At 54.0% G+C, this 56,688-nt stretch carries 55 protein-coding genes (2 of these 55 running past the window's edge); 30 read left to right on the top strand and 25 right to left on the bottom strand.

Annotated elements, in window-relative coordinates; all coding sequences use genetic code 11:
• From argH to argC, 4 genes are all read right to left on the bottom strand, one after another.
• Positions 1–295: the 5' end (the start) of an argininosuccinate lyase gene (gene argH, locus SC206_RS01830; protein ID WP_332733607.1), read on the bottom strand. Its footprint begins 1,079 nt before the window's first position; 295 of the gene's 1,374 nt are visible here — the first part of the coding sequence; the start codon lies at positions 293–295; the stop codon falls past the left edge of the window.
• A 107-nt stretch (positions 296–402) separates the two neighbouring features.
• Positions 403–1,623 (bottom strand): argininosuccinate synthase, encoded by a 1,221-nt coding sequence (locus SC206_RS01825; RefSeq protein WP_332733604.1) that lies wholly within the window; start codon positions 1,621–1,623, stop codon positions 403–405.
• Between the two features lie 199 nt (positions 1,624–1,822).
• On the bottom strand, positions 1,823–2,596 hold the full coding sequence (gene argB, locus SC206_RS01820; protein ID WP_332733602.1) for an acetylglutamate kinase: 774 nt from the start codon (positions 2,594–2,596) through the stop codon (positions 1,823–1,825).
• Between the two features lie 146 nt (positions 2,597–2,742).
• Positions 2,743–3,747 carry an N-acetyl-gamma-glutamyl-phosphate reductase gene (argC, locus tag SC206_RS01815; RefSeq protein ID WP_332733600.1) on the bottom strand — a complete coding sequence of 335 codons (1,005 nt, stop codon included), beginning with the start codon at positions 3,745–3,747 and terminating at the stop codon, positions 2,743–2,745.
• 273 nt (positions 3,748–4,020) lie between these two features.
• Here argC and argE point away from each other — a divergent pair, with 273 nt between their 5' ends.
• On the top strand, positions 4,021–5,172 hold the full coding sequence (gene argE, locus SC206_RS01810) for an acetylornithine deacetylase (RefSeq protein ID WP_332733598.1): 1,152 nt from the start codon (positions 4,021–4,023) through the stop codon (positions 5,170–5,172).
• 314 nt (positions 5,173–5,486) lie between these two features.
• A complete protein-coding gene (gene ppc, locus SC206_RS01805; protein ID WP_332733596.1) occupies positions 5,487–8,132 on the top strand; it encodes a phosphoenolpyruvate carboxylase in 2,646 nt (881 codons plus the stop codon).
• Between the two features lie 173 nt (positions 8,133–8,305).
• Here the strand turns inward: ppc and SC206_RS01800 are convergent, their stop codons facing one another.
• From SC206_RS01800 to metB, 5 genes are all read right to left on the bottom strand, one after another.
• Positions 8,306–8,560, bottom strand: a complete 255-nt coding sequence (locus tag SC206_RS01800; protein ID WP_332733594.1) for a Txe/YoeB family addiction module toxin — start codon at positions 8,558–8,560, stop codon at positions 8,306–8,308.
• Complete coding sequence (gene yefM, locus SC206_RS01795; RefSeq protein ID WP_332733591.1) at positions 8,557–8,808, bottom strand: YoeB-YefM toxin-antitoxin system antitoxin YefM; 252 nt, start codon at positions 8,806–8,808, stop codon at positions 8,557–8,559. The genes SC206_RS01800 and yefM overlap by 4 nt, the downstream gene beginning before the upstream one ends.
• Before the next feature lie 677 nt (positions 8,809–9,485).
• On the bottom strand, positions 9,486–10,394 hold the full coding sequence (gene metF / locus SC206_RS01790) for a methylenetetrahydrofolate reductase (RefSeq protein ID WP_332733589.1): 909 nt from the start codon (positions 10,392–10,394) through the stop codon (positions 9,486–9,488).
• A gap of 219 nt (positions 10,395–10,613) precedes the next feature.
• Positions 10,614–13,049 carry a bifunctional aspartate kinase/homoserine dehydrogenase II gene (locus SC206_RS01785; protein ID WP_332733587.1) on the bottom strand — a complete coding sequence of 812 codons (2,436 nt, stop codon included), beginning with the start codon at positions 13,047–13,049 and terminating at the stop codon, positions 10,614–10,616.
• Between the two features lie 3 nt (positions 13,050–13,052).
• Positions 13,053–14,213, bottom strand: coding sequence for a cystathionine gamma-synthase (gene metB / locus SC206_RS01780; RefSeq protein ID WP_332733585.1), 1,161 nt, complete (start codon positions 14,211–14,213; stop codon positions 13,053–13,055).
• A 266-nt stretch (positions 14,214–14,479) separates the two neighbouring features.
• On the opposite strand from metB, the gene metJ reads away from it, so the two are divergent.
• Positions 14,480–14,797 carry a met regulon transcriptional regulator MetJ gene (metJ, locus tag SC206_RS01775; RefSeq protein WP_004392248.1) on the top strand — a complete coding sequence of 106 codons (318 nt, stop codon included), beginning with the start codon at positions 14,480–14,482 and terminating at the stop codon, positions 14,795–14,797.
• A gap of 202 nt (positions 14,798–14,999) precedes the next feature.
• Here metJ and rpmE read toward each other — a convergent pair whose 3' ends face one another.
• On the bottom strand, positions 15,000–15,212 hold the full coding sequence (gene rpmE, locus SC206_RS01770; RefSeq protein WP_072045125.1) for a 50S ribosomal protein L31: 213 nt from the start codon (positions 15,210–15,212) through the stop codon (positions 15,000–15,002).
• A 205-nt stretch (positions 15,213–15,417) separates the two neighbouring features.
• Here rpmE and priA point away from each other — a divergent pair, with 205 nt between their 5' ends.
• The 6 genes from priA to rraA all read left to right on the top strand — a co-directional run bounded on the left by priA (position 15,418) and on the right by rraA (position 22,568).
• Positions 15,418–17,613, top strand: coding sequence for a primosomal protein N' (gene priA / locus SC206_RS01765; RefSeq protein WP_332733581.1), 2,196 nt, complete (start codon positions 15,418–15,420; stop codon positions 17,611–17,613).
• Positions 17,614–17,857: 244 nt separating this feature from the next.
• Entirely contained in the window at positions 17,858–18,886 is a 1,029-nt protein-coding gene (cytR, locus tag SC206_RS01760; RefSeq protein ID WP_332733579.1) for a DNA-binding transcriptional regulator CytR, read from the top strand.
• Between the two features lie 71 nt (positions 18,887–18,957).
• Complete coding sequence (gene ftsN / locus SC206_RS01755) at positions 18,958–19,902, top strand: cell division protein FtsN (RefSeq protein ID WP_332733577.1); 945 nt, start codon at positions 18,958–18,960, stop codon at positions 19,900–19,902.
• A gap of 114 nt (positions 19,903–20,016) precedes the next feature.
• Positions 20,017–20,553, top strand: a complete 537-nt coding sequence (gene hslV / locus SC206_RS01750; protein ID WP_332733575.1) for an ATP-dependent protease subunit HslV — start codon at positions 20,017–20,019, stop codon at positions 20,551–20,553.
• A gap of 12 nt (positions 20,554–20,565) precedes the next feature.
• Entirely contained in the window at positions 20,566–21,900 is a 1,335-nt protein-coding gene (gene hslU / locus SC206_RS01745) for an HslU--HslV peptidase ATPase subunit (RefSeq protein WP_332733573.1), read from the top strand.
• A gap of 182 nt (positions 21,901–22,082) precedes the next feature.
• Complete coding sequence (gene rraA, locus SC206_RS01740) at positions 22,083–22,568, top strand: ribonuclease E activity regulator RraA (RefSeq protein WP_332733571.1); 486 nt, start codon at positions 22,083–22,085, stop codon at positions 22,566–22,568.
• A 205-nt stretch (positions 22,569–22,773) separates the two neighbouring features.
• On the opposite strand, the gene zapB is transcribed toward rraA, so the two are convergent.
• A complete protein-coding gene (zapB, locus tag SC206_RS01735; protein WP_332733569.1) occupies positions 22,774–23,013 on the bottom strand; it encodes a cell division protein ZapB in 240 nt (79 codons plus the stop codon).
• A 484-nt stretch (positions 23,014–23,497) separates the two neighbouring features.
• On the opposite strand from zapB, the gene SC206_RS01730 reads away from it, so the two are divergent.
• The 5 genes from SC206_RS01730 to SC206_RS01710 all read left to right on the top strand — a co-directional run bounded on the left by SC206_RS01730 (position 23,498) and on the right by SC206_RS01710 (position 28,580).
• A complete protein-coding gene (locus SC206_RS01730; RefSeq protein ID WP_332733567.1) occupies positions 23,498–24,346 on the top strand; it encodes an MIP/aquaporin family protein in 849 nt (282 codons plus the stop codon).
• A 42-nt stretch (positions 24,347–24,388) separates the two neighbouring features.
• Complete coding sequence (gene glpK / locus SC206_RS01725; protein ID WP_332733565.1) at positions 24,389–25,909, top strand: glycerol kinase GlpK; 1,521 nt, start codon at positions 24,389–24,391, stop codon at positions 25,907–25,909.
• Positions 25,910–26,099: 190 nt separating this feature from the next.
• Entirely contained in the window at positions 26,100–27,110 is a 1,011-nt protein-coding gene (gene glpX, locus SC206_RS01720) for a class II fructose-bisphosphatase (RefSeq protein WP_332733563.1), read from the top strand.
• A gap of 117 nt (positions 27,111–27,227) precedes the next feature.
• Positions 27,228–27,974: a ferredoxin--NADP(+) reductase gene (gene fpr, locus SC206_RS01715; RefSeq protein ID WP_332733560.1), complete on the top strand. Its 747-nt coding sequence runs from the start codon at positions 27,228–27,230 to the stop codon at positions 27,972–27,974.
• A 3-nt stretch (positions 27,975–27,977) separates the two neighbouring features.
• On the top strand, positions 27,978–28,580 hold the full coding sequence (locus SC206_RS01710; protein ID WP_332733558.1) for a DUF1454 family protein: 603 nt from the start codon (positions 27,978–27,980) through the stop codon (positions 28,578–28,580).
• Between the two features lie 86 nt (positions 28,581–28,666).
• Here the strand turns inward: SC206_RS01710 and SC206_RS01705 are convergent, their stop codons facing one another.
• A complete protein-coding gene (locus tag SC206_RS01705) occupies positions 28,667–28,813 on the bottom strand; it encodes a hypothetical protein (protein WP_332733556.1) in 147 nt (48 codons plus the stop codon).
• Between the two features lie 26 nt (positions 28,814–28,839).
• On the opposite strand from SC206_RS01705, the gene tpiA reads away from it, so the two are divergent.
• Positions 28,840–29,610, top strand: a complete 771-nt coding sequence (gene tpiA / locus SC206_RS01700) for a triose-phosphate isomerase (RefSeq protein ID WP_332733554.1) — start codon at positions 28,840–28,842, stop codon at positions 29,608–29,610.
• Positions 29,611–29,707: 97 nt separating this feature from the next.
• On the opposite strand, the gene SC206_RS01695 is transcribed toward tpiA, so the two are convergent.
• From SC206_RS01695 to cpxP, 3 genes are all read right to left on the bottom strand, one after another.
• Positions 29,708–30,697, bottom strand: a complete 990-nt coding sequence (locus tag SC206_RS01695; protein WP_332733552.1) for a sulfate ABC transporter substrate-binding protein — start codon at positions 30,695–30,697, stop codon at positions 29,708–29,710.
• A gap of 223 nt (positions 30,698–30,920) precedes the next feature.
• Complete coding sequence (gene pfkA / locus SC206_RS01690; protein WP_332733549.1) at positions 30,921–31,883, bottom strand: 6-phosphofructokinase; 963 nt, start codon at positions 31,881–31,883, stop codon at positions 30,921–30,923.
• Between the two features lie 513 nt (positions 31,884–32,396).
• Positions 32,397–32,879, bottom strand: coding sequence for a cell-envelope stress modulator CpxP (gene cpxP, locus SC206_RS01685; RefSeq protein WP_332733547.1), 483 nt, complete (start codon positions 32,877–32,879; stop codon positions 32,397–32,399).
• A gap of 150 nt (positions 32,880–33,029) precedes the next feature.
• Here cpxP and cpxR point away from each other — a divergent pair, with 150 nt between their 5' ends.
• Genes cpxR through trmL form a run of 3 tightly spaced genes read left to right on the top strand, consistent with a single transcriptional unit; the run spans position 33,030 to position 35,622 of the window.
• Entirely contained in the window at positions 33,030–33,734 is a 705-nt protein-coding gene (gene cpxR / locus SC206_RS01680; RefSeq protein ID WP_332733545.1) for an envelope stress response regulator transcription factor CpxR, read from the top strand.
• On the top strand, positions 33,731–35,101 hold the full coding sequence (gene cpxA, locus SC206_RS01675; RefSeq protein WP_332733543.1) for an envelope stress sensor histidine kinase CpxA: 1,371 nt from the start codon (positions 33,731–33,733) through the stop codon (positions 35,099–35,101). Before cpxR ends, cpxA begins: the two co-directional genes overlap by 4 nt.
• A gap of 47 nt (positions 35,102–35,148) precedes the next feature.
• Positions 35,149–35,622, top strand: coding sequence for a tRNA (uridine(34)/cytosine(34)/5-carboxymethylaminomethyluridine(34)-2'-O)-methyltransferase TrmL (gene trmL, locus SC206_RS01670; protein ID WP_332733541.1), 474 nt, complete (start codon positions 35,149–35,151; stop codon positions 35,620–35,622).
• 77 nt (positions 35,623–35,699) lie between these two features.
• On the opposite strand, the gene cysE is transcribed toward trmL, so the two are convergent.
• From cysE to SC206_RS01645, 5 genes are all read right to left on the bottom strand, one after another.
• Entirely contained in the window at positions 35,700–36,518 is an 819-nt protein-coding gene (gene cysE / locus SC206_RS01665) for a serine O-acetyltransferase (RefSeq protein WP_332733627.1), read from the bottom strand.
• Positions 36,519–36,645: 127 nt separating this feature from the next.
• On the bottom strand, positions 36,646–37,665 hold the full coding sequence (gpsA, locus tag SC206_RS01660; RefSeq protein WP_332733539.1) for an NAD(P)H-dependent glycerol-3-phosphate dehydrogenase: 1,020 nt from the start codon (positions 37,663–37,665) through the stop codon (positions 36,646–36,648).
• Positions 37,665–38,135, bottom strand: a complete 471-nt coding sequence (gene secB / locus SC206_RS01655; protein ID WP_332733537.1) for a protein-export chaperone SecB — start codon at positions 38,133–38,135, stop codon at positions 37,665–37,667. The genes gpsA and secB overlap by 1 nt, the downstream gene beginning before the upstream one ends.
• Positions 38,136–38,254: 119 nt before the next feature.
• The gene (gene grxC / locus SC206_RS01650) at positions 38,255–38,503 is read right to left on the bottom strand and encodes a glutaredoxin 3 (RefSeq protein ID WP_332733535.1); all 249 of its coding nucleotides are present in this window, start codon (positions 38,501–38,503) and stop codon (positions 38,255–38,257) included.
• A 104-nt stretch (positions 38,504–38,607) separates the two neighbouring features.
• Positions 38,608–39,039 (bottom strand): rhodanese-like domain-containing protein, encoded by a 432-nt coding sequence (locus SC206_RS01645; RefSeq protein WP_332733533.1) that lies wholly within the window; start codon positions 39,037–39,039, stop codon positions 38,608–38,610.
• A 353-nt stretch (positions 39,040–39,392) separates the two neighbouring features.
• Here SC206_RS01645 and envC point away from each other — a divergent pair, with 353 nt between their 5' ends.
• Together envC and SC206_RS01635 are read left to right on the top strand one after the other, a co-directional pair.
• Positions 39,393–40,628: a murein hydrolase activator EnvC gene (gene envC / locus SC206_RS01640; RefSeq protein WP_442976026.1), complete on the top strand. Its 1,236-nt coding sequence runs from the start codon at positions 39,393–39,395 to the stop codon at positions 40,626–40,628.
• A 2-nt stretch (positions 40,629–40,630) separates the two neighbouring features.
• Positions 40,631–41,665, top strand: a complete 1,035-nt coding sequence (locus SC206_RS01635; protein WP_332733531.1) for a divergent polysaccharide deacetylase family protein — start codon at positions 40,631–40,633, stop codon at positions 41,663–41,665.
• On the opposite strand, the gene tdh is transcribed toward SC206_RS01635, so the two are convergent.
• Positions 41,649–42,671 (bottom strand): L-threonine 3-dehydrogenase, encoded by a 1,023-nt coding sequence (tdh, locus tag SC206_RS01630; protein ID WP_332733529.1) that lies wholly within the window; start codon positions 42,669–42,671, stop codon positions 41,649–41,651. The two genes, SC206_RS01635 and tdh, sit on opposite strands and share 17 nt — an antisense overlap.
• Before the next feature lie 34 nt (positions 42,672–42,705).
• Complete coding sequence (locus SC206_RS01625; protein WP_332733527.1) at positions 42,706–43,902, bottom strand: glycine C-acetyltransferase; 1,197 nt, start codon at positions 43,900–43,902, stop codon at positions 42,706–42,708.
• Positions 43,903–44,143: 241 nt separating this feature from the next.
• Between SC206_RS01625 and rfaD the strand changes: the two genes are divergently transcribed.
• The 4 genes from rfaD to SC206_RS01605 are packed head-to-tail and all read left to right on the top strand — an operon-like array spanning position 44,144 to position 48,095.
• Complete coding sequence (gene rfaD, locus SC206_RS01620; protein ID WP_332733525.1) at positions 44,144–45,070, top strand: ADP-glyceromanno-heptose 6-epimerase; 927 nt, start codon at positions 44,144–44,146, stop codon at positions 45,068–45,070.
• Positions 45,071–45,092: 22 nt separating this feature from the next.
• Complete coding sequence (rfaF, locus tag SC206_RS01615; protein WP_332733523.1) at positions 45,093–46,199, top strand: ADP-heptose--LPS heptosyltransferase RfaF; 1,107 nt, start codon at positions 45,093–45,095, stop codon at positions 46,197–46,199.
• Complete coding sequence (gene rfaC, locus SC206_RS01610) at positions 46,187–47,209, top strand: lipopolysaccharide heptosyltransferase RfaC (RefSeq protein WP_332733521.1); 1,023 nt, start codon at positions 46,187–46,189, stop codon at positions 47,207–47,209. Before rfaF ends, rfaC begins: the two co-directional genes overlap by 13 nt.
• Complete coding sequence (locus SC206_RS01605) at positions 47,193–48,095, top strand: sugar glycosyltransferase (RefSeq protein WP_332733519.1); 903 nt, start codon at positions 47,193–47,195, stop codon at positions 48,093–48,095. Before rfaC ends, SC206_RS01605 begins: the two co-directional genes overlap by 17 nt.
• Here the strand turns inward: SC206_RS01605 and SC206_RS01600 are convergent.
• Positions 48,092–49,207 carry a glycosyltransferase family 9 protein gene (locus tag SC206_RS01600; RefSeq protein WP_332733517.1) on the bottom strand — a complete coding sequence of 372 codons (1,116 nt, stop codon included), beginning with the start codon at positions 49,205–49,207 and terminating at the stop codon, positions 48,092–48,094. The two genes, SC206_RS01605 and SC206_RS01600, sit on opposite strands and share 4 nt — an antisense overlap.
• Before the next feature lies 1 nt (position 49,208).
• The gene (locus tag SC206_RS01595; protein ID WP_332733515.1) at positions 49,209–50,165 is read right to left on the bottom strand and encodes a polysaccharide deacetylase family protein; all 957 of its coding nucleotides are present in this window, start codon (positions 50,163–50,165) and stop codon (positions 49,209–49,211) included.
• Between the two features lie 226 nt (positions 50,166–50,391).
• On the opposite strand from SC206_RS01595, the gene rfaQ reads away from it, so the two are divergent.
• The 6 genes from rfaQ to coaD all read left to right on the top strand — a co-directional run bounded on the left by rfaQ (position 50,392) and on the right by coaD (position 56,292).
• On the top strand, positions 50,392–51,471 hold the full coding sequence (gene rfaQ / locus SC206_RS01590; RefSeq protein ID WP_332733513.1) for a putative lipopolysaccharide heptosyltransferase III: 1,080 nt from the start codon (positions 50,392–50,394) through the stop codon (positions 51,469–51,471).
• Positions 51,468–52,595, top strand: a complete 1,128-nt coding sequence (locus SC206_RS01585; protein WP_332733511.1) for a glycosyltransferase family 4 protein — start codon at positions 51,468–51,470, stop codon at positions 52,593–52,595. Before rfaQ ends, SC206_RS01585 begins: the two co-directional genes overlap by 4 nt.
• Positions 52,595–53,680: a glycosyltransferase gene (locus SC206_RS01580; RefSeq protein ID WP_332733509.1), complete on the top strand. Its 1,086-nt coding sequence runs from the start codon at positions 52,595–52,597 to the stop codon at positions 53,678–53,680. Before SC206_RS01585 ends, SC206_RS01580 begins: the two co-directional genes overlap by 1 nt.
• A 64-nt stretch (positions 53,681–53,744) precedes the next feature.
• The gene (waaA, locus tag SC206_RS01575) at positions 53,745–55,022 is read left to right on the top strand and encodes a lipid IV(A) 3-deoxy-D-manno-octulosonic acid transferase (protein WP_332733507.1); all 1,278 of its coding nucleotides are present in this window, start codon (positions 53,745–53,747) and stop codon (positions 55,020–55,022) included.
• Between the two features lie 5 nt (positions 55,023–55,027).
• The gene (locus SC206_RS01570; protein ID WP_332733505.1) at positions 55,028–55,810 is read left to right on the top strand and encodes a glycosyltransferase family 2 protein; all 783 of its coding nucleotides are present in this window, start codon (positions 55,028–55,030) and stop codon (positions 55,808–55,810) included.
• Entirely contained in the window at positions 55,807–56,292 is a 486-nt protein-coding gene (gene coaD / locus SC206_RS01565; protein ID WP_332733503.1) for a pantetheine-phosphate adenylyltransferase, read from the top strand. The genes SC206_RS01570 and coaD overlap by 4 nt, the downstream gene beginning before the upstream one ends.
• Before the next feature lie 41 nt (positions 56,293–56,333).
• On the opposite strand, the gene mutM is transcribed toward coaD, so the two are convergent.
• Positions 56,334–56,688, bottom strand: partial view of a bifunctional DNA-formamidopyrimidine glycosylase/DNA-(apurinic or apyrimidinic site) lyase gene (gene mutM, locus SC206_RS01560; RefSeq protein ID WP_332733501.1) — the 3' portion only. Its footprint extends 455 nt past the window's final position; 355 of the gene's 810 nt are visible here — the last part of the coding sequence; its start codon lies off the right edge, out of view; its stop codon occupies positions 56,334–56,336.

Raw genomic sequence — 56,688 nt, 5'->3', positions numbered from 1 at the left:
GGTTACCGACTTTATCGATAAGCTTCAGCTCGACCCAGCTGTGAATGTCTTCGGCATCACTTTCAACAATCGCGCGAGGATTGGCACGCACCTCTTCCAGCAGAATGTTCAGCGCGCCTTCCAGCTGCTGCTGCTCTTCCGCGGTCAGTACATTAACGGTAACCAGCGCTTTCGACCAGGCGACCGAGCCCACGATATCCTGCTCTGCCAATCGATAGTCAAAACGCAGTGAATCATTCAGTTCTTTAAAACGCTGATCTGCTGCCTGACTAAAGCGTCCGCCCCATAATGCCATGATAATGCTCCCGACTTTGCTTGCTTGAAAAGTGATACCTAGAACGATGTTTCAAGCGTGCGAGCTGCCTCGCACGCTTGATGTAACGCGTAGTGCAAAAAGGCTGCTTACTTCTTGGCAGCGTTCAAAGCACGGATGCGTGAAGAGAGTGAGAACAGACGAATGAAGCCGCCAGCGTGGCTGTGGTCGTAAACTTCGTCTTCACCAAAGGTCGCAAACTCTTCGGAATACATGCTGTTAGGCGATTTTTTCTGGATTGCCGTCGCGGTGCCTTTGTACAGCTTAACCACAACTTCGCCATTCACGTCCTGCGCCAGTGAATCGGCAGCAGCCTGAATAGACTCACGCAGTGGCGCGAACCAGCGGCCATCGTAAACCACGTAGGACATTTCCTGACCCAGCTGCTCACGCCATTTGAAGCTGTCACGATCCAGAACCAGCTGCTCAACGCCGCGCAGTGCTGCCATCATGATGGTGCCGCCCGGGGTTTCGTAGCAACCGCGAGACTTGATGCCGACCAGACGGTTTTCGACGATGTCGATACGACCCACCCCGTGCTTAACGCCTAGATTGTTCAACGCTTCCAGACACTTGAACGGGCTCAGCGCTTCGCCGTTAACCGCAGTGATTTCGCCTTTCTCGACCTTGATGGTCACCAGCTCGGCTTCGTCTGGCGCATCTTCAGGTGCAACGGTCCAGGCCCAGCAATCTTTATTTGGTGCATTCCAAGGGCTTTCCAGCACGCCGCCTTCGGTAGAGATGTGCCACGCATTTTCGTCACGGCTGTAGATTTTTTCTAAAGAAGCGGTGGTTTTGATATTACGCTCTTTCAGGTAATCCAGCAGCGCTTCACGGGAACGCAGGTCCCACTCACGCCATGGCGCAACCACTTTCAGCTGTGGAGCCAGCGCGGTGTAGGTCGTTTCGAAACGAACCTGGTCGTTACCTTTACCGGTCGCACCGTGGCAAACGGCATCTGCACCAACTTTCAGCGCCAGCTCAACCTGTGCTTTAGCGATCAATGGACGCGCCATTGAGGTGCCCAGCAGGTAAGTACCTTCGTACAGCGCGCCGCTTTTCAGAACCGGGTAAACGTAGTCTTTGATGAACTCTTCACGCAGGTCGACAACGTGACACTCAGACGCGCCGGTATCCAGAGCTTTCTGCTCGATGCCTTCCAGATCTGCCTGATCCTGACCAATGTTGGCCACGAACGCCACCACTTCACAGTTACCGTAGTTCTCTTTCAGCCACGGAATGATCGCCGAAGTATCCAGACCGCCCGAGTAAGCCAGAACGATTTTGCTGATGCCTTGTGTTGCTGCCATGATAATTTCCTTAAAGATATTTGATTCATCGACGTCTTTAACGCCGCGATTTATTAAATTCTTAAAACTTATTATTACCCGAGTAATTGGTGCGGCAGCAAGGCAGCAAGTTCGATAATCCCGATGAGCTTACATAGGTAAGTGATTCGGGTTAGCGAGCGTAGCGAACGCCGCTGCGGCTCCAAGAACGACAGGTAATTTATGCGGTAATTCGAGTGCCGGTAGAAATCCCGTTAAAGAGAGCAGGAAGCTGTTCGGCATTACGCCAGCTGGCGATATCTACCGGGCGACCCAGCGAACGGGCGGCGTCCAGCGCGGCATTAACTTTCACTATCATGCCGTCGGTGATGATGCCCTGCTCGATCATTTCCTGCGCTTTTTCGGCACTCATTTCCGGTACGCGTTGACCCTGACCGTCAAGAATTCCGCTGACGTCAGACAGCAGAATCAGATCGGCACCCAGCGTGGCGGCCAGCGCGGTCGCGGCCTGATCGGCGTTGACATTCATCAGCGCGCCGTCGGCGGTAATGCCGATAGAGCTGACGATAGGCAAGTAACCCGCAGAAGTCAGCGTGTTGATAAGCGCTGGCGAACCGGCTTCGGCTTTACCCACAAAGCCCAACTCTTCATTCAGCTGCGTAACGCGAACGGAACCGCCGTCGGCCAGCGACAGGCCTACCGCATTAATATTGTTCTTCACCGCCCACGAGAGCAGCGTCTTGTTGGCGCTTCCGGCCAGCGCGCCGGTAATGATGTCAATCTGGTCGGCTGGCGTCACGCGCAGGCCCGACTTTTTGACTACCGGCAAGTTAAGACGGTTCATCAGGTCATCGACCAGATAGCCGCCGCCGTGAACGATCACCAAAGGCCGTTGAAATTCCTGACGATAGGCGACCAACGCCATGAACAGACGCTCAAGCGCTTCTTCGTTGTCGAGTAACACGCCGCCTAATTTAATGACCAATGGATTCATGCTGTTCACACCTATCGGATTCGGAATTCGTGAAGTTGCTTCTAATTTACCATCCCCGAGTCGATGAAGAAACGATTGCGGGGCGGTGATTTGTCTTATTCGGCAATGAATGAATTTTCACATTTAATGCCGTTTTATGCAATTTATTATATCAGCGAGGTAGACTCAGGGAAACCAAATCTGAGGTTTAAACACTGAACGGCTTGGGCAGAAGCGCCTTTCAGCAGGTTATCTTCGGCAGCGACGATAATGACGTGCTCGCCCTGTACTGCATAACCAATGTCACAGAATGGCAGGCCGACCACGTTTTTCAGCGCTGGCATGCCTTTATCGTACAAACGCACCATCGGTTTGTCGTGATAAGCACTCTGGAAGGCTTCAGCAACCTGTTCGGCGCTCACGCCCGGCTTCAGGCGACAGGTGGTCGTCGACAAAATACCGCGCGGGAAACTGCCCAAATGCGGGGTGAAAATGACCGGCGTGCCGAGATGGGTAGAGATTTCTGGATGATGACGGTGATTGAACACGCCATAAGCTTGCAGGCTGACTTCACAGAAACTGGTGCCGAGGCTGGCTTTACGCCCTGCGCCACTCACGCCGCTGGTCGCGTTGATTACCGGCCATTGATCCTGATTCAGCAGGCCTTTCTCCAGCAGCGGTTTGATCGACAGCTGCGCGGCGGTTGGATAACAGCCCGGCACGGCGATCAGCTGCGCGTCTTTCAGTTTATCGGCCTGCCATTCGGCCAACCCGTAAACGGCTTTGTCCAGCCAGTCCTGATGCTGATGCTCGAAACCGTAATATTGGGTGTAAAACGCGGGTTCTTTTACGCGGAATGCGCCGGAGAGATCGAAAACGGTGCAACCGAGGGCCAAGAATTGCGGGGCCAAATCGTGGCTGACTTCATGCGCGGTGGCCAAAAATACTACGTCGACGCCTTTCGCTGCTTCGGCCACGTTTTCCAGTGGTAAAACAGGCAGATCGAGAATCCCTTTCAACTGCGGGTGCAGATCGGAAAGCAACTTTCCTGCATCTGCACTTTGCGCTGAAACCGTTAAACCGGTTATGTTCATATGTGGGTGACGATTCAGATAGAGCGCGAGTTCCGCTCCCGCATAACCGGTGGCACCAACAATCAGCGTATTCAACATGGGCTCAGTTCACCTTCTTTTCAAAAAATAGAGGGCTCACTGCGTTAAATACGCCAGAAGCCCGCGAGATTCAGCCTGTTCGTCGTACTCCTTATAAATTTCGTCGTACTCTTTATAAATAGAGAAGTACTTATTTATAAGTGAGAAATATAAGTGAGAAATATAAGTGAAAACCCGCGTCATTTAGAGGTTTTCTTACGAACCGGCTTAATGTATTTTTATTCACATTAAATGCATGAATATTTATATTACCCTAACCAAAGGCTGTCAACAGTGAAGATGAAATTACCTCCTTTTATTGAGCTATACCGTGCGTTAATCGCCACGCCTTCGATCAGCGCCACCGACAGCGCGCTGGATCAGAGTAATGAAACCCTAATCAATTTGCTGGCAGGCTGGTTTACCGATTTGGGCTTCAAGGTCGAGATTCAGCCGGTACCCAATACGCGTAATAAATTCAACATGCTGGCCAGCATTGGTGAAGGGGCCGGCGGCCTGCTGCTGGCGGGTCATACCGATACCGTGCCTTTCGACGATGGCCGCTGGACGCGCGATCCGTTTACCCTGACCGAACACGAAAACAAGCTCTACGGTCTGGGCACCGCCGACATGAAAGGTTTCTTTGCGTTTATTGTCGATGCGCTGCGTGACATCGATACCGCCACGCTGACCAAGCCGCTCTATATTCTCGCCACCGCCGACGAAGAGACCACCATGGCCGGCGCGAGCTACTTCGCCAAAACGTCATCGATTCGCCCGGAATGCGCCATCATCGGCGAGCCGACCTCACTCAAGCCGGTGCGTGCCCACAAAGGCCATATTTCCAATGCGATTCGCATTACCGGCCAGTCGGGTCACTCCAGCGACCCGTCGCGAGGCGTCAATGCCATCGAACTGATGCACGAATCGATCACTCAACTTATGGGTCTGCGCAAGACGCTGCAAACGCGCTACAACCACAGCGGCTTCGCCATTCCCTATCCGACCATGAATTTCGGGCATATAAACGGGGGCGACGCGGCAAACCGTATTTGCGCCTGCTGCGAGCTGCACATGGATATTCGCCCTCTTCCTGGCCTGACGCTGTCAGATTTGGACGAATTGCTTAACGAAGCGCTGGAACCTGTCAGCAGCCGCTGGCCGGGCCGTGTAACAGTTGAGCAGTTGCATCCGCCGATTCCAGGTTACGAATGTCCGCCGGACCATCGTCTGGTTCAGGTGGTCGAAAAGCTGCTCGGCACTGAAACCGAAATCGTCAACTACTGCACCGAAGCGCCGTTTATTCAGGAACTGTGCCCGACGCTGGTTCTTGGCCCGGGTTCTATCGATCAGGCCCACCAGCCCGATGAGTTCCTCGACATGGCCTTTATCAAGCCAACGCGCGAGCTGATTACTCAAGTGGTGCATCACTTCTGCCATCACTGATTGCGGCGATCACCCGCTTCGTTGTTAAAAAATTGTAACTAAAAAGGGCATCTTCGGATGCCCTTTGATATTGTACAAAACGTCTGATTAGCCAGGCTAATAACCTACCGGCTGTAATTAAATTTCACCGACTTTCCACGATTCAGCCATTTTGTAATGAGAAAATTGGGGTTTTTACGGTAAGTTCTTACAGTACTAAATTTGGACAGTTTAAAAATTGCCATGAAGGCAGCGAGAAAAGAGGCGTTAGCGCCTTACGGGTGAAAGTTATTTACAAAACATAAAAATCAAACAAGAAACGGGTCAGAGGTAATATGAACGAACAATATTCCGCAATGCGAAGTAATGTCAGCACGTTGGGTAAACTGCTTGGCGACACGATTAAAGACACGTTGGGAGAACAGGTCCTTGATCGCGTTGAAAAAATCCGCAAACTTTCCAAATCATCACGTGCGGGTAACGAAGCCGATCGTCAAGAGTTGCTGACGACGCTGCAAAATTTATCCAATGACGAATTACTGCCGGTGGCGCGCGCTTTCAGTCAGTTTCTCAATCTGACCAACGTCGCGGAGCAGTATCACAGCATTTCTCCGCACGGCGAAGCGGCCAGCAATCCTGAAGCGCTGGCGCAGCTGATTGAGCGTCTGAAGTCAAAAAACCTCTCCGATCAGCAGCTGCGCGACGCCGTTGAGCAGCTCTCTATCGAGCTGGTTCTCACCGCGCATCCGACCGAAATTGCTCGTCGTACCCTGATCCACAAACTTGTCGAAATCAATAACTGCCTGAAACAGCTGGATCACAACGATTTGGCCGATTACGAGCGCAAGCAGATTATGCGCCGTTTGCGCCAGCTGATTGCTCAATCGTGGCACACCGATGAAATCCGTAAAATTCGCCCGACGCCGGTGGATGAAGCCAAATGGGGCTTTGCGGTGGTCGAAAACAGCCTGTGGGAAGGCGTGCCGGCTTTCCTGCGCGAGTTTAACGAGCAGCTCGAAACCTCGCTGGACTATAAAATGCCGGTCGAAGCCGTGCCTGTGCGCTTTACCTCCTGGATGGGCGGCGACCGCGACGGCAACCCGAACGTAACCGCCGCGATTACTCGTCACGTTTTGCAGCTCAGCCGCTGGAAAGCGACCGACCTGTTCCTGCGCGATATTCACGTGCTGATTTCCGAACTGTCGATGACCGAAGCGACGCCGGAACTGCGCGAACTGGCGGGCGGCGAAGACGTCGTCGAGCCGTATCGCACCATCATGAAAAATATTCGTACTCAGCTGCTCTCTACCCAAACCTATCTTGAAGCGCGCTTGAAAGGCGAAAAGCCGCCGCGCCCGAAAGATTTGCTGGTGAACAACGACCAGCTTTGGGACCCGCTTTACGCCTGCTATCAATCTTTGCAGGCCTGCAATATGGGCATCATCGCCAACGGCCAGCTGCTTGATACGCTGCGTCGCGTGCGCTGTTTCGGCGTGCCGCTGGTGCGAATCGATATTCGTCAGGAAAGCACCCGTCACACCGATGCGATTGCCGAAATCACCCGTTTCCTCGGCCTGGGTGACTATGAAAGCTGGTCTGAAAACGACAAGCAGGCTTTCCTGATCCGCGAGCTGAACTCCGCGCGTCCGCTGGTGCCCCGTAACTGGACGCCAAGCCCCGAAACCAAAGAAGTGCTGGATACCTGTCAGGTTGCCGCCGAAGCGCCGGAAGGTTCTATCGCGGCTTACGTGATTTCGATGGCGCGCACGCCGTCGGACGTATTGGCCGTGCATCTGCTGTTGAAAGAGGCCGGCTGTCCGTTTGCGATGCCGGTTGCGCCGCTGTTTGAGACGCTGGATGACCTGAACAATGCCGATTCGGTGATGACGCAGCTGCTGAGCATCGACTGGTATCGCGGCTTTATTCAGGGCAAGCAGATGGTGATGATTGGCTATTCCGACTCCGCGAAAGACGCGGGCGTAATGGCGGCTTCGTGGGCGCAGTATCGCGCGCAGGACGCGCTGATCAAGACCTGCGAGAAAGCGGGCGTGCTGCTGACGCTGTTCCATGGACGCGGCGGTTCTATTGGTCGCGGTGGCGCACCGGCGCACGCTGCACTGCTGTCACAACCACCGGGCAGCCTGAAAGGCGGCCTGCGCGTGACCGAACAGGGCGAAATGATCCGCTTTAAATACGGTTTGCCGGAAGTCACTATCAGCAGCCTCGCGCTCTATACCGGCGCGATTCTCGAAGCCAACCTGCTGCCGCCGCCAGAGCCGAAAGCCGCGTGGGTTGAGGTGATGGACCAGCTTTCCGACGTTTCCTGCAAGATGTATCGCGGTTACGTTCGCGAGAACAAAGATTTCGTGCCTTACTTCCGCTCCGCAACGCCGGAACAGGAACTGGCTAAACTGCCTCTGGGTTCGCGCCCGGCCAAGCGAAAAGCCAGCGGCGGCGTTGAAAGCCTGCGCGCCATTCCGTGGATCTTCGCCTGGACGCAGAACCGCCTGATGCTGCCCGCCTGGCTTGGCGCGGGTGCCGGCTTGCAAGCCGTGGTGGATGCCGGTAAGCGTGACGTGCTCGAATCGATGTGTCGCGACTGGCCGTTCTTCTCGACGCGTATCGGCATGCTGGAGATGGTATTCGCCAAGGCCGACCTGTGGCTGGCGGAGTATTACGATCAGCGTCTGGTGAGCAAAGATTTGTGGCCGCTGGGCCAGCAGTTGCGCGACCAGCTGAGCAGCGACATCAAAGTGGTGCTGGCTATCGCCAACGATGACCACCTGATGGCCGACCTGCCGTGGATTGCCGAATCGATCGCGCTGCGCAACGTCTATACCGATCCGCTAAACGTCCTGCAGGCCGAGCTGCTGCACCGCTCGCGCCAGCTCGAAGAGCAAGGCGAACTGGATGCCCGCGTTGAACAAGCCTTAATGGTCACCATCGCCGGTGTGGCCGCAGGCATGCGAAACACAGGCTAATTATTTACCCTTCATCTTTCGAACGGTAGCGGCGCTGGCTTCCCTCGCGCACCCCGGTCACTTACCTGTGTAAGTCCCCGGGGATTTACTCGGTCGCCGCCTTGCTACCCCTCGAAATCTTATGGATAACCCATTTCTACTATTAAAAAGCCAGCTCATCAGGAGCTGGCTTTTTAATAGTGATAACGGCAAGCAGCTATCAACACGTTGTTATCTAAAATCTCGTACACAAGCCGGTGCTCTTCGGTAATCCTTCGTGACCAGAATCCTGCAAGATTATGCTTTAGCGGTTCCAGTTTACCTCTTCCTTCAAAAGGCGTTCTTTGAATATCTTTAATTAATTCATTTATTCGTTTAAGTATTTTTTTATCCGTTTGCTGCCAATAAAGATAGTCACTCCACGAGTGGCTTGAGAACGTGATTTTCATTCATCAAGTTCTCTTTCGATACCTTTGCCCGATCTCAGCTCCTCTATAGAATTCATCAAATGTTTGGCGTTTGCAGGTGAACGTAGCAGATAAGCCGTTTCTTCCAGGGATTCATATTCTTCCAGAGACATCAACACGCAAGGCGCTCCATTTTGTCGAGTGATTAGGATTGGCGCACGATCTTCAACCGTTTGAACCATCGTAGCCGACAGGTTTTGACGTGCTTCGCTATAACTTATTGTTCTCATATTTACCTCTTCTCTGCTTTCACGTTTCACTCATTGTACTAAAATTAGTACAACTGACAGTAATTTGTACAACCCTCTTTTTCAAATGATTTTGAAAACAAAAAAAAACAGCTTTTCAAGGCTAGGTTTTATGAGCAGTGACCGGAGTGAACGAAAGCGGCCAACGCCGTTACAGCGCGAAAGATGCCGGTATCAAATACCGCGTAGATTTCGCGTTGTAGCAAGGCGGCAAATGAGAGAATCCCCGGGAACTTACACAAGTAAGTGACTAGGGCAAGAGAGGGAAGCCAACGCCGCTACAGCGCGAAAGATGCCGGTATTAAATACCGCGTAGATTTCGCGTTGTAGCAAGGCGGCAACCGAGCTTGTCCCTAGGAGCTTACACAAGTAAGTGACTAGGGCAAGAGAGGGAAGCCAACGCCGTTACAGCGCGAAAGATGCCAGTATTAAATACCGCGTAGATTTCGCGTTGTAGCAAGGCGGCAAATGAGAGAATCCGCGGGAACTTACACAAGTAAGTGACCGGGGTGAACGAGAGCGGCCAACGCCGTTACAGCGCGAAAGATGCCGGTATCAAATACCGCGTAGATTTCGCGTTGTAGCAAGGCGGCAACCGAGCTTGTTCCTAGGAGCTTACACAAGTAAGTGACTAGGGCAAGAGAGGAAAGCCAACGCCGCTACAGCGCGAAAGATGCCGGTATTTCGGGGCGAACGCCGAGAGTGTGGCAGATGGCATAACTCATTTCGGCGCGATTCAGCGTATAAAAATGGAAATCTTTCACGCCTTCGCGGCTCAAGATTTTTACCATGTCCATTGCGACGTTGGCGCCGACCATTTTGCGGGTTTCGGGGTCTTCATCCAGTCCTTCAAACATGCTGGTCATCCAGTTTGGCACGCGCACGTTGGTCATTTTGGCGAAACGTTGCAGCTGCTTGAAATTGGAAACAGGCAGGATGCCCGGCACGATTTCTACGTCGATTCCGGCCGATGCGCAGCGGTCGCGAAAACGCAGGTAACTCTCTACGTCGAAGAAAAATTGCGTGATCGCGCGATTGGCACCGGCTTCAATCTTGCGCTTCAGGTTGATCAAATCAGCCTGCGCGCTTTTTGCTTCGGGGTGAACCTCGGGATAAGCCGCTACGGAAATATCGAAATCGCCAACGTCTTTCAACAGACGCACTAAGTCAGTGGCGTACATGTCCGGCTTGCCGCTATTAGGTGGCAAATCGCCGCGCAAGGCAACGATGTGGCGAATGCCGCTCTGCCAGTAATCTTGCGCAATTTCGCGCAGCTCGGCAGGCGAGGCGTCGATACAGGTCAGATGTGGCGCGGCTTCAAGGCCAGTTCGCTCTTTAATGCCTTTGATAATGCTGTGCGTGCGGTCGCGCTCGCCCGAGTTGGCGCCGTAGGTGACAGAAACAAATTTCGGTTTGAGGCTGCTCAGGCGGTCGATCGATTTCCACAACGTATCTTCCATTTCGCTGGTACGTGGCGGGAAAAACTCGAAGGAAACGTTAATCTGACCCTGTAATTCGGCCAGGTTCTGGTTCAACGCTTCGCGCTGATTGGCGTGGAAAAAACTCATCGATCCCTACCTCTTGCATCACATCGTTTTAGTTATCATTGCCAACTAATAAGCGTCTAGACGTCTAAACGTATGGATGTAAAATGCGCGATTTTGGTTAAATAGTCAACAGCAAAAGCATGACGGATGATGATTAATTTTCAATCAAATTGAGAGAATTTCATGTTGGCGGGAGAGATGAAAATTCCCCCTGCGGCGTGAATGCGCAGGGGGAAAAAATTAAAGCAGCTGGGTCAAGCGGTTAAGGTCAGATTGAATAGCACCGGCGGTGACATCACGGCCTGCGCCGGGTCCACGGATGACTAACGGGTTATCGCGATACCAGCGGCTTTCGATGGCGAAAACGTTGTCACACGGCAGCAGAGAAGCCAGCGGATGATCTTCGCGCACGGCTTCAACGCCGACGCGCGCTTTTCCGTTGGCGTCGAAACGCGCCACGTAACGCAGCACTAATCCCATCTCTTTGGCGGCTTCGAGACGCTGCAACATTTGCTCGTTAAGCGCTTCGCCACATTCAAAGAACTGATCCACGGAGCCGTTAATGCAACCTTCCGGCACCAGCGATTCGACGCGCACCTGATTAGGCTCGATGTCGTACCCCGCCTCGCGCGCCAGAATCACCAGCTTGCGCATGACGTCCTGACCGGAGAGGTCGACGCGCGGATCGGGTTCGGTCAGGCCTTGCTGCCAGGCGAGATCCACCAGCTCGGTAAACGGCTGCGTGCCGTCAAACTGCAAGAACAACCACGACAGCGTGCCGGAGAAGATGCCGCTGATCGCCAGAATGCTGTCGCCGCTTTCGCGCAGATCACGCACGGTATGGTTGATAGGCAAACCCGCGCCGACGGTGGCGTTATAAAGCCAATGGCTGCCCGTTTTAGCGAAGGCATCGCGAATTTGGCGATACTTGTTGCTGTTAGATGCGCCCGCGACCTTGTTGGCGCTGATCACGTGGAAACCGTAGCTGGCGAAATCCAGATACTGATCGGCGAGATCGGCGCTGGCGGTAACGTCGAGCACCACTAAATCGTCGAAAGGATGGGCGCGCATCCACAGGAACAGCGACTCTTCGTCGTGTTCGCGCGCTTCATCATTGTAGAAAGCCAACGCGCGGCTGGCGTCGAGTCCGTCGTAGCTCAGCAGGCTGCGTTTGCTGTCGACCACGCCGGCCAGCACGAATTCAAAGCCGCTGCGGGCGGAAATATTTTTCTGCTCGCGGGAGAAAAGCTCAAGCCAGCGCGAGCCGATATTGCCTTTGCCGAACAGCATCAGGCCGATACGTTTCTCGGCGCGGAACAGGGTTTTGTGCAAACCTTGCACCAGATTTTCGGTTGGGCCGACGCGCAAAACAGCGACGAGGCTGATGTCATCTTCGGCCTGCCAGACAAATTCCACCGGCTGATCTTTTAATTCCTGATAGAAACGGTGGCTATGCAGCGGATTTTTACACACGCCTGCGCCGACCATCGCGACCAGCGCCAAACCTTCTCGCAGCGTTAAACGGCCCGGCAGCGCGGCCTCTTCCAGCACGCTCAACGCGCTGTTCACCACTTCGGAGGTGTAGCAAAGTTGCAGCTGATTGCGGTCGGCGTGCACGCCAATCGCCAGCGGTTTGATCTGCGCGCGTTTGAGCAGCAGCTCAACTTCTTTATGTGCGTGGGCAAAATCGTGACCGGCGGCGATATCTACTTCAATCAAACAGATATCATCGTGGCTGGTGACGATTTTCGCGCCGGAACCGGATGCCAGCACGCGTTCGATGCGCGTTGAACCCTGCTCGGGCTGATAACTGCAACGCAGCTGGAGGTCGATATCACTGTTGGACACGGGCTGCAAGGTGCGGGTGTGCAGCACCGGCGCGGCCAATCGTGCCAGCTCGCTGGCTTCATCGAGGCGCAGCAGCGGCAGCAGGCAGGCATCTTTGACCTTGCGCGGGTCAGCGCTGTACACGCCCGCGACGTCGCTCCAGATAGTCACGCGATGCACGCCCGCCAGTGCGCCAATCTGCGTGGCGGAATAGTCGCTGCCGTTACGGCCAAGCAGCACGGTTTCGCCCGCGTTATTACGCGAGATAAAACCGGTTACTACTAAATATTGATGCGGATGCTGCGAAAGCAGCTGTTGCAGCAGCGGATAAGAGCGGCCTTCGTCGACCTGAGGCTGCGCCGCGCGTTCCGCACGCAGGAAATCGCGGGCATCGAGCCAGGCGGAAGGCAGATCCATGGTCGACAGCAGCGCCGACATCAGACGCGCCGACCAGACTTCGCCCTGCCCAACCACTTCGGCATAAATCGCGTCGGTGATTTTGCCGTCAAGCAGCACGGCCAGACGTTCAAGGTCGTGAATAAAGGAGGCGATCAGCGGTTCAGCCATTTCGGCGGGAAGCAGGCCGGTAATCAAATCGCTCTGATAACGGCGCAGCGCCTGCTGCACCTGATGGGCGGATATTCTGTCGCTCTGGCTGAGTTTCAGCCAGCTAATCAGTTGGTTAGTCGTGCTGCCTGCGGCAGAGACCACCATAATATCGCCAGGATTACCGTATTCGGCCATGATACCGGCCACGCGAAGATAACACTTCGCATCGGCCAGACTGCTACCGCCAAATTTGTGTAACTGCCGACTTCCTGCCGGCGCTGCAACCGCTATCGCACTCATTACTTACCTCTTTGCCGCCGACTGGAAAGCCTGTTCCAGATCGGCAATTAAATCTTCGCTATCTTCAAGACCGACAGACACTCGGAGCAGGCTGTCGGAGATCCCTGCGGCAGTACGTGCTTCCGGAGACATGCCCGCGTGGGTCATGGTCGCGGTATGTGAAATCAGGCTTTCGACGCCGCCGAGTGATTCGGCCAGCGTGAACAGCTTCAATTCAGCCAGGAAATGACGCAGCGTTGCCTCGTCTCCGTTGAATTCGAAACTGACCATCGCGCCAAAACCGCTTTGCTGACGACGGGCAATCTCGTGGCCCTGATTTTCCGGCAAGGAAGGATGATACAGCTTTTTAACCAACGATTGTTTCTGTAAATAAGCAACAATCGCGAGTGCATTTTCCTGCTGTTGTTTAACGCGCACGCCAACGGTACGCAGGCCGCGCAGCAGCAGATAGCTATCAAAAGCGGCACCGGTCACGCCGATGTTATTGCCCCACCACGCCAGCTCGGTCGCATGCTCGGCCGTTTTGGAAATCACGGTTCCGGCAACCACGTCGGAATGACCATTCAGATATTTGGTGCAGGAATGGACGACGAGATCGGCACCGAGCTTCAACGGCTGTTGCAGCACCGGGCTCAGGAAGGTGTTATCTACCACGGCCAGCGCGCCAGCTTCGTGGGCCGCATCACAAATCGCTTTAATATCGACCACGCGCAGCAAAGGGTTGCTCGGCGTTTCAATCAGCACTAACTTGGGTTGCTGCGCCAGAGCTTCACGCAGGGCAATCGGGTCTCCCTGATCGACAAACAGCACGCGATAGGCTCCGCGCTTGCTCAGGCTGTCGAATAAACGATAGCTGCCGCCGTAGCAATCGTGCGGCGCCACCAGCAGATCGCCCGGCTTGAGGAACACGGTACAGACCAAATGAATCGCAGACATCCCGCTGCTGGTCAGCACTGCACCCGCGCCACCCTCCAGATCGGCCAGCGCGCGCTGAACGACATCACGGGTCGGATTTCCGCGGCGTGAATAGTCGTGAGCTCTTGGCTGGTTAAAATCGGCGAAATTATAAGTGCTGGAGAGCGTGATAGGCGGAACGACGCAACCGTACTGCTCGTCGATGTTGAGTCCACTGCTAACTGCGATGGTGCCTTGCTTAAGCGTCATAATAATTGCTCCCTGCCGGGATGAATGAAAAGTTAAGGGAATAAAGATTAATCGTTAGCGGGATAGACGTCAATACATCTGGACATCTAAACTTCTTTGCGTATAGATTGAGCATTGTGATAATAACCGCTAAAATTATGGCGGTATGGTTCTTTATTCTCACCCTGCAAGGTTCAGGACGACGGCTATAGTGAGATCTGCGGAAATCGGGCATAATCTCCGGGTTTTCAGAATTTTATTTTTATTTGATAAATTTAAGGTGTCCCATGGCTGAGTGGAACGGCGAATATGTCAGCCCTTACGCTGAACACGGTAAGAAAAGCGAACAAGTTAAAAAGATTACGGTTTCCATTCCTCTGAAAGTATTGAAGATTTTGACGGATGAGCGCACGCGCCGCCAGGTTAATAACCTGCGCCACGCCACAAACAGCGAATTGCTGTGCGAAGCTTTCCTGCACGCCTTTACGGGCCAGCCGCTGCCAAACGATGAAGACCTGCGCAAAGAACGCAGTGATGAAATTCCGGAAGCCGCCAAAATCCTCATGCGTGAATTAGGCGTAGATCCCGATACCTGGGAATATTAAGCTGATTTGATGAGCTGAAGAATTTCACGAGCTCGTCAATTGAGACGCTGAAGTATTGAGTTGCTGTTGGAAGTATTGAGAAGTATTGCGTGTTGTCGAAAGTATTAAGCATTAAATAGAAAGAGCGCCAGAATTTGTTTTCTCTGAAATTCAGGCATTAAAAAAGGCGCCATCGGCGCCTTTTTTTACTTTCGAGCTAAGCTTATTTGCTGCTCGGTACGCTGAAACGCTTGTTAAAGCGGTCAACGCGGCCACCGGTAGTCACTTCACGCTGCTTACCAGTGTAGAACGGGTGACATTCGCCACAAACGTCCAGGTTCAGATCGTGACCAACAGTAGAGCCGATCTTGATAACGTTACCGCAAGAACAGTTAGCAGTAACAACTTCGTATTTAGGGTGAATACCTTGTTTCATGAGAAAACCTCGGTTAGGCCGTGTCGCTATCCAACCTTGCTGCCGTCAGACACCACACGTAGTGTTAATGATTAAGTTCTCTGATACGGAATGCATCAAAGGCGGCGAATCATACAGAATAAAAAGTGTTCGCGCAATCATGTTCATGCATTCCGAGTCACACAGTGTACACTATCTCGTCGTTTTTTTATAGTCTGGATTGAAAATGCCCGTTGCCCACGTTGCTTTACCCGTACCGCTTCATCGTACCTTCGACTATTTACTGCCCGCCGGAATGCAGGTGGCGGCCGGTTGTCGGGTCAGCGTGCCCTTTGGTAAACGCGAGGCGGTCGGCATTGTTATCGGCGTCAGCGACAGCAGCGATTTTCCGATTGAAAAGCTCAAACCGGTGGCGGAGGTGCTCGACAGCAGCAGCCTTTATACGCGCGATTTGTGGCGCGTGCTGCACTGGGCCGCCGATTATTATCATTTCCCGCTGGGCGAAGTGCTGCTCCACGCCCTGCCCGTTCTGCTGCGTCAGGGAAAACCCGCCGAGCTCGCTCCGCTGTGGCAATGGTTTGCTACCGAACAGGGTCGCGCCACGCCGCTCGACAGCCTGAAACGCGCGCCCAAGCAGCAACAGGCGATGGCGGCGCTGATGCAGGGCTCTATTTATCGCCATCAGGTCAGTAATCTCGAATTAAACGAAGCGGCGCTTCAGGCGTTGCGCGCCAAAGGGCTGGCGGAGCTGCAAAGCGTCGCGCCTGAAACGCAGGATTGGCGCGACAATTTCAGCGTCATCGGCGAGCGTTTGCGGCTCAATACCGAGCAGGCAACCGCCGTGGGCGCGATTCGCAGTGAAGATCAGCAGTTTTCCGCGTGGCTGCTGGCCGGGATTACGGGTTCGGGCAAAACCGAAGTCTATCTCAGCGTGCTGGAAAATATTTTAGCGCAGGGCCGACAGGCGCTGGTGATGGTGCCGGAAATCGGCCTGACGCCGCAAACTATCGCCCGTTTCCGCGAACGTTTCAGCGCGCCCGTCGACGTGCTGCACTCGGGTCTTAACGACAGCGAGCGCCTCGCCGTCTGGCTGCGCGCGCGTAACGGCGAGGCGGGCATAGTGATCGGCACGCGCTCTTCCTTATTTACCCCTTTCGCGCGGCTCGGCGTCATTATTATCGACGAAGAGCACGACAGCTCCTATAAACAGCAGGAAGGCTGGCGCTACCACGCTCGCGATTTGGCGGTGTTCAGAGCGCATGCGGAAAATATTCCGATTGTAATGGGTTCTGCCACGCCCGCGCTTGAAACTTTACACAACGTGCAGCTCGGAAAATATCGCCAGCTGACACTGACCAAACGCGCGGGCAATGCCACGGCGGCAACCCAGCATCTTTTGGATATCAAAGGATTACCGCTGAAAGTTGGGCTGTCGCAGCCGCTTATCCAGCGCATGCATCAACACCTGAAAGCGGATAATCAGGTGATGCTGTTTCTGAATCGACGCGGTTATTCGCCCGCGCTGCTGTGTCACGAATGTGGCTGGATTGCCGAATGTCAGCGCTGCGACCACTATTACACCTTCCACCAGCATCAGCGTCAGCTGCGTTGTCACCACTGCGACAGCCAGCGCGCGGTGCCGCATCAGTGTCCGCAGTGCGGCTCGACCCAGCTGGTTTCCGTCGGCGTCGGCACTGAACAGCTCGAAAGCGAGCTGGCGCCGCTGTTCCCCGACACGCCGATTACCCGCATTGATCGCGACACCACCAGCCGTAAAGGCTCGCTGGAGCAGCATCTGGCGGAGGTGCATCGCGGGGGCGCGAGGATTTTAATTGGTACGCAGATGCTGGCGAAAGGTCACCACTTCCCCGACGTCACGCTGGTGTCGCTGCTGGATGTCGACGGCGCGCTGTTCTCCGCCGATTTTCGTTCGGCAGAGCGTTTTGCGCAGCTTTACACTCAGGTTTCTGGCCGTGCGGGGCGCGCGGGCAAGCAGGGCGAGGTGGTGCTGCAAACTCACCATCCTGACCACCCGCTGTTGCAGGTATTATTGCAGAAAGGCTATGACGCCTTTTCAAAACAGACGCTGGCCGAGCGTCAAAGCGTGTTTTTGCCGCCGTTTACCAGCCACGTTTTATTCCGTTCGGAAGATCACGACAATCGTCAGGCATCGCTGTTTTTACAGCAGCTGCGCAACCTGCTTGAAGCCAGCCCGCTGAAAGACGATTCCCTGTGGATTCTCGGCCCGGTTCCGGCGCTTCAGGCCAAGCGCAGCGGGCGATTCCGCTGGCAGTTGCTGCTCCAGCATCCGTCGCGAAAAGTGCTGCAACAGCTGATTAAAAGCTCGCTGCCGCTGATCGGCAGTTTGCCGCAGGCCAAGAAGGTCAAATGGACGCTCGACGTTGATCCGATCGATAACTAATCGGTTAACTAAGGCGCGAGTCTTAAATTTTGCGGCATAGCGCGAAAAAACAGCATAAGTCACATTTTTTATGCAATTAAGTAATTAATCCTAGTCACATTCTGTTTAGAATGTGATGAGCTACGCAAAGTTCTCGTAGCCTGTGAGCTCAATAAAAAAATTTGCACGGATGCTGCAAACAACCTTATAAAAATTTACGTCCATGATGTCGTGTCAGTTTGATGCAGGTGCAAGGAGAGATGCGTTGGATCAGAACAGAGTAATTCCTACCGCTACCATGAAAGATGTAGCGGAAATGGCCGGGGTTTCGACCGCCACGGTGTCGCGCGCGCTGATGAATCCTGAAAAGGTTTCTGCGCCAACCCGTCAGCGGGTTGAACAGGCGGTGATGGCCGTTGGCTATTCGCCCCACTCTCTGTCCCGCAACCTCAAGCGTAACGAATCCCGCACGATTCTGGTGATCATCCCCGACATCTGCGATCCCTTTTTCGCCGACGTGATTCAGGGGATAGAACGCACCGCCGCCGAGCATGGTTATCTGGTGCTGATAGGCGACTGCGCGCAGCAAAATCAGCAGGAAAAAACCTTTATCAATCTGATCATTACCAAGCAGATTGACGGCATGCTGCTGCTGGGTTCCAACCTGCCGTTTGACGCCAGCAAAGAAGAGCAACGTAACCTGCCGCCGATGGTGATGGGCAACGAATTCGCGCCGGAACTTGAGCTGCCAACGGTTCACATCGACAACCTGACCGCCGCCTACGAGGCCGTGCATTATCTGCTGGGACTCGGGCATCAGCGCATTGCCTGTATCGCCGGTCCCGACTCCATGCCGCTTTGCCAATATCGCCTGCAAGGGTATATTCAGGCGCTGCGTCGCAACGGGCAAACCGTGGAAAGCCAGTACATTGCCCACGGCGATTTCAGCTACGAATCGGGCGCGCAGGCGCTGTCTACGCTGATGAGTCAGCCAAAACCGCCCACCGCGATTTTCTGCCATAACGACATCATGGCGATCGGCGCGATGTGTGAGGCGAAAAAATTAGGGCTGCGCATCCCGCAGGATTTGTCTATTGTTGGTTTCGACGATATAAAAATCAGTCAGTTTTACGACCCGCCGCTCACCACGGTGGCGCAACCCAGGTTCCAGATAGGCCGGGAAGCCATGTTATTATTGCTGGATCAACTTAACGGTAATCCGGTAGAAAGCGGTTCACGCCTGCTCGAAAGTGAACTGGTTATTCGCGGCAGCACCGCTGCACCCAAGCGCTAACTAACAGTCAAGTTTTCAGGATCCTGTAAAATGACGTACTTCTTTAATCATAACGACACAGCGAAACGATAGTGGCCCAAAAAGACTATGTGAGCCGTGGACGCTCAGGAGCACGGCGGAAGACCAGTACCAGCCGTAAAAAGAAAAGCAGTTCCCCGATGGTTTCCAAAACAATGGTGGCGATTGCCGTCGCCGTCGTCGTGGTATTTATCGGTGGCCTTTACTTTATCACTCACAAAAAAATGGAAGAGGCGGCGGAAATTCTGCCTTCCCACGCGACCCGTCCGGGCAATGGCTTGCCGCCAAAACCGGAAGAGCGCTGGCGTTACATCAAAGAGCTGGAGAATCGACAGATGGGCGTGCAAACCCCCACCGAGCCGACTTCTGGCGGCGATGTATCGTCTAAAACCCAGCTGACGCCAGAGCAAAAACAGTTGCTTGAGCAGATGCAGGCCGACATGCGCCAGACGCCGACGCATCTTAACGAGGTGCCGTATAACGATCCGACGCAGGCTGCGCGCACCGCGCCCGTGTCGAAGCCGTTAACCAGTCAGCCGACGTTTATGCAGCAGCCGGTGAGAGCGCCGCAAACCGCTCAGCTAGCACCGGTGCAGGTTCAGCCGAAGCCAAAACCTGTTCAGCAGCAGCCGATGATTACCCAGGCCAGGCCGGAACGCGAAAAACCGCAGCCGACGCAACAGCAGCACATGTTGCCGCAGCAATCTCAACCGCAGCAAAACGTAGCTCAGAATGCTCCGGAAAAAGAGAAACCGAAAGAGCAGGAGAAATCCCAGCGCTTTATCGTGCAGTGTGGCTCTTTCCGTGGCAGCGAACAGGCCGAGTCCGTGCGCGCCAAGCTGGCGTTTGAAGGCTTCGAGAGCCGTGTCACCTCAAACGGTGGCTGGAATCGCGTGGTCATCGGGCCGTACAATAATCGCTCGGGTGCCGACGGCACGCTGTCTCGTTTGAAAGGTTCTGGCATCGCAGGCTGTATTCCCGTCCCCGTCGGGGGTTGAAAACCCATAATCCTCCCCAATCTATACAATCAATATGGCCCGCGACGTTATGGAACCTGAACAGGGCTCCATAACGCCGCCGGGATCTCTTCCGTCTGCGACGAGGAACAGCTCGTGACAACAATTGTATGTGTGCGCCGTAATGGCCACGTGGTGGTAGGTGGCGATGGCCAGGCCACAATGGGTAACACCGTAATGAAGGGTAACGTCGTTAAAGTACGTACCTTCTTCAAAGATAAAGTGATCGCGGGCTTTGCCGGCGGTACAGCCGATGCCTTTACGCTGTTTGAGCTGTTTGAGCGCAAACTCGAGATGCATCAGGGACATTTGACCAAGGCCGCCGTCGAGCTGGCAAAAGACTGGCGTACCGATCGTATGCTGCGTCGTCTCGAAGCGCTGCTGGTCGTGGCCGATGAAACCGACTCGCTGCTGATTAGCGGCAACGGCGATGTCATTCGCCAAGATAACGGGTTAATCGCCATTGGTTCAGGCGGTGCATTTGCCCAGGCAGCGGCGACTGCCCTGCTGGAGAACACCGACCTGAGCGCGCGTGAAATTGCTGAAAAATCGCTGAATATTGCCGGTGATATCTGCATTTACACCAACCACAACCTCAATTTCCTGGAATTGCCTAAGCAATCCCAAGCGTAAGGATCGAATATTATGTCTGAAATGACCCCACGCGAGATTGTCAGCGAATTAGACGGCTATATCATCGGTCAAGATAAAGCCAAGCGCGCCGTGGCGATTGCCCTGCGTAACCGCTGGCGTCGCATGCAGCTTGAAGAAACGCTGCGCCACGAAGTCACGCCTAAAAACATTCTGATGATCGGCCCGACCGGTGTCGGTAAAACCGAAATCGCCCGTCGTCTGGCGAAACTGGCCAACGCGCCTTTCATCAAGGTTGAAGCCACTAAATTCACGGAAGTGGGTTATGTGGGTAAAGAAGTCGACTCCATCATTCGTGATCTGACTGATTCTGCCATTAAAATGGTGCGTCAGCAGTCTATCGAGAAGAACCGCTACCGCGCCGAAGAGATGGCCGAAGAGCGCATTCTCGACGTCCTGGTGCCGCCAGCTAAAAACAACTGGGGCCAGCCAGAAGAAGCGAAAGAGCCTTCTACCGCGCGTCAGTCTTTCCGCAAAAAACTGCGTGAAGGCCAGCTGGACGATAAAGAGATCGAAATCAATCTGGCCGATGGCGGCGCGGGCGTTGAAATCATGGCCCCTCCAGGCATGGAAGAGATGACCAACCAGCTGCAGTCAATGTTCCAGAATATGGCCGGTCAGAAACAGAAAGCGCGCAAGCTGAAAATCAAGGAAGCCTACAAGCTGCTGATTGATGAAGAAGCTGCCAAGCTGGTGAATCCGGAAGAGCTGAAAGAGCAGGCTATCGAAGCCGTTGAGCAGCACGGTATCGTGTTTATCGACGAAATCGACAAAATCTGTAAGCGTGGCGGCCAGAGTTCAGGCCCGGACGTCTCTCGTGAAGGCGTGCAGCGCGACCTGCTGCCGCTGGTGGAAGGCTGTACGGTTTCAACCAAGCACGGCATGGTGAAAACCGACCACATTCTGTTTATCGCTTCCGGCGCATTCCAGACGTCGAACCCGTCGGACCTTATCCCTGAATTGCAGGGTCGTCTGCCGATTCGCGTTGAGCTGCAGGCGCTGTCGACCGAAGACTTCGAGCGCATTCTGACTGAGCCGAGCGCGTCGCTGACCCGCCAGTATCAGGCGCTGATGCAAACCGAAGGCGTGACCATCGACTTCACCACCGACGGTATTCGTCGTATCGCCGAAGCCGCGTGGCAGGTAAACGAAACCACCGAGAACATCGGTGCGCGTCGTCTGCATACCGTGCTTGAGCGTCTGATGGAAGATATCTCCTACGACGCCAGCGAAAGCAACGGCGTGTCAATTTCCATCGACGCCGAATATGTTCGCAACCACCTCGATGCACTGGTGGCCGACGAAGACCTGAGCCGCTTTATTCTGTAATCGCGCGGTTCACGTCATCGTTATCAGGGAGGCTTCGGCCTCCTTTTTTTGCCCCCTTTCTGCCCGTCACTTACACGCAACGCTCAATAAATAGGCTATTTATGCTGAAAATTGATGATTTTGCCAACATCCGTCAGAAAGGGATATACTTACAGCACACGCGAGCAACCAGATTGAATCCTATGAAATACGATACTTCAGAACTATGCGACATTTATCATGAAGAAGTGAATGTCGTTGAACCGCTGTTCTCCAACTTTGGTGGACGTACTTCATTTGGCGGACAGATCACGACCGTGAAATGCTTCGAAGATAATGGCTTGCTCTATGACTTGCTTGAAGAAAACGGCCGTGGCCGCGTGTTGCTGGTCGACGGCGGCGGTTCCGTTCGTCGCGCACTGATTGACGCTGGCTTAGCCAACCTTGCGCTGCAAAACGAGTGGGAAGGAATGGTCATTTACGGCGCGGTTCGTCAGGTCGACGACCTCGAAGAGTTGGATATCGGCATCCAGGCGATGGCCGCCATTCCGGCAGGCGCAGCGAGCGAAGGCATCGGCGAGAGCGACATCCGCGTCAACTTCGGCGGCGTCACCTTCTTCTCCGGCGACCATTTGTATGCCGACAACACTGGCATCATCCTCTCCGAAGACCCGCTCGACATCGAATAATCGTCAGTTTCGAACAAACTGAAGACAATAAAAAAGACGCCAATGCGCGTCTTTTTCATTTTGAATAATGGACTGTTCCTAATCCGCAAATATTTCGAGTTGCAGGAAGGCGACAACTAAGCGAGTCCCCAGAAGCTTACACAAGTAAGTGACTGGGGTGAAAGCAGGCAGTCAACGCATCTGCAGCTTGAAAGATGCCGTGGATTTAGACTTCTTCCATTTTTCCCAGTAAGGATCTCAGGCGTTCTTGCCACACATGCTGCTCTTCTTTCAGGTGAGCGTTTTCACGCACCAGAGACTCATGGTTGCCGTTTGCGTGTTGTACCTGCTGTGACAGGTTATTGTTCTGCTCTTTCAGCTCTTCGATTTCCATCTGCAGTAAAGTAATGGTATCAATCGCTTGCTGAACTTTTGTTTCAAGTTTCTCAAAGACTTCAAATGACATGTTAATTCCCCTTATGTTCGCAAGGCGTATATCTTCTATGACTCGCCACGTCTTCCCGACGCAGCTCGATAATCCAATCAACGACGGACGTAATGCGTACCGCGACTGTAATTAACCCCGATTGTATGTAGGCATCCCGTCCCTGTCTAGCAACATACTGGCTGTGCACGTAGTCTGTTGCAATTCAAATGACGTAACTATCAGCAAAAGCCGAATTTAGGCCCCATTTAATACCTAAAACCATTACTTTTCTCGTTAGTTACTCATTTTTATGGTTTGCAAACTTGTAAAAAACACTCGTATTCGCTCATTTTTATGACACACCACACACATTTTGATTTCGGTATTTCTCGTTTATGCTCGTTAACGATAAATTCACATCACAGACTCATCTTGCATGAGATGTTAAAATAAATAACACCAAACAATAAAACTAAATGAAAAGTACCCTACCCTTAACAACTATCCTTTACAGGATCCGACTATGAGCCAAAATATGAATCCCTCAATAAAAGGTCAATGCATCGCAGAATTTTTGGGAACCGGGCTGATTATCTTTTTTGGTGCCGGTTGCGTCGCAGCGTTGAAGCTGGCGGGCGCCTCGTTCGGACAGTGGGAAATCAGCATCATCTGGGGCCTCGGCGTCTCGATGGCGGTTTACCTGACAGCGGCCATTTCGGGTGCGCATCTTAATCCGGCGATTACCATTGCCCTGTGCCTGTTCGCCAACTTCGACGGTCGCAAGGTTTTGCCGTACATTGTTGCTCAAATAGCAGGCGCCTTCTGTGCGGCAGCGCTGGTATACGGCCTTTACTACAATCTTTTCTACGATTTCGAACAGAGCCACAACATGGTGCGCGGCAGCGTAGCGAGCCTTGATCTGGCCGGGATTTTCTCGACCTATCCAAACCCGCACATTAGCGTATTGCAGGCGTTTCTGGTTGAAGCCGTGATTACCGCCGTTCTGATGGCGATGATTCTGGCGCTGACCGATGACGGCAACGGCGTTCCGCGCGGCGCATTGGCTCCGCTGCTGATTGGCCTGCTGATCGCCGTTATCGGCGCGTCTATGGGTCCACTGACCGGCTTTGCGCTGAATCCGGCGCGTGACTTCGGTCCTAAACTGTTCGCCTTCTTCGCCGGTTGGGGAAAAGTCGCCTTCACGGGTGGACGCGAAATCCCTTACTTCCTGGTGCCTATCTTCGGGCCGCTGGTAGGTGCATGTCTGGGTGCTGTGGGTTACCGCGCACTGATCAGCAATCATCTTCCACAGATTACCGCCGCCGCTCCGTCAGAAGAGGCTGCCAAACAGCCATCTGAACGTAAAGCCTGATAGGTTTAACTGATTCACAGCCCACTTTGCAGGACATAAATCATGACAGCAGATAAAACTCACGACAAAAAGTACATCGTTGCACTGGACCAGGGTACCACCAGCTCTCGCGCCGTAGTGCTCGATCACGACGCCAACATCGTTAGCGTTTCACAGCGTGAATTCACCCAGATTTACCCTAAGGCGGGTTGGGTTGAGCATGATCCAATGGAAATTTGGTCATCTCAAAGCTCTGTCCTGGTTGAAGTGCTGGCAAAAGCTGACATCAACTCTGACCAAATTGCCGGTATCGGTATTACCAACCAGCGCGAAACCACCATCGTCTGGGAGAAAGAGACCGGCAAGCCAATTTATAACGCGATTGTCTGGCAGTGCCGTCGTACCGCCGATATTTGTGAAAAGCTGAAAGAAGAAGGGCTGGAAGAGTATATTCGCCACAATACCGGCCTGGTGGTTGACCCGTATTTCTCCGGCACCAAGGTGAAATGGATCCTCGATCACGTCGAAGGTTCCCGCGAGCGTGCGCGCAAAGGCGAGCTGCTGTTCGGGACTGTCGACACCTGGCTGGTATGGAAAATGACGCAGGGGCGTGTTCACATTACGGATTACACCAACGCCTCGCGTACCATGATGTTCAACATCCACAGCCTGCAATGGGACGATCGCCTGCTTGAAGCGCTGGATATTCCGCGCGAGATGCTGCCGGAAGTTCGCCCTTCCTCCGAAATTTATGGCCGCACCAACATTGGTGGTAAAGGCGGTACGCGTATTCCAATCGCCGGGATCGCCGGTGACCAGCAGGCGGCGCTTTATGGCCAACTGTGCGTACAGCCTGGCATGGCGAAAAATACTTACGGCACCGGCTGCTTCCTGTTGATGAACACCGGCACCGAAGCCGTGGTGTCTAAAAACGGCCTGCTGACCACCATTGCCTGTGGCCCGCGCGGCGAAGTGAACTACGCGCTTGAAGGTGCCGTGTTCGTGGGCGGCGCGTCGATTCAGTGGCTGCGCGACGAGTTAAAACTCATTAACGATGCTGCCGATTCCGAATATTTTGCCAGCAAAGTCAAAGATTCCAACGGCGTTTACGTGGTGCCTGCCTTCACTGGCCTCGGCGCGCCTTACTGGGACCCGTATGCCCGTGGCGCGATTTTCGGCCTGAGCCGTGGCGCCAACAGCAACCATATTATCCGTGCTACGCTCGAGTCCATCGCCTATCAGACCCGCGATGTTATCGACGCCATGCAGGCCGATTCCGGCACGCGCCTGAAATCACTGCGCGTTGACGGCGGCGCGGTGGCCAATAACTTCCTGATGCAGTTCCAGTCAGACATTCTTGGCACCCGCGTTGAACGTCCTGAAGTGCGCGAAGTGACCGCGCTGGGTTCCGCTTTCCTTGCGGGTCTGGCCGTCGGTTTCTGGAACGATCTTGACGAAGTGCGCAGTAAAGCCGTGATCGAAAAAGAGTTCCGTCCGGGAATCGAAACTACCGAACGCAACTTCCGCTACAAAGGCTGGCAGAAAGCCGTGGCCCGCGTGCGCGCATGGGAAGATCACGAATAACGCCCTTTCGGACTGCCCGATTTTGGCGTTAATTCAAACGCTTTACTGGAGAACATCAAGCGCTTTACTCGCGAAACTCAAACTCCCCACCTGGGGAGTTTTCCTTTTTTGGCCTCCCCGCTATGGTAGACTTTTAGCCCCAAGATGAGCCTGCGCTCACCGTCCTCATTTTCTTGAAACGGATTTATCGATGAAACGTGAATTAGCTATCGAGTTCTCCCGCGTCACAGAAGCCGCCGCCCTTGCCGGCTACAAATGGCTAGGCCGTGGTGATAAAAATCTGGCCGACAACGCCGCCGTGCAGGCGATGCGCATCATGCTCAACAAGGTCGATATTGCCGGTGAAATCGTCATTGGCGAAGGCGAAATTGATGAAGCGCCGATGCTGTATATCGGCGAGAAAGTGGGAACCGGTAACGGCGATGCCGTTGATATCGCGGTCGATCCGATTGAAGGCACGCGAATGACCGCGATGGGCCAATCCAACGCGCTGGCAGTGCTGGCGGTCGGCGATAAAGGCACCTTCCTCAATGCGCCCGACATGTACATGGAAAAGCTGGTGGTTGGCCCGGGCGCGAAAGGGGCGATTAATCTCGACTTGCCGCTGGCCGATAATCTGCGCAACATTGCGGCGCGTCTCGGCAAACCGCTAAGCGAACTGACGGTGTCGATTCTTGCGAAACCGCGCCACGACGCAATCATCGTAGAACTTTATAAACTCGGCGTGCGCGTCTTCGCCTTCCCCGATGGCGACGTGGCGGCCACTATTCTGACCTGCCTACCTGAGAGCGAAGTCGACGTGATGTATGGCATCGGCGGCGCGCCGGAAGGCGTTATCTCGGCGGCGGTGATTCGCGCGCTGGATGGCGACATGCAGGGCCGCCTGCTGGCACGTCATGATGTGAAAGGTGACACGCCCGAGAATCGTCGTTTGGGCGAAGAAGAGCAGGCACGCTGCGCGGAAATGGGCATCGAAACCGGCAAAGTGCTGGCGCTCGACGACATGGCGCGCAACGATAACGTCATTTTCTCGGCCACCGGCATTACGCAGGGCGATTTGCTGGCCGGAATTAGCCGTCAGGGTAATCTCGCGACCACCGAAACGCTGCTGATTCGCGGTAAATCTCGCACCGTCCGTCGCATTCGTTCCACCCATTATCTCGACCGTAAAGACGCCGCGCTGCACCCGTTTATTCTCTAAATTTGGCTATCGGGTCGGCGAAAGAACTGGCCTGATAACATTTAATCGATAATCCTTCGGTAAAATATGGAATAAGATCAGACGCTAGTTTCAATCCTATCAACGTGGAGAGAGTCGATGGCAGAATGGATAACGGGTAAAGTTTCAAAGGTGGAGCACTGGACGGAGAGCCTGTTCAGCATCGTAATTAATGCGCCTATCGATAACTTTACGGCCGGGCAGTACGCCAAACTCTCGCTGGAAATTGACGGTGAACGCGTGACGCGCGCTTACTCCTTCGTTAATGCGCCAAGCAACGACAACCTCGAGTTTTATCTGGTCAACGTTCCCGAGGGCAAGCTGAGCCCGCGCATTCACGCGATGCAGCCGGGTTCCGAGATTATGATCACCAAAGAGTCGCAGGGCTTTTTCGTGATCGACGAAATTCCCGAGTGCGACAACCTGTTTATGCTGGCGACCGGCACGGCGATTGGCCCGTTCCTGTCGATTCTGCAGGAAGGCAAAGGGCTGGAGCGTTTCAAAAATATCGTACTGGTTCACGCCGCACGCTTCTCGCGTGACCTTTCCTATCTGCCGCAGATGCAGCAGCTCCAACAGCACTACAACGGCAAATTGCACATTCAGACCGTCGTTAGCCGTGAAGAGACGCCTGGCTCGCTGACGGGCCGCGTACCGGCGCTGATTGAAGATGGGTCGCTCGAGGCCGCCGTCGGCGTCAAGATGGATGCCAATGACAGCCACATCATGCTGTGCGGCAATCCGCAGATGGTGCGCGATACCCAGCAGGTGCTGAAAGATACCCGCGAAATGCGCAAACACCTGCGCCGCAAACCGGGCCACATGACCAGCGAGCATTATTGGTAAGCCATGAAAAATTCTCGAATTTTTAACGGCGCGTTGCTGCTGTTTATTTTGTGCAGCGGCACGGCGTTTGCCGATCCGCCGCCCGACCGCGATCGTCTCTCCACGGAAGAGGTGCCCAAGGCGCCCTATCTGATGCCCGGCGCGCCCACTTTCGAGCTGACGCTGGTGAGTTTTCGCGAGAAATATAACCTCGCCAATCCAACGCAGCCGATCGCCGAATTCCGCGCTATCGCCGACAAACCCGACGCCGTTTTGCTGACTCGCGCCGCCAGCAAAATCAACGAAGATCTCTACGCGTCTACCGCGCTGGAGAAAGGCACCGGCAAAATCAAAAGCATGCAAATCACTTATTTGCCGATTCAGGGTGCAGAAGAGAAAGCCGCGCACGCCACGGCAATAAGCTACATGGCGAACATTATTCGCGAGTTTGACCCTACGCTTTCCGTCGACCAGAGCGTCGCCAAGGTCAACAGCTTGATCGACAAAGGCAAAGGCCAGCAGTTTTACCAGCAGCAGGTCGGCGCGGTGCGTTACGTGATTTCAGACAGCGGCGAAAAAGGCCTGACGCTGGCCGTTGAACCCGTGAAGCTGGCGCTGTCTAACTAATACAGTATTTTTAAACGTTGAATCCCCAAAGTCGTTGGCGTCAGAACAAGGCGGCAAGCATATGAATCCCGATGAGCTGACACTGGTCAGTGATTCGGGTGAATAAGCGAAGCCAACAAAGTTGTGGCGTCAAATACGGCGGGGATTTGACGAAAAGCAAAGCTATCGGCATTGTAGATCATTATACTGTTGTGCAGTTTATCTGCCGATTCGGCAGAAATTTCAATCGACACTCGCGTCCCCTTACGGAGGAAATAAAATGCGACATCCATTAGTGATGGGTAACTGGAAACTGAACGGAAGCACCACGTTAGTTAACGATCTGATTGCCGCTTTGCGTACCGAGTTGAGCACTGTTGAAGGCTGTGGCGTTGCCATTGCTCCGCCGGAAGTTTACCTGTCTCAGGCTAAACATGCGTTGTCAGGCAGCCACATCGCGCTGGGTGCCCAGAACGTTGACACTAACCTGTCTGGCGCATTCACCGGTGAAATTTCTGCCGAAATGCTGAAAGATGTAGGCGCGCAATACATCATTATCGGCCATTCCGAGCGTCGTACTTACCACAAAGAAAGCGACGAGTTTATTGCCAAAAAATTCGGCGTGTTGAAAGACGCGGGTCTGATTCCCGTATTGTGCATCGGTGAAACCGAAGCAGAAAACGAAGCGGGTCAAACTGAAGCCGTTTGCGCCAAGCAGCTCGACGCCGTGCTGAACACGCTGGGCGCGAAAGCGTTCGAAGGCGCGGTCATCGCTTACGAACCTGTCTGGGCGATCGGTACCGGCAAATCAGCCACTCCAGCGCAGGCGCAGGCGGTTCACAAATTCATTCGTGATCACGTCGCCAAGCATGACGCCGCAGTAGCCGAGCAGGTTATTATTCAATACGGCGGTTCTGTTAACGCAGGCAACGCCGCTGAGCTGTTCACACAGCCAGACATCGACGGCGCATTAGTCGGTGGCGCATCACTGAAAGCCGACGCTTTCGCCGTGATCGTTAAAGCCGCTGCCGAAGCAAAAGCCAAGGCTTAAGCCTCTGCCAGCCGTTAATAACGAAAAACCCCGCGACAGATATCGCGGGGTTTTTTTATCGCTGAAATTCAGCGCGATTTAATGTGAACGATGCAGATTAACGCTGGTTTACCTGGTCGTAGATGCCGCCGTTGGCAAAGTGATCTTTCTGCGCGGCGGTCCAGCCACCAGCAACCTGCTGAACGGTATAGAGTTTCAGCTGAGGGAACTGCGAAGCAAACTGCTTGGCAACCGCAGGGTCGCGCGGACGATAGTAGTTACGCGCAGCGACTGTCTGGCCTTCCGGCGTATAAAGGTATTTCAAGTAGGCGTCGGCCACGTCGCGCGTTCCGCGCTTGTCGACCACTTTATCAACCACGGAAACGCTTGGTTCGGCCAGAATCGATTCGCTTGGATAGACCACTTCAAACTTGCCTTTGCCCAGCTTCTGGTCAGCCAGAATCGCGTCGTTTTCCCATGAAATCAGCACGTCGCCGATGCCACGTTCAACGAAAGTATTGGTTGCGCCACGCGCGCCAGAGTCCTGAACTTCCACATTTTTAAACAACGCTTTCAGATACTCTTTGGCTTTCGCCTGATCGTTGTTGTTGTGATGCAACGCGTAACCCCAAGCGGCCAGATAGTTCCAGCGCGCGCCGCCCGAAGATTTCGGGTTCGGCGTAATTACGGAAACGCCCGGCTTGATCAGGTCATTCCAATCGTGAATGCCTTTTGGATTGCCTTTGCGCACCAGGAACACGATGGTTGAGGTGTAAGGCGCGGAGTTGTCCGGCAGGCGGGCTTCCCAATCTTTATTGATGCGGCCGCGTTCAGCGATGGCATCAACGTCGGACTGCAACGCCAGCGTCACTACGTCGGCATCGATGCCGTTAATCACGGAGGTTGCCTGAGAGCCGGAACCGCCGTGCGACTGGCGAATCGTCACGTTGTCGCCGGTTTTTGCCAGCCAGTATTTACTGAAGACTTTATTATAATCCTGATAAAGTTCGCGCGTTGGGTCATAGGAAACGTTCAAAATCTGGATATCTTTTGCCATTGCACCGGCGGTGACCAACAGTAATGCCAGCCCTACTCCCAATTTACGCATCGCACTTCTCCCAGAAATTATTCTAAATAAGATGAATTCGTGTTTGGATTGATTCATAGAATCAGTGGGATAAAGCGTGCCAGAGAACACGGCAACAATTAAAGACTAAAAAATTTCTTTCTATTCCATTTCGAAATATACGGATTTTGGTCAAAAAAAAGCCTCCACTAATGAAGGCTTTATGTTTTCAAAATGAAAGTTTGTCTAAGTCATTCGGGGCGAATTAGTAGAGCTTTTTCGCGGTTTCCCACATTTCAGTTTTAAACGGACGCTTCATGTTTTCGATGGCGTCAATAATATCGTGGTGGACCAGCTTTTCATTCTGCACGCCGACGCAGCGACCGCCGTAGCCCTGAAGCAGCAATTCAATGGAGTACGCGCCCATGCGTGAAGCCAGAATTCGGTCGAAGGCGCAAGGCGCACCGCCGCGCTGAATATGGCCCAACACGGTCGGACGGGTTTCGCGACGGGTTTCGGTTTCGATGTGACGTGCTAAATCGCCGATGTCGCAGATGTGTTCGGTAATCGCCACGATGGCGTGCTTTTTGCCTTTGGCGATACCCGCTTTGATCTCTTCAACCAGGTCGTCGCGATTGAACTCGACTTCAGGGATGACGATAAATTCGCAGCCGCCCGCGATGGCCGCAGAGAGGGTCAGGTCGCCGCAGTAACGGCCCATGACTTCGACGATGGAGATTCGCTGATGCGAAGACGAAGTGTCGCGCAGGCGGTCAATCGCTTCAACGACAGTTTCGAGCGCGGTGAAATAACCAATCGTGTAATCGGTGCCCGCAACGTCGTTATCGATGGTGCCCGGCAAGCCGATGCACGGGAAGCCCATTTCAGTCAGGCGCTTGGCGCCCATATAAGAGCCGTCACCGCCGATAACCACCAGCGCATCGATGCCGCGGTTTTTCATGTTTTCGATGGCTTTACCACGCACGGCTTCGTCGCGGAACTCAGGGAAACGCGCCGAGCCTAAAAAGGTGCCGCCACGGTTAATCACATCTGAAACGCTGTAGCGATCGAGCTGCTTCATGCGATCTTCATAAAGTCCAAGGTAGCCGTCGTAGATTCCGAAGACCTCCAGGCCCTCAGTAAGTGCTGCGCGAACAACGCCACGTATCGCCGCATTCATGCCGGGGGCGTCGCCACCACTTGTCAGTACACCGATTTTCTTGATCATGACTACCTCTGAACTTTTAGATGCAATTTCTTAAGAATTCTTGAGCAGACCCGCTCTACCGGAGCCATCAGGTCAGATTTTCCGGTTGGTCGTCTGAATGCTCAAATCATATAACAAAATGCTTAAACTGAATTGATTCAGGTCACCTGTCATCGTTAATTCAGCTTTGTTCAACGCTTTAATTTTTCAGTCCCCGATTATACAAGGGGAGCGTGACAAACCTTAGATGAGTTTTTAAGTTCTTTGAGAAACACCGAGTTTTGTCACTCTTTGCGCCGCAATGGTTAAGGATAGCATTGTTCGCTATGACATCTGACTGATAATGCAACAAATCCGTTACATTTAATGGGGCGATGTTTTTATCTGAATGTCTGACGGAAGAAAAAAGCCCCACCTTTCGGTGGGGAAGACAGGGATGGTGTCTATGGCAAGGAAAAGAGTGGTGCTTTTGGTGCAGACTGCTGGGGATACCGGTTTAACTCTATTTACTTACGATCTAAGGCTTAACTGACCTTAAGGCGAAACCTGCTGAACAGAAGGCTGTACGCCGGAAATCTGCGAGGCTAATTGCTGCATCCGCTGCTGATGCTTCTGGTTCAACACCTCTTTCTGCTGAGGCGTGAGAAGGTTAAACATCAGGTTCCGAATACGGGCCATTTCTACCTGTCGGTCTACCTGCTCCTGAGCGATTTTTTCCGCCTGAGCGCGGACGGCGGCCTGATCAAAATTCTTGGCGGTCACTAGGTCGTGCATGGTTTCCATCTGCTGCAAATTAATCTGCGGCGAGTCTTTTCGAGCCTGATGCATGAGGTCGCGCATTTGCTGGCGTTGCTGTTCGGTTAAATTAATTCCATCGAACATAGTGTTACGTCTATCCAACATATTGCCATCATGAGCTAAAGTATCTGCAGGCATCGGTTTTGTGCTGTCGGCTAAGGCTACACTTGAACTAAGTGACAGCATTGAGGCCATAACCATTGCAGCTACCTTACACATCACGAACTCCTATAATTTTTTCGCATTACGCGAATCATTGAAAAGCAGTCTAACCCTGGAGCTGCAAACTAGCGTCAGTGCTTGTAAAACTACGTAAAGTCATGGAATAGCGGCAATTGATGACGTATTTTGCGTCTAGAGGTAATTACAATGAATAAGATTTTGTTAGTTGATGACGATCGTGAACTGACTTCACTTTTGAAAGAACTGTTAGAGATTGAAGGCTTTAGCGTGGTGGTTGCCTACGACGGCGAACAGGCGCTCGAAAAACTGGACAACAGCATCGGCCTGTTGCTGCTCGACGTGATGATGCCAAAGAAAAATGGCATCGAGACGCTCAAAGAATTACGCCAGCGTCACCAGACGCCGGTGATTATGCTCACAGCGCGCGGCAGCGAGCTGGATAAAGTGCTGGGTCTCGAACTTGGCGCTGACGACTATTTGCCAAAACCGTTTAACGACCGCGAGCTGGTTGCCCGTATTCGCGCCATGCTGCGCCGTTCTAACTGGAGCGAGCAGCAGCAAAACGGCGGTGAAACCACCAGCTCTCCGACGTTAGAAGTTGACGGTTTACAGCTGAATCCGGGCCGTCAGGAAGCGAGCTTCGCGGGTCAGGCGCTGGATCTCACCGGCACCGAATTCACCCTGCTCTATCTGCTGGCCAAACATTTGGGTCAGGTGGTGTCACGCGAACATCTTAGCCAGGAAGTGCTGGGCAAACGCCTGACGCCTTTCGATCGCGCCATCGACATGCACATTTCCAATCTGCGCCGTAAATTGCCCGATCGCAAAGATGGCCATCCGTGGTTCAAAACGCTGCGTGGCCGCGGCTATCTGATGGTATCTGCTACATGATAAACAGCCTTACCGCGCGTATTTTTGCCATTTTCTGGTTTACCCTCGCGCTGGTTCTTATGCTGGTTTTGATGGTCCCGAAGCTCGACTCACGTCAGCTTACGCCGCTGCTCGACAGTGAGCAGCGTCAGGGACTGATGATTGAACAGCATGTCGAAGCCGAGCTGGCGGGCGATCCGGCCAATGACTTGATGTGGTGGCGCAGGCTGTTTCGCGCGATCGACAAATGGGCACCGCCGGGCCAGCGTCTGCTGCTGGTGACCAGCGAAGGCCGTGTTATTGGCGCGCAGCGCAATGAAATGCAGATCGTGCGTAACTTTATCGGCCAATCCGATAACTCCGACCGACCGAAGAAAAAGAAATATGGCCGCGTCGAGATGGTCGGACCGTTTGCCGTGCGCGACGGTGAAGACAACTATCAGCTTTATTTGATTCGTCCGGCAGGCAGCGCGCAGTCAGATTTCATCAACCTGATGTTTGACCGTCCATTGCTGTTGCTTATCGTCACGATGTTAATCAGCGCCCCGCTGCTGCTTTGGCTGGCCTGGAGCCTCGCCAAACCGGCACGTCAGCTGAAAAACGCCGCCGACGACGTGGCGCGCGGTAATCTCAAGCAGCATCCCGAGCTTGAATCCGGCCCGCAGGAGTTTTTGGCTACCGGCCAGAGCTTTAATCAGATGGTTAGCGCGCTCGAAAGAATGGTCACGGCGCAGCAGCGGCTGATTTCCGATATTTCGCACGAGCTGCGCACGCCGCTGACTCGCCTGCAATTGGCGACCGCGCTGATGCGTCGCCGTCATGGCGAAGGCAAAGAGCTGCAACGCATTGAAATGGAAGCGCAGCGGCTTGATGGCATGATCAACGATTTGCTGGTGCTTTCCCGCAGTCAGCATAAAAACGAGCTGACGCGCGAACATCTCAAGGCCAACGAACTTTGGGCAGATGTCATCGATAATGCACAATTTGAAGCCGAACAGATGGGAAAAACGCTGGAAGTGACTGCACCTCCGGGCGCGTGGAAACTGATTGGCAATCCGAACGCCCTCGACAGCGCACTAGAAAATATCGTCCGTAACGCCCTGCGTTATTCGCATCATCACATTGCGGTTAACTTTACGGCGGATGGCGACGGCATCACCATTATGGTTGATGACGACGGTCCGGGCGTGAGCGAGGAAGATCGCGAGCAGATTTTCCGTCCGTTTTATCGCACCGATGAGGCGCGCGATCGTGAATCGGGCGGCACGGGCCTCGGGCTTGCGATAGTCGAAACGGCGGTGCAGCAGCATCGTGGCTGGGTAAGAGCCGAAAACAGCCCGCTGGGTGGTTTACGGCTGATTATCTGGCTGCCGCTGCAGCAGCGCTAAGATTCTGCTATTCTGCGTCCCTCATGAGACAGAGGGGCGCAGACCGCATGCTTAACATCGTTTTATTCGAACCAGAAATCCCACCTAACACCGGCAATATTATTCGGCTGTGTGCCAATACCGGCTGTCAATTACACCTGATCAAACCGATGGGCTTTGCCTGGGACGACAAACGTCTGCGCCGCGCGGGGCTGGATTATCATGAGTTCACCAACATCAAACATCATGATAACTATGAAGCTTTTCTGGAAAGCGAGAAGCCTGAACGGATTTTTGCGTTGACCACAAAAGGCACGCCCGCGCACAGCGCCGTCTCTTATCGCGACAATGACTATTTAGTGTTTGGCCCTGAAAGCCGTGGCCTGCCGCCAATTATTCTCGACAACCTGCCGCCGCAGCAAAAGATCCGCATTCCGATGCAACCCGACAGCCGCAGCATGAATTTATCGAACGCTGTTTCCGTCGTGGTGTACGAAGCGTGGCGTCAGCTGGGTTATCCGGGCGCGCTGCTCAGGGAATAAAAGCGGGGAAACAGGCAGTAAAAGTAGGAAGTAAAACAGAAACGGCAGGCGATCGCATGCCGTTATACGTTAACGCATCAAATGCCATCGCCGAACTCGAACCCGTGAGCACCGTTGAAGTACTGGTTCATGTCCATCGCCGGTTTTTCGCTTTCAGGACGCCCTACTATTCTGGCCGGCACGCCTGCCGCAGTCACGTGTGGCGGCACAGATTGCAGCACCACGGAATTCGCACCGATTTTTGCGCCTGCGCCCACTTCAATGTTACCCAGAATTTTAGCCCCCGCACCAATCATCACGCCTTCACGGATTTTTGGATGGCGATCGCCCACGGTTTTACCCGTCCCGCCCAGCGTAACCGACTGTAAGATCGAGACGTCGTTTTCAACTACGGCGGTTTCACCGATCACGATACCGGTCGCGTGATCGAGCATGATCCCGCAGCCAATGCGCGCGGCGGGGTGAATATCCACGCCGAAGGTGACGGAAATCTGATTCTGGAAATAGACCGCCAGCGCCTGTCGGTCCTGCTTCCACAGCCAGTTACCGATGCGATAGGCCTGAAGCGCGTGAAAACCTTTCAGGTACAGCAGCGGCGTAGAATATTTGTCGACGGCGGCATCGCGCGAGTGAACGGCGAGAATGTCGCGGGCGGCAGAAAGGGTCATCTGCTCGTCGTTACGATAGGCTTCTTCAACCACTTCACGGATAGCGATAGGCGGCATAATCGGGCTGCCCAGCTTGTTCGCCAAAATGTAGCTCAGCGCGCTGCCCAGATTCTCGTGCTTGAGTAATGTCGCATGGAAAAAGCTCGCCAGCATTGGTTCACACTCAGCCAGCGCGCGCGCTTCTGATTTTATGTTATTCCAGACTAGTTCCAACTCTTCTGACGACATCATTCATCCTTACCGCTTAATTAAATAAAGGTCTGCAACAGAGAATAGCAGGCCAGCCAGCAACACTCACTGGCGGGCAAGTTTTTACAGTTATTTCGTTTTACAACAATCAGCTCGACGCCATAAATCAGCGGCTGCCGGACTCATCTTTGCTGGCGCGTGCCAGCAGGCTGATTGCCGCTTCGCGCGCGTCTTTGCCGTTATACAACACCTGGAAAATCTGTTCGGTAATCGGCATTTCAACGTTGAAACGTTGTGCCAGCGCGCGAACTTCCTTGGTATTGCGATAACCTTCAACCACCTGACCAATTTTGTCTTGAGCGCTCTGCACGTCGAGGCCTTCGCCAAGCATAATACCGAAACGGCGGTTGCGTGACTGATTATCGGTGCAGGTTAACACCAAATCGCCCAACCCTGCCATGCCCATAAACGTTGAAGGCGAAGCGCCTAACGCCGAGCCCAAACGGCTCATTTCGGCCAGTCCACGGGTAATTAATGCTGTTCGCGCGTTGGCACCAAAACCGATGCCGTCTGACATGCCCGCGCCGATAGCGATGACGTTTTTCACCGCGCCGCCGAGCTGCACGCCAATAAAATCGGGATTGCTGTAAACGCGGAAGCTTTTGCCGCAGTGCAGCAATTGCTGGAGATCTTCACCAAACTGCGCATCCGTTGACGCCAGCGCAATCGCCGTCGGCATGCCTGCGGCAAGCTCTTTGGCAAAGGTCGGCCCGGAAACTACCGCCAGCGGAATAGCGTCACCTAACTCTTCGCGTGCGACATCTTGCAACAACCGACCGGTCTCGGCTTCCAGACCTTTGGTCGCCCAGACAATGCGGGCATCGGCGCGCAAAAACGGTTTGATTTGTCGTAGAACATCGCCGAAAACGTGACTCGGCACCACCACCAGCACGTCGCGGCTGGCCGCAATTGCCGTAGCAAGGTCGGTTTCGAGGATCAGCGTATCGGGAAAGGTCACATCGGGAAGGAATGCCTGATTGCAGCGGGCGGCGTCCAGCGCGTGAATATGCGCAGCGTTATGCCCCCACAGCACAACCGGGTGGCCATTTCTGGCAAGGGTAATCGCTAAAGCGGTGCCGTACGAGCCGGCACCGATAACGGTCATTGAAGCATTGACAGTTTTCATCAGGCATCCTGATGTGGCTGTGCACCTTCGGTTTCTGACTGCTGTTGCAGATAATTCATGAACAGAGCGTCAAAGTTAACCGGTGCCAGATTAAGCTGCGGGAAAGTACCGCGTGAAACCAGGCTGGTGATGCACTCACGCGCATAAGGGAACAGAATGTTCGGGCAGTATGCACCCAGACAATGCGCCATCTGCGTACCATCAATGCCTTCGATGGAGAAGATGCCGCCCTGCTGAACTTCACACAGGAATGCCGTCTCGTCACCTACAGACGCGGTTACGGTCACGCGCAGGACAACTTCAAACACGCCTTCAGCCAGCTGGTTGGACGCCGTGTCCAGGTCCAGTTTAATCTCGGGTTCCCACTCTTTCTGGAAAACCTGTGGTGCATTTGGAGCTTCAAAAGAGATGTCTTTGGTGTAGATACGCTGGATCTGGAAAGTCATCTCTGTGTTGTTCTGTTCTGACATGAAAATAGTACCCTTAAGTTAATATAATCCTTTAAAACATCCGCTTTCATGCACGACTGCGCTGTCCTGATCTCTTTGCTGTTCTTTTATCTTTCGCAAAGAACGTAAAGAGACGGAAATTACAGCAGAGCGTCGAGACCACCACGGGCGTCAAGTGCCTGTAAATCGTCGCAGCCACCAATGTGTTTGCCGTCGATAAAGACTTGAGGCACGGTCGTGCGGCCACTGCGCTCGATCATGACTTCACGCTTTGCTGCGTCACCGTCGATGGCAATTTCTTCAAAGGCCGCACCCTTGCTGTTCAGCAGGGCTTTGGCACGATGGCAAAAAGGACAAGTCGCTTTGGTGTACATTTCAATCTTAGCCATAACGCACCTCGGAATCAGTTAGGATAAAGAGTGTTCTTTACTGCTATTTTTGAATCTTGAAGCAAACCGCTATTACGTTAACTTTTTGCTGTAACGTCTCGCTATTACTTTCCGCGCGCCAGTGGCAGATTCTCGCCGCTCCAGCCTGCAATGCCTTCTTTCAGGCTGAATACGCGTTCAAAACCGGCATTAACCAGACCTTCTGCGGCTAAACGCGCAGTCTGGCCGTTGGCACAAACAACAATAACCGGCTGCGCCTTGTGCTTGGCAAGGTCGCCCAGATTGTTGCTTTTAATGTCTGCGCTAAGCACGTTTAGCGAAGTCGAAATATGTCCTTTACGGAACTCTTCACGCGCGCGAACGTCGACAACAACCGCTTCTTCTTTATTGATCAGACGTGTTGCTTCACCGCGGGTAATCTCTTTAACTTTTGAGAAACGTGCTCTAATTGTAGTGAAAATCACGGCAATCAGCAGAGCAACCCACGCCAGGCTTAAAACTGGGTGCGCGCTAACGAATGGCATAATATCTTGCATGGGGTGTAACAACTCCCGACAGTTAGGGGAAATTCAAGGCTCACGAGTATACCCTGCGTCTTACGCAAATACAGCCCGAATGCGCGGCGTATCATCATAAACTGCGGCACATCCCGAAAAAATCAAGGGTAGGCAGACAAATAAAACGGCGGATATTTCGTTTCATTCAATTACCGTTTATTCACTGGCAGGCAGCCTGTAACGCGCTATCTTGAATGATAGTGGCACGATTTTTTGTTTTCGCATCATGTTGTTGATTAGTGTTAGGATAAAAGCCATTAGGGATCAGAAGGTCTATCATTCTGGGACGACAAGCGGAAAAAAGTTTGAGCAAATCTATCTATTTCAGTTTGATGAGAAAAGTTCTTTCCGGTTCGGCACTGCTCGTCTGCGGTGCGTTGCTGGTTCAGCCGCGGTACAGTTTCGCGGATGATAATAAGGACCAACTCAAAAACATTCAGCAAAGCATCGCCGAAAAAGAAAAAAGCGTTAAGGCTCAAAAGCTTCAACGCGGAACTCTGCTCGACCAGCTCCAGTCCCAGGAAAAAATCATCGCCGCCGCCAGCCGCAAGCTGCGCGACAGTCAGCTGACTCTCTCCCGTTTAAACAAAGACATTTCCAGCCTGAACGCCTCTATTGATAAACTGCAAAAACAGCAGCAAAGTCAGGAAGCTATCTTGGCAAAACAGCTCGATGCCGCCTTCAGAATGGGCAAGCAGAGCGGATTACAGCTGATCCTCAGTGGCGAAGAGAGCCAGCGCAGCGAGCGCATTCTGGCCTACTTCAGCTATCTCAATCAGGAACGTCAGCAGAATATCGACGACCTGAAAAAGACCCGCAGCGATCTGGCTTCGCAGCGCGTGACGTTGCAGTCCAAGCAGGTGCAGCAAAAATCTGCGCTTTCAGAGCAGCAAACTCAGCAAAAAAATCTTGAGCAGGCGCGTGGAGCACGTCAGAAGACGCTGACCTCGCTCGAGTCTTCGTTACATAAAGATGAAGCAAGTCTGGTCGAGCTGCGTGCCAACCAGACGCGTCTGCAAGATAAAATTGCCGCCGCCGAACGTGCCGCCCGCGCGCGCGCCGAGAAAGAGGCCCGTGAAGCCGCGGCCGTGAAAGCCAAAGAGCAACAGGCAAAATCCAAAGGTTCAACCTACAAACCTACGCAGAGCGAACAGTCGCTGGTGTCGCGCACGGGCGGTCTTGGCCGTCCAGCCGGACAAGATATCTGGCCGGTGCGCGGCGCGGTACAGCATCGCTTCGGGGAAGAGCTGCAGGGTGAGCTTCGTTATAAAGGTATAGTCATTTCCGCCCGCGAGGGCAGCGATGTCAGAGCCATCGCCGATGGACGCGTGCTGCTGGCAGACTGGTTGCAGGGTTACGGGCTGGTCGTCGTGGTCGATCACGGCAAGGGCGACATGAGCCTGTACGGCTACAACCAGAGCGCACTGGTGAACGTGGGCGATCAGGTGAAAGCCGGTCAGCCTATCGCACAGGTGGGTACCAGCGGTGGACAAGGTCAGCCGTCCCTGTACTTCGAAATCCGTCGGCAGGGTCAGGCCGTTAACCCACAGCCGTGGTTGGGAAGATAACTTTGCGATATAAAAAAAGACGTTTAGCGACGTTATGTGGTGCGCTGGTGTTCACGCTGAACGTTCAGGCCGCCAAACTGGCGATTCTGTTTGATGATTTCGGTTATCGGGCGCAAAACGAAAATCAGGTGCTGAAAATGCCGATCAACGTCTCGGTGGCAATTTTCCCCAATGCGCCTGATTCGCACCAAATGATGGAAAAAGCCCACCAGCAGGGTCGCGAGATCCTGATCCATCTGCCGATGGAGCCTATCAGCAAACAGCCGCTCGAGAAAAACACCCTGACGCCCGACATGAGCGCGCAGGAAGTAAAACGTATTGTGGATCAGGCGATTGCCAATATTCCTTACGCGGTTGGCATTAATAATCATCAGGGCAGCAAGATGACCTCCAGCCTGACCGGCATGCAAAATGTCATTCAGGCGATGGCGCCGCATCGGCTGTTTTTCCTCGACAGCATGACCATCGCGGGCACCAAATCGGTTCAGGCCGCACAGGGCACGTCAGTTAAAGTTATTAAACGTAACGTCTTTTTGGATGACGTGCAGAATGACGCTGAAATTCGCCATCAGTTCCAGCGCGCGGTTGCGTTGGCGCGACGTAACGGTTTCGCCATCGCCATTGGTCACCCGCATCCGAGCACGGTGGCAGTGATTTCACAGGAGCTGGCGAATTTACCTTCGGATATTCAGCTGGTTCGCCCAAGCGATTTGCTGAATGCTCAGGTGAGTCATAACCCGAATCCGGTTCCGATGCCTGCGCCGGTGAAACCGCCAAAACCTGTAAAACCGGCCAAGCCGAAGTTTAAAGGCGTGCTGACCTGCAACGCCAAGCAGCCGATTGCGCCAGTTTACGCGGGTGCGATGTTTAGCGTTATCGGCGAAAGCCTGAGTCAATCGTCGGTGGTTAACTTTATTGAAAGGCAATGGACGGATTGGGGCAACGCGCCTGCTAATCCAAACGCGCCGGTCAGTCCAAACGCGCCTGCTAATCTAAACGCGCCGGTCAGTACAAACGTGCCTACCAGTCCAAAATAACCTTGCCTGACTGGCCGGAACGCATGGCGTCGAAGCCCCGCTGGAAGTCATCGATAGCAAAATGGTGAGTGATCAGCGGGGTGAGATCCAGCCCCGATTGCACCAGCGCCGCCATTTTGTACCAGGTTTCAAACATCTCCCGCCCGTAAATCCCTTTGATAAACAGCCCCTTGAAAATCACCTGATTCCAGTCGATCGACATATCCGCCGGTGGAATGCCTAACAGCGCGATGCGACCGCCGTGATTCATGGCGTTTAACATCGTGCGAAAAGCCGGTGGCGCGCCGGACATCTCCAATCCGACGTCAAAGCCTTCCGTCATGCCTAATTCGCTCATGACATTGGTGAGATTCTGCTTGCTGACGTTTACCGCGCGGGTGACGCCAAATTTGCGCGCCAACTCGAGGCGATACTCGTTCATGTCGGTAATGACCACGTGACGCGCGCCGACGTGGCGGCAAATCGCGGCGGCCATAATGCCTATCGGCCCCGCGCCACAGACCAGCACGTCTTCGCCGACCAAATCAAACGACAGCGCGGTGTGTACGGCGTTGCCCAACGGGTCGAAAATGGCGGCCAAATCGTCGGAAATATTGTCTGGGATTTTAAACGCGTTAAACGCCGGGATCACCAGATACTCGGCAAACGCGCCGGGACGATTGACGCCCACGCCCTGCGTATTGCGGCAAAGATGAGTGCGACCGCCACGGCAGTTTCGACAGTGTCCGCAGGTGATGTGCCCTTCTCCCGACACGCGATCGCCGAGCGCAAACCCTTTGACTTCCTGACCAATTTCAACCACTTCGCCGACATATTCGTGGCCGACCACCATCGGCACGGGAATGGTTTTTTGCGACCATTCGTCCCAGTTATAGATGTGTACATCCGTGCCGCAAATCGCCGTTTTCCGGATTTTTATCAGAATATCGTTGTGTCCGATTTCAGGGCGCGGCGCGTCGGTCATCCAGATGCCCTGTTTTGGAAACAGCTTGGCCAATGCTTTCATAAACGCTCCTTGATGTGTTTCACATTGACGGCGCTCAGGCCAGCACGCCCAGCGCTTTTCCGGTCGTAATAAAGGCGGCGACCGCCCGTTCAATATCTTCTTCGCTGTGCGCCGCTGACATCTGAGTGCGGATTCGCGCCTGTCCACGAGGCACCACCGGATAGAAAAACGCGGTGGCGAAAATGCCCTGCTGCTGTAATCCAGCGGCAAACTCCTGCGCCAGCTGGGCATCGCCGAGCATCACCGGAATAATCGCGTGATCGGCGCCGGCCAGCGTGAATCCGGCCTGGGTCATTTTTTCGCGAAACAGTTGGGCATTGCGCAGCAGCTTTTTACGCAGCTCGCCGCTTTGTTCAAGCAGGGTTAACACTTCGAGTGACGCGCAGACGATCGACGGCGCGAGCGAGTTGGAAAACAGATAAGGTCGCGAGCGCTGGCGCAGCCATTCGACCACCTCTTTGCGCGCCGCCGTGTAACCGCCCGACGCGCCGCCCATCGCCTTGCCCAATGTGCCGGTGATGATGTCGACGCGGCCCATCACCTCGCAATATTCGTGGCTGCCGCGCCCTTCTTCGCCCACAAAACCCACCGCGTGGGAATCATCGACCATCACTAGCGCGTCAAATTCTTCGGCTAAATCGCAGATGCCGCGCAGGTTGGCGATAACGCCATCCATCGAAAATACGCCATCGGTGGCGACCAGAATATGCCGCGCGCCGGCGGCTTTCGCCTGCTCGAGACAGTGGCGAAGCTCGCGCATGTCATTGTTGGCGTAGCGAAAACGTTTCGCCTTGCATAGCCGAATGCCGTCAATGATCGAGGCGTGATTTAGGGTGTCGGAAATAATCGCGTCCTCTTCGCCCAGCAGCGTTTCAAACAAACCGCCGTTGGCGTCGAAACAAGAGGAATAAAGGATGGCGTCTTCCATGCCGAGAAACTCGGCCAGCCGCTGTTCGAGCATCTTGTGGATAGCCTGCGTGCCGCAAATAAAACGCACCGACGCCATGCCAAAACCGTGTTCCGTCATGCCGGAGGTGGCGGCGTCAATGACCTGCGGATGATTGGCCAGCCCGAGATAGTTGTTGGCGCAAAAGTTCACGGCGCGGCTTCCGTCGGCCAGCGTCACGTGCGCCTGCTGCGCCGACGTCAGAATGCGTTCCTGTTTAAAAAGGCCTTCCGCGCGCGCCTGAGTGAGTTCGTCCTGCAATCGACCATAAAATGAAGCAGACATCAGATAATCTCCTGAAATGAGGCTTTCAACACAGAGACTACTAACTAGGCGGGATAATAACGAGGAAACGGGCGGGTAAATGTCAATTTTGCAGCATATGTCACGGGCGCAACAGCGCTTTAGCTAACTGTGACTAATCAGATAGCTTACCAATGTGAGCAAGCGGATGAAGTGTTATGATAGGCCTAACTGACAGATTGGGCATGGTGCCCGGTCAACACATTTTATTAAGGTGATTCCCATGATTATCGTCACTGGCGGTGCTGGTTTTATCGGCAGCAATATTATTAAATCGCTCAATGATATGGGATATCGCGATATTTTAGTGGTTGATAACCTTAAAGATGGCACTAAATTTGTCAATCTTGTCGACCTGGATATCGCAGATTACATAGATAAAGAAGAATTTATTGCCAGCATCGTTGCCGGTGATGACTTAGGCGACATCGATGCCGTATTCCATCAGGGCGCCTGCTCTTCCACCACCGAGTGGGACGGCAAGTACATGATGGATAACAACTATCAGTATTCCAAAGATATCCTGCATTACTGCCTCGATCGCTCGATTCCGTTCCTGTATGCCTCGTCCGCCGCGACCTACGGCAGCCAGAACACCAGCTTCATTGAAGACCGCAAATACGAGCAGCCGCTCAACGTTTACGGCTACTCCAAGTTCCTGTTTGACCAGTACGTGCGCGAAATCCTGCCAGAAGCCGAATCGCAGATTACCGGTTTCCGTTACTTCAACGTTTACGGACCACGCGAAGGCCACAAGGGCAGCATGGCGAGCGTCGCCTTCCATCTGAACAATCAGATCAAAGCGGGCGAGAATCCAAAGCTGTTTGCCGGTAGCGAAGGTTTCAAACGCGACTTTATCTACGTCGGCGACGTGGCGGCAGTCAACCTGTGGTTCTGGCAAAACGGTAAATCCGGCATCTTCAACTGCGGCACCGGCCGTTCCGAATCCTTCCAGGCCGTGGCCGATGCCGTGCTTGATTTCCACAAAACCGGTTCCGTCGAGACCATTCCTTTCCCTGAAAAACTGAAAGGCCGCTACCAGTCCTTCACTCAGGCAGACATGACGGCGCTGCGTGCAGCGGGCTATGACAAGCCGTTTAAAACTGTCGCTGAAGGCGTGGGCGAGTACATGAGCTGGCTAAATCGTTAAGTTAAGGGAATAAGTAAGCGCGATGAAAACGCTGGTGATCGGCCCGTCGTGGGTTGGCGACATGATGATGTCGCAGAGTTTGTACCGAACGATCAAGGCCAATAATCCTGCCGCCGAGATTGATGTGATGGCGCCCGCGTGGTGCCGTCCTCTGCTCGACAGGATGCCGGAGGTCAATCAGGCTCTGGCGATGCCATTGGGTCACGGTGCGCTCGAACTGGGCGAACGCCGCCGTTTGGGCGTTGCTCTGCGCAAAGAGGCCTATCAACAGGCGTTTGTGCTGCCTAACTCCTTCAAGTCGGCGCTGGTGCCTTTCTTTGCCTCCGTGCCGAAACGCACGGGCTGGCGTGGCGAGATGCGTTATGGTTTGCTTAACGACATCCGCACGCTCGACAAGGCCGCGTTTCCTTTAATGGTCCAGCGCTACGCGGCGCTGGGCTATGAAGCTTCACGCATTCGCTCTGCCGCCGACCTGCCGCAGCCGATCCTCTGGCCGCAGCTCGCCGTCACGCAGACTGAAATGACCACGGTTAGCGCCTCGTTTGCGCTGACCGGCGAACGTCCGCTGATCGGTTTCTGTCCGGGTGCAGAATTCGGACCAGCCAAGCGCTGGCCGCATTATCATTACGCCGCGCTGGCCGCGATGCTGATTGAAGCAGGCTACCAGATTGCGCTGTTCGGTTCGGCAAAAGACCACGAGGCGGGCGAAGATATCCGTCAGGCGCTCTCCGTCGAAGCCCGTGAATTCTGCCTGAATATTGCCGGCAAAACGTCGCTGGATCAGGCTGTAGTTTTGATTGCCGCCTGCGACGCCGTGGTGACCAACGATTCCGGTTTGATGCACGTTGCCGCTGCGCTTAACAAGCCGCTGGTCGCGCTGTATGGCCCAAGCAGCCCCGATTTCACACCGCCGCTCAGTCATCAGGCGCGGGTTATCCGTCTGATCACCGGCTATCATAAGGTCCGTAAGGGCGACGCCGCCGAGGGTTATCATCAGAGCCTGATCGATATTCAACCCAATCAGGTATTCAGTGAGCTACAACAACTTTTAGCTGCTCAAACCTTGGCGACTCAAACCCTAGCTGCTCAAACCTTGGCCGCTCAAAAGGAGCCGGAATGCAGGTCTTAATCGTTAAAACTTCTTCAATGGGAGACGTTTTACATACACTGCCTGCGCTTACCGACGCCATGCAGGCCCTGCCGGGCATCAAATTTGACTGGGTGGTCGAAGAAGGCTTCGCGCAGATCCCGACCTGGCATCCAGCGGTTGACCGCGTGATCCCCGTTGCTATTCGTCGTTGGCGCAAAAACTGGTTTGGTTCCGATACCCGCCAGCAGCGTTGCGATTTCAAACGCGAGCTGCAATCGCGGACCTACGACCTTATTATCGATGCGCAAGGGTTAATGAAGAGCGCCGCGCTGGTCACTCGCGTGGCAAAAGGCGAAAAGCACGGCATGGACAGCAAAAGTGCCCGTGAGCCGTTCGCCTGCTGGTTTTATGATAAAAAACACTTTATCGATAAAAAACAGCACGCTGTAGAACGCACGCGCGAGCTGTTTGCCAAGAGTCTGGGTTACGAGAAGCCCGCCACGCAGGGCGATTACGCCATTGCGTCGCGTTTCCTTGCCACGCAGCCTTCCGATGTCTACCCTTATCTGGTGTTTTTACACGCCACCACGCGTGCCGACAAACACTGGCCCGAGGAGCACTGGCGCGAGCTGATTGGCTTAATGGCCGACAGCCCGCTGCGGATCAAGCTGCCTTGGGGAGCCGATCACGAATACCAGCGCGCGCTGCGTCTTGCCGAAGGTTTCGCTAACGTCGATGTATTACCGAAGCTAAGTCTCGAGAAAGTCGCCGGAATTTTGGCTGGCGCGCAGGCCGTAGTCTCTGTCGATACCGGACTAAGCCATCTTACCGCCGCGTTGGACAGGCCGAATATCACCCTTTATGGTCCAACCGATCCCGGCCTGATTGGCGGGTATGGTCAAAATCAGACGACGTGTCGTCCTGAAAAAGGTAACGCAATGGCGGATATCGGCGCATCTCAGGTGAAACGTTTACTGGAACAAAAACTTTTATTGGAACAAAAACAATTGCTGGAACAAGAGTCGGTAAGCCGTGAGTTCATTCTTTAAACAACTCTATCGCTATACGCACAAGCGGCCGTATCGCCACAATGAAAATTTGTGGCCTTACATGCGCATCTCGCGAGCCATTAGCGGCGAAATCATCAGTCTGAACTTTCGAGGGCAGGAAATTCCCATCGTCAGTCTGGCCTCTCTTGCGGGTGCTTTTAGCGGCCCTATTCTGCTTACCGCTACGGGTCCGTCGGTTAAAGAAATTAACTTTAAACGGCCCATGCCGTGTCCTTCGATGGGGCTAAACGGCGCGTGGTCGCTGCATGAAGCGGTTGATTTCAAGTTTTACGTCATCGTCGACATGGGCTTTCTCGACTGCCGTCAGGAGATGGTCGCCGAGATAGTTTCTGACCCGAACCTCACGCTGTTTACCACCGCGCACGGCATTGCCCGCATTGTCGATCGCGTATCGCTGGCGAAAATTAAATGCTCGCTGGCGCTGATTGAAGACGCGGCTTTCAAGATTTTCCAGCCAAAAATTCCCGCGACCGAATTAGGTAAACGCTATGCCAACGTGCGCTGCGCCTCCTTCGCCGACAACCGTCCGGACATCGGTTTCACCACCGACATCCGACACGGCGTCTTCGACGCTGGCACCGTCGCCTATTGGGCGCTACAGATTGCCGCTTTCCTGGGGTTCAATACGTTGTATATCGTAGGTCTGGACATGAATAATTTTAATCAGCCCAGATTTTATGAGTCTGAAAGCAACAAGCTGCCGAGCTTTCTGGCGGAAAGTTTCGAGGATCTCATCCTTCCCGCGTTTACCCATGCCAGTCGCCAGTTGAAAAGGCATCAAATTCAGGTAATTAACCTGTCACCCGATAGCGCGCTGCCGCAGCATGTTTTCGAGAAAAACGCCTACCATCAGGTATTTATCTAGCCGACTCGGCCCTGCAAATTGGGCCCCTGCAATAAAGTTTCAATTCTTGCCTGAACTTCATTAGCGCCAATAATCGACAGCGGCTGTTCACGCACGGCCTTGTCCAGATTATCGACGTCGGTCGGCACCCACATAATCTGATGCAAATCAGGGTCTTGATAAGGGCCGGTATATTTTGGCACGGCGGTAACAAATAGGCTGACCGTTGGCGTTTTCAGCGCGACGGCCAAATGCAGCGGACCAGTATCGCCGGTGACCAGCACGTCCATGTTATCCATAATGCCCAGCAGCTGAGGCAACGTGGTTTTGGCGATGTAACTGATAACCCGACTCTTTTCGCTCTCGGTTAACGCTTGCAGAAATTCCTGCTCGTGACCCAGCTCTTTTCCGGTGCCGATAAGCGCCACTTCATACTGCGGCCCTTTCGCCAGCAACGACTTCGCCAGCTCGACAAATTTTTCCACCGGCCAGCAACGCAGCTTTTCCGATGCGCCCATCTGGAAACCGACCGTGATTTTGCCCGGCTGTTTCTCTATCGCAGGGAAATCGACAGGAATAAACATCTCTTTATTACTGTTGTCGCCGCCCAGAAATTTCACCAAATCGAGCTTTCGCTGAATCAGATGGCCGTCGTAAGGCTCCTTGCGATTAGCCAACCACGACTCAATGCCACTTGGCTTGTCGCCGTAGACATCTTTCACCACGTATTCGCAGCCCGCCAGCACGGCGCTAATCACATCATAAGGCGGCTTGGAGTGAAGGATAATCGCCAGCTCGGGCTTGTTTTTGCGCAGCGCCTTGATAACGCCGCCGATGTCGCGCACCTTTTCGTCCCAATATACGACGTCATCGAAATAGGCGCTTTTACCCACCAATCCTTTGTTTTTATGGCTGGAAACCAGCGTAATAAACGCGTGCGGATAACGATTTTTGATTGCCCGGATGGCGGGCGTATTAAACATTAAATCCCCGAGCGCCGTGGTCGAATAGATAACGATACTGGTAAAAATGCGCGTCGATTCAAACGAATCGCGAGGTCTTAACTGGCCGGCAAACAGGGTATAACCCTTTAAAAAGAGGTTTGCGGCGGCGGTTTTCCACTTCTTGGCCATCTTATTTCACTTTCCGCTGATAATATTCAGCCAATGTCAGTCCGACAGTTCGTTCGCTAAGCCAGCTAAATAACTGCTCTAAATCACGATAAAGCGTCTCGATTTCTTGTTCATCTTTAAACGTCGGGCTGCCGCCGGGCATAAATTCAGATGAGTGAAGCATAAACTCCACATAATCGTGACCTTGCGCAAGGCTTTGAGCCGCCACGCGTTTCATCTTCTCGACGTTGCCACCATGAGGACGCAGCCAGTTGACCGAAGGCGAACGCTTTTTGCCGCGCAGCGCGTCGTAACCCTGTTTCACGCTGTTCATAAAGGCTGAATGTTTGAGATGAATGCTCATCGGCACTTGCAGCAGCGTCGATTTTCCGGCGCGGCTGATGTCGTCGGGATCCATGAAATAGGCTTGCTGAGGAAAACGGCGATAATCGGTGCCGCCTTTTCCGGCCGGATTGCCCGGTGAAGATGCCCAATTCACGTGCGGCGTGACGGAACAATCGACCTGATAGCCATATTCGCGCAGCAGTGAGGCGTAATATTCGTTAAACGCCCAGCGGCCTGCGCGATGGCTCAGCATTTTTGTTTCAAAGGTATCTTCAAGCAACTTGGTCATGTAGTCGACCTTGCCACGAATAATATCTTCTGGATATTCAATCAAATACGGCTTGAAGCGCCAATCGTCCGCCGTGAGGGGCGCGTCGGGCGGGCTATACCAGGCGTGGAGATGCATCCCGATTTCACCGGCATCGCGACGAATAACGTCTTTGGCAAACTCGACATAGCGCGTATCTACGGCCATTTCATAGTTGGTCAGATAGACCGGCTTGAAGCCATATTTTTCACACAGCGCCTGAAAACGTGGCAGGTAGAGCGCATTTTCAGTAGATATACTGTCGTGCTTCTGCCAAAGGTTGTCGCCTTCGGTATCGATTGTGATAATAAACGCGGGTTTAGTCATAAATTGCTCGGTAAAAACATCAGGTCGTTTTCAGCGTGTTGTGACGAGAACGGGGCTCGTCTTGTTGAAAAGGTTTTAATTCGCTGTGGATTCGACAACGTTAAATAAAATTTGTTGTCTATTCTTTGATATTTTTCAACCTATAGCAAGAACGGTCTGGAGGAGTAGCTACATTCTTCGGGGTCCATTAGAATCAGTAGCCTAAATTCATAAATAGTGATTAACGATGACTCAGGTTTCAGCACAAAAAATGCCTATCAAGCCGCGACGTATCCTTATTATCAAACTCCGTCACCACGGCGATATGCTGCTGACTACTCCCGTTATCAACACGTTACATCAACAATTTCCCGACGCTGAAATCGACATGCTGATGTATCTCGAGACGCGCGACATGCTGGTCAGCCACCCCGCACTTTCAAAGCTGTTCACTATCGACCGGCAGTGGAAAAAGCTGGGCGCGCGCAAGCACGTTAGCCACGAGATAAAACTGGCGCGTCAGTTAATGCATCGACACTATGATTTAGTGATTAACCTCGCCGACCAGTGGCGCAGCGCGATTGTGACCCGCCTGACCGGCGCGCCCGTGCGTCTTGGCATGGATTTCGCCAAACGACGCGGCAAAATCTGGCGCTGGTGTCATACCCAACTGGTCAGCACGCAGGGTCATGGCAAACTGCACACGGTTGAACAAAACCTCTCTATTCTCGCGCCGTTAAATCTTGCGCCCCACGCCAATCAGGCGACCATGAGTTATTCGCCCGAAGATGACGCAGCAGTGACCGCGCTGCTGCACGATCACGACGTCAAATTGCCGTTTATTGTGGTGCAGCCCACCTCGCGCTGGTTCTTTAAGTGCTGGACCGAAGAGAAAATGGCCGAAACGTTCCGCGCGCTGTCGGCAAAGGGTTTTCCGATTGTGGTCACTGCCGGACCGGATAAACGCGAGCTGGAGATGGTCGACAAAATTCTCGCGCTGTGTCCAGACGCCCGCACCGTTTCGCTGGCGGGTAAGCTGACATTGCGCCAGCTGGCCGCGCTCATCGACCGCGCCGCACTTTTTATCGGCGTTGATTCCGTGCCCATGCACATGGCCGCCGCGCTGCAAACGCCGCTGGTGGCGCTGTTCGGCCCGTCCAAACTGACTTTTTGGTCACCTTGGCAGGCGATTGGCGAAGTTATCTGGGCCGGTGATTTTGGCCCGCTGCCCAATCCCGACGACATCGACACCCACACTTCAGAACGCTACCTTGATGCCATTCCCGCGCAGGCTGTCATTGATGCGGCAGAAAGGTTACTTCCATGAAACATTTTCGACTGGCGCTGGTGCGTCAAAAATATCGTCCCGACGGCGGCGCCGAACGTTTTATCTCACGCGCGCTTGAAGCGCTGGACGATCAGAATCTTGAACTCAACGTCATTACCCGCCAATGGCAGGGCGACGTTAAACCCGGTTGGAAAGTGCATATTTGCGACCCGTGGAAGCTCGGGCGCATCAGCCGTGAACGCGGATTTGCCAACGCCGCGCGCAGCCTGTGGCAGAAAGAAGATTTCGATTTGGTGCAAAGCCACGAGCGTATTCCGGGCTGCGATCTCTTCCGCGCCGGCGACGGCGTGCATCGCCGCTGGCTGGAACAGCGCGCCCGCATTTTGCCGAGCTGGAAAGGTAAACAGCTGTTTGCCGATCGCTATCATCGCTATGTGATGCAGGCCGAGCAGCAGATGTACGCCGCGCCGGAGCTCAAGGCGGTTATCTGCAACGCCGAGATGGTCAAGCAGGAGATAATCAACGAGTTTGGCGTGCCCGCCGATAAAATTCGCGTCATTTATAACGCCATAGACAGCCAGCGTTTTCTGCCGCCGAGCGAGGCCGAGCGTCAGGCTTTGCGCGCGCAGCATCAGGTTCCGCTGACCGCTACCTGCCTGATTTATGTCGGATCCGGCTTCGAGCGCAAAGGGCTGGAGGCGGCGATTCGAGCTATCGCGCCCACCGATCGTCACCTGCTGGTCGTCGGCAAAGATAAAGACCAAAAACGTTATCAGGCGCTGTGCGCCACGCTCGGTTGCAGCCATCGGGTACATTTTTTTGGGATGCAGACCTCAACGCTGGCGTTTTATCAAATGGCCGACGCGCTGCTGCTGCCAACGCTTTATGATCCGTTCCCGAACGTTATCCTTGAGGCGATGGCCTGCGGTTTGCCGGTAATCACCACGCCGACCTGCGGCGGATCGGAATTTATCGTGCAGGGCAGCAACGGTTTTGTCTGTGATGCGCTTGATATCAAGGCGTTGGAAGCGGCGGTGATGGCACTGCCGAAGCAGGCGTTGGGCTCGATTGAGGGCGAAAAGGCGCGGGAAACTATTCTCGACTGCACGCCGCAAAAACTCTCCTCACAACTCATTTCACTCTATCAGGAGCTGCTGGGCTGATGCGAATTCTCTTTATAATCGATGGCTTACCGGGCGGCGGCGCAGAAAAAGTGGTGCTGACGCTGGCCGAGGGCCTGCTGCGGCAGAATCATCAGGTCGCGCTATTTTCGCTGCGCGACGTCTGTGAATACGCGCTGCCGCAGGGGTTGGACTATCAGGTTATTAAGGATGAGAATCGCAAGCCGTGGCGTAAACTGACTGAAATTTCGCGCCGCGCGGCCCAGTTGGATAAAGCGTTAAGGGCGACGGAACGCTTTGATTTGGTGTTATCGAATCTGCATAAAACCGACCGTATTGTGGCGAAAAGCCGCGTGCTGGATTTCCAGAAAGTCTGGTTTTGCCTGCACGGCATGTTTTCAACCTCCTATCTGGGCCATCGCACGGGCTTTGATCGCTGGATGAAAAAACGCAAAATCAAGGCGGTTTATCAACAGCGTAACGTGGTGGCGGTGTCGCGCGCGGTGGGCGAAGATATTCGCGAGCAGTTCGACTTGAAACCGGCAAAACTCGAGGTGATTTATAATCCCTTTGATATAGAGGCGATTCAGAAAGCCGCCGCCGAGCCTTGCGAACTGCCTGCGTCACCTTATCTGATCCACGTCGGTCGTTTTCATGAAACTAAACGTCATGACCGGCTGATTGAGGCTTATGCCCTGAGCGGCGTGACGGCTCCGCTGGTGTTGCTGGGGCAAGGCAAGGCCGATCGTACCGAAAAGCTGAAGGCGCTGGCTGTCAGTCTGGGCGTTGGCGATCGCGTATTGTTTAGAGGTTTTCAATCTAACCCTTACCCGTTTGTTCGCCACGCGTCGCTGCTGATTTCGAGTTCCGACAGCGAAGGATTCGGCAACGTGCTGGTCGAGGCGCTGCTGCTCGGCACGCCGGTCGTCAGCACCCGTTGTCCGGGCGGACCGGCGGAAATCCTGACCGAAGAGTGGGCGCGCGGACTTTCAGATCTTAACGCGCCCGCGCTGGCAGAGAAGATAAAAGATATTTATCAGAATCCGCCGCACATCGACGCCAATAAGCTGACGCACTTCAGCTTAGAAGCCATCAGCGCGCAATATGCCGCGCTGGCACTAAAATAACTTATGGCATTGGCGGCGGTTAAAATTTAGAATTCCGCCTTTACCCTTAGATTTTACGGATATTATGTTACAAACGCTGTATACCGTTCTTCTTTACCTCATCCAGCCGCTGATCTGGATCCGCCTGTGGATGCGGGGTCGCAAAGCGCCGCTCTATCGTAAAAGATGGGCCGAACGCTATGGATTCTGTAAAGGTAAGGTCGTGCCGGACGGCATTATGTTGCACTCCGTGTCTGTCGGTGAAACGCTGGCGGCCGTCCCTCTGGTTCGCGCGCTGCGTCATCGCTACCCTTCTCTGCCGATCACCGTCACCACCATGACGCCGACCGGCTCCGAGCGCGCGGTCTCTGCCTTTGGCAAAGATGTCAGCCACGTTTATCTGCCATACGATTTGCCCGGTTCCATCGAACGTTTCCTCGATCAGGTTCGCCCCAAGCTGGTGATTATTATGGAAACCGAGCTGTGGCCAAATCTGATTACCGCCCTGCATCAGCGTGAAATTCCGCTGGTGATTGCCAACGCGCGCCTCTCTGCCCGTTCGGCCAAAGGCTACGGCAAGCTCGGCAAATTTATTCAGGGCGTGATGCAAAAAATCACCCTGATCGCCGCCCAAAACGTCGAAGACGGCGAGCGCTTTATCTCTCTTGGCCTGAAACGTTCGCATCTTGCCGTGACCGGCAGCCTGAAATTCGATATTTCCGTCACGCCGGAATTGGCCGCGCGCGCCCTGACGCTGCGCAGCCAGTGGGCGTCGCGCCGTCAGGTGTGGATTGCCACCAGCACGCACGATGGCGAAGAAGCCGTGCTGCTTGAAGCACATCGCGAGCTGCTGAAAACCTTCCCGACGCTGCTGCTGATTCTGGTGCCGCGCCATCCGGAGCGTTTCCCGGTCGCTTGCGATCTCACGCAGAAAGCGGGCCTGACCTATATTCAGCGCAGCAGCGGCCAGGTGCCTTCTGCTCAGACGCAGGTCGTCATCGGCGACACCATGGGCGAACTGATGCTGCTTTACGGCATCGCCGACATCGCGTTTGTGGGCGGCAGTCTGGTTGAACGAGGCGGCCATAATCCGCTGGAAGCCGCTGCACACGCCATTCCGGTGTTAATGGGTCCGCACACGATTAACTTTAAAGATATCTGCGCCAAGCTGGCACAGGCGGATGGACTGATTACCGTCACGGACAGCGCGTCGCTGGTGAAAGAGATTGCCACCCTGCTGACCGATGAAGATTATCGATTGTATTACGGTCGTCACGCGGTAGACGTGCTGCGTCAAAATCAGGGCGCGCTGCATCGCCTGCTCGAGCTGATGGAGCCTTACCTTCCTCACCGGAGTCACTAAATCTGATGTCTGCCAAAAAACGCCTGTCCGTGGTGCTGATTGCCAAAAACGAAGCCTCGCTGCTGGAAGAGTGCCTCACCTCGGTTAACTGGGCGGATGAAATTGTGCTGCTCGATTCGGGCAGCAGCGACGGCACGCAGACGCTGGCGCGCGAGCTCGGGGCAAAAGTTTTTGAACATACCGACTGGCAAGGATTCGGCAAGCAGCGTCAGCGCGCGCAAGACTACGCCAGCGGCGACTACATTTTGATGATCGATGCCGACGAGCGCGTCACGCCCGAGCTGCGTCACTCCATCGAAGAGTGCCTGAACGCGCCCGAAGAGAACGCAGTGTATCGTTTAGGCCGTCGCAATCTGTTTTTAGGGCGCTTTATGCGCCATAGCGGTTGGTATCCCGATCGCGTCAATCGCCTCTATCAAGCTGATAAATATCGCTATAACGATGATTTGGTTCATGAATCGCTGAAAACCGACGGCGCGAAAATCGTCGACCTCAAAGGCGACCTGCTGCATCTTACCTGTCGCGATTTCTTCGCCTTTCAGCGCAAGCAAACAAATTATGCCGAAGCCTGGGCGAAACAGCGCCACCAGCAGGGCAAACGTTGCAGCTTCTTTTCGATTATCAGCCACACTTTAGGGGCGTTTTTCAAAACCTGGATCTTGCGCGCCGGTTTTCTCGACGGCAAACAGGGATTGATTCTGGCAGGCGTGAACGCACAGTATACGTTCAACAAATATGCCGCCCTCTGGGCATTCAGCCACTCAATGCAAAAAAGCGAGCCACTATGACGACCAAGGCAATCTATCCCGGTACTTTTGACCCGCTAACGAATGGTCACCTCGATTTAGTGACGCGTGCGTCCTTGATGTTCGAGACCGTGATTCTGGCGATTGCCGCCAGTCCGCATAAGAAAACGCTGTTTTCGCTGGATGAACGCGTGGCGCTGGCGAAGCAGGCAACGTCGCATCTCGCCAACGTCGAGGTGATTGGTTTTAGCTCGCTGATGGCAAACTTCGCCAAAGAGCATCACGCCAACGTGCTGGTGCGCGGCCTGCGGGCGGTGTCTGATTTTGAATACGAAACCCAGCTCGCCAGCATGAATCGACATTTAATGCCGACGCTGGAAAGCGTGTTTCTGATGCCGTCGAAGGAGTGGTCGTTTATTTCCTCTTCTTTGGTCAAAGAGGTGGCGCGACACGGGGGAGATATCACGCCTTTCCTGCCTGCTCACATCACGCAGGCGCTGCTTGAACGCATCGCGAGCGAATAGTTACTCTAGACAAATCAAAGGGTAGTGCTGTAAATCAACGATTAGTGCTGGCAGTTGCGGCAGAAGAAGGTGCTGCGTTGCGCGTGCTTGCTGATTTCAATCGGCGTTCCGCACACTCGGCAAGGTTCGCCAGCGCGGCCATAAACCTGCAGCTGCTGGGCAAAATAGCCCGGTTTGCCATCGGACTGTAAAAAGTCTCGCAAAGTGGTGCCACCCTGTTCGATTGAGCGCAGCAACACGGCCTTGATAGTCTCCACCAGCAGCGCGTACTCTTCCTGAGTCAGCGAATTTGCCGGCCTGTCGGGCGAAATTCCCGCCACAAACAGCGATTCGCTGGCATAAATATTACCTACACCCACCACCAGCTTGTTATCCATCAGCCACGGCTTGATCGGC

It is taken from the genome of Rouxiella sp. T17 (assembly GCF_036663475.1).
GTDB lineage: Bacteria > Pseudomonadota > Gammaproteobacteria > Enterobacterales > Enterobacteriaceae > Rouxiella.
The sequence above is the reverse complement of the archived record's forward strand: the minus strand, read 5'-3'. Positions and strand labels throughout refer to the sequence as shown.

What these genes read in the sequence shown, in the direction of transcription:
- tpiA (WP_332733554.1), top strand. Translation starts at nt 28,840, where the DNA reads ATGCGACATCCATTAGTGATGGGTAACTGGAAACTGAACGGAAGCACC.
- hslU (WP_332733573.1), top strand. Translation starts at nt 20,566, where the DNA reads ATGTCTGAAATGACCCCACGCGAGATTGTCAGCGAATTAGACGGCTAT.
- cpxP (WP_332733547.1), bottom strand. Translation starts at nt 32,879, where the DNA reads ATGTGTAAGGTAGCTGCAATGGTTATGGCCTCAATGCTGTCACTTAGT.
- SC206_RS01600 (WP_332733517.1), bottom strand. Translation starts at nt 49,207, where the DNA reads ATGGCCAAGAAGTGGAAAACCGCCGCCGCAAACCTCTTTTTAAAGGGT.
- metF (WP_332733589.1), bottom strand. Translation starts at nt 10,394, where the DNA reads ATGAGTTTTTTCCACGCCAATCAGCGCGAAGCGTTGAACCAGAACCTG.
- yefM (WP_332733591.1), bottom strand. Translation starts at nt 8,808, where the DNA reads ATGAGAACAATAAGTTATAGCGAAGCACGTCAAAACCTGTCGGCTACG.
- SC206_RS01695 (WP_332733552.1), bottom strand. Translation starts at nt 30,697, where the DNA reads ATGCGTAAATTGGGAGTAGGGCTGGCATTACTGTTGGTCACCGCCGGT.
- argB (WP_332733602.1), bottom strand. Translation starts at nt 2,596, where the DNA reads ATGAATCCATTGGTCATTAAATTAGGCGGCGTGTTACTCGACAACGAA.
- rraA (WP_332733571.1), top strand. Translation starts at nt 22,083, where the DNA reads ATGAAATACGATACTTCAGAACTATGCGACATTTATCATGAAGAAGTG.
- secB (WP_332733537.1), bottom strand. Translation starts at nt 38,135, where the DNA reads ATGTCAGAACAGAACAACACAGAGATGACTTTCCAGATCCAGCGTATC.
- priA (WP_332733581.1), top strand. Translation starts at nt 15,418, where the DNA reads ATGCCCGTTGCCCACGTTGCTTTACCCGTACCGCTTCATCGTACCTTC.
- rfaC (WP_332733521.1), top strand. Translation starts at nt 46,187, where the DNA reads ATGCAGGTCTTAATCGTTAAAACTTCTTCAATGGGAGACGTTTTACAT.
- cpxR (WP_332733545.1), top strand. Translation starts at nt 33,030, where the DNA reads ATGAATAAGATTTTGTTAGTTGATGACGATCGTGAACTGACTTCACTT.
- argC (WP_332733600.1), bottom strand. Translation starts at nt 3,747, where the DNA reads ATGTTGAATACGCTGATTGTTGGTGCCACCGGTTATGCGGGAGCGGAA.
- SC206_RS01625 (WP_332733527.1), bottom strand. Translation starts at nt 43,902, where the DNA reads ATGTCTGCTTCATTTTATGGTCGATTGCAGGACGAACTCACTCAGGCG.
- rpmE (WP_072045125.1), bottom strand. Translation starts at nt 15,212, where the DNA reads ATGAAACAAGGTATTCACCCTAAATACGAAGTTGTTACTGCTAACTGT.
- rfaD (WP_332733525.1), top strand. Translation starts at nt 44,144, where the DNA reads ATGATTATCGTCACTGGCGGTGCTGGTTTTATCGGCAGCAATATTATT.
- zapB (WP_332733569.1), bottom strand. Translation starts at nt 23,013, where the DNA reads ATGTCATTTGAAGTCTTTGAGAAACTTGAAACAAAAGTTCAGCAAGCG.
- fpr (WP_332733560.1), top strand. Translation starts at nt 27,228, where the DNA reads ATGGCAGAATGGATAACGGGTAAAGTTTCAAAGGTGGAGCACTGGACG.
- SC206_RS01580 (WP_332733509.1), top strand. Translation starts at nt 52,595, where the DNA reads ATGCGAATTCTCTTTATAATCGATGGCTTACCGGGCGGCGGCGCAGAA.
- gpsA (WP_332733539.1), bottom strand. Translation starts at nt 37,665, where the DNA reads ATGAAAACTGTCAATGCTTCAATGACCGTTATCGGTGCCGGCTCGTAC.
- grxC (WP_332733535.1), bottom strand. Translation starts at nt 38,503, where the DNA reads ATGGCTAAGATTGAAATGTACACCAAAGCGACTTGTCCTTTTTGCCAT.
- SC206_RS01585 (WP_332733511.1), top strand. Translation starts at nt 51,468, where the DNA reads ATGAAACATTTTCGACTGGCGCTGGTGCGTCAAAAATATCGTCCCGAC.
- metJ (WP_004392248.1), top strand. Translation starts at nt 14,480, where the DNA reads ATGGCTGAGTGGAACGGCGAATATGTCAGCCCTTACGCTGAACACGGT.
- cpxA (WP_332733543.1), top strand. Translation starts at nt 33,731, where the DNA reads ATGATAAACAGCCTTACCGCGCGTATTTTTGCCATTTTCTGGTTTACC.
- glpX (WP_332733563.1), top strand. Translation starts at nt 26,100, where the DNA reads ATGAAACGTGAATTAGCTATCGAGTTCTCCCGCGTCACAGAAGCCGCC.
- SC206_RS01645 (WP_332733533.1), bottom strand. Translation starts at nt 39,039, where the DNA reads ATGCAAGATATTATGCCATTCGTTAGCGCGCACCCAGTTTTAAGCCTG.
- ppc (WP_332733596.1), top strand. Translation starts at nt 5,487, where the DNA reads ATGAACGAACAATATTCCGCAATGCGAAGTAATGTCAGCACGTTGGGT.
- glpK (WP_332733565.1), top strand. Translation starts at nt 24,389, where the DNA reads ATGACAGCAGATAAAACTCACGACAAAAAGTACATCGTTGCACTGGAC.
- SC206_RS01595 (WP_332733515.1), bottom strand. Translation starts at nt 50,165, where the DNA reads ATGACTAAACCCGCGTTTATTATCACAATCGATACCGAAGGCGACAAC.
- envC (WP_442976026.1), top strand. Translation starts at nt 39,393, where the DNA reads ATGAGAAAAGTTCTTTCCGGTTCGGCACTGCTCGTCTGCGGTGCGTTG.
- SC206_RS01785 (WP_332733587.1), bottom strand. Translation starts at nt 13,049, where the DNA reads ATGAGTGCGATAGCGGTTGCAGCGCCGGCAGGAAGTCGGCAGTTACAC.
- tdh (WP_332733529.1), bottom strand. Translation starts at nt 42,671, where the DNA reads ATGAAAGCATTGGCCAAGCTGTTTCCAAAACAGGGCATCTGGATGACC.
- trmL (WP_332733541.1), top strand. Translation starts at nt 35,149, where the DNA reads ATGCTTAACATCGTTTTATTCGAACCAGAAATCCCACCTAACACCGGC.
- rfaQ (WP_332733513.1), top strand. Translation starts at nt 50,392, where the DNA reads ATGACTCAGGTTTCAGCACAAAAAATGCCTATCAAGCCGCGACGTATC.
- SC206_RS01800 (WP_332733594.1), bottom strand. Translation starts at nt 8,560, where the DNA reads ATGAAAATCACGTTCTCAAGCCACTCGTGGAGTGACTATCTTTATTGG.
- metB (WP_332733585.1), bottom strand. Translation starts at nt 14,213, where the DNA reads ATGACGCTTAAGCAAGGCACCATCGCAGTTAGCAGTGGACTCAACATC.
- SC206_RS01730 (WP_332733567.1), top strand. Translation starts at nt 23,498, where the DNA reads ATGAGCCAAAATATGAATCCCTCAATAAAAGGTCAATGCATCGCAGAA.
- waaA (WP_332733507.1), top strand. Translation starts at nt 53,745, where the DNA reads ATGTTACAAACGCTGTATACCGTTCTTCTTTACCTCATCCAGCCGCTG.
- SC206_RS01570 (WP_332733505.1), top strand. Translation starts at nt 55,028, where the DNA reads ATGTCTGCCAAAAAACGCCTGTCCGTGGTGCTGATTGCCAAAAACGAA.
- rfaF (WP_332733523.1), top strand. Translation starts at nt 45,093, where the DNA reads ATGAAAACGCTGGTGATCGGCCCGTCGTGGGTTGGCGACATGATGATG.
- coaD (WP_332733503.1), top strand. Translation starts at nt 55,807, where the DNA reads ATGACGACCAAGGCAATCTATCCCGGTACTTTTGACCCGCTAACGAAT.
- cysE (WP_332733627.1), bottom strand. Translation starts at nt 36,518, where the DNA reads ATGTCGTCAGAAGAGTTGGAACTAGTCTGGAATAACATAAAATCAGAA.
- pfkA (WP_332733549.1), bottom strand. Translation starts at nt 31,883, where the DNA reads ATGATCAAGAAAATCGGTGTACTGACAAGTGGTGGCGACGCCCCCGGC.
- SC206_RS01710 (WP_332733558.1), top strand. Translation starts at nt 27,978, where the DNA reads ATGAAAAATTCTCGAATTTTTAACGGCGCGTTGCTGCTGTTTATTTTG.
- SC206_RS01825 (WP_332733604.1), bottom strand. Translation starts at nt 1,623, where the DNA reads ATGGCAGCAACACAAGGCATCAGCAAAATCGTTCTGGCTTACTCGGGC.